Source organism: Pseudomonas donghuensis, assembly GCF_000259195.1.
Taxonomy (GTDB): domain Bacteria; phylum Pseudomonadota; class Gammaproteobacteria; order Pseudomonadales; family Pseudomonadaceae; genus Aquipseudomonas; species Aquipseudomonas donghuensis.
In genome coordinates, this window is record NZ_JH650768.1 from 1 (window position 1) to 55,735 (window position 55,735).

Consider the following 55,735-nt stretch of genomic DNA (forward strand, 5'->3'; position numbering starts at 1 on the left):
ATCGGCGTGGTTATTGCCCTTGGCGTCGATGGCCGCGCCATTCTCGATGAGCACGCGGTTGTGGTCGGCCGTTGTGGTGTACTCAATCTGGTAGCCGGCCTTAACGCCGGTGATGGTGGCAACCCCGGAAGCAAAGCTGATGACAATGGCCGGATCATTCACCGAGCCGTCAGAGTTCTCGATCACAAGCCCGGTGCTGATGTTGATGACGCGAACATTGCTGATTGCAACCGACGCATCATTGGCATAACCGTTGATGAAATTCACGCCAGGTTCAGCAGCGGTGCTGAATGCGCTGATTTTTACCACCGCGCTATTGCCGCTTTGCAACTGCACGACGTCGAACGCGGCCGACCTCGTATTGAAGACGTCGGTAAAGTCGATGTTGGCTTCAACATCTGCTTCGTTCTGACTAAGGTTGGGAACGGTCACATTCTGCCTGGCACCGGTGACGAACGAAAAACGGATGCCTTCCTGCTCCACGATCATCTGATTGTTGGTGCCAAAGGTGGTCGGGCCACCCCCCTGGCTGGTGTTGATCGTGTCGCCCGTCGTTATATTGGCGCCGCTTGACTGGTCGGCGGGGTCCTTGCCGGTGGCGATAACGGTCGGATCCGTGATCCGCAGGACCCCACCGTCGTCAACCACGGTCGGGTTCGCCGTCGTGAACATCAGGAACAGGTTCTGCCCGGAGGGCGCATTGGCCAGGCTGAATCCCAGGTCCTGGCTGGCGCCGATGAACACCTTGTCCAGCAGGTTGAGGGCATCGTCCGGGTTACTGGCATCCGGATGCTTGAGCGGCTGGTATTCCACGGTCCAGATCTTGCCGCCGGTGACCGGCGATCCGGTTTCTTCAATGTAGGCCGCGAACACGATTGCGCCGGCTGGGCCCCCGGCTCGGCCCAGCAGGATGTTGTTGTTGGTATCGGTATAGAGAAGGATGCTGGTGCCATCGAGGGTATCGAGTCCGCTGTCCAGGCCATTGAGCGGTGCGCCCAGGCTGTCGGTGAAGCTGACATCGGTAACGCTGCCGCCGGGTGCAGCGGTGATGGTGAACGCATCACTGCCGGTGTTGCCCACCGCACCTGTATAACCACTCAGGGCTGCACCTGTTACGGTACCGGCCCCCAGCGCGGTCAAGCGGGTAGCGAAGACCGAGGGCAGCGCCGAGATCAGAAGGTCATGGTCGTCAGCGTCTCCCGCAGGGCTTGCGGTGGCCGTGCTGTTTTGCAACCCGGCGGTTTCGTCCAGCGAAACGTTCACCCCTGTCGCCTCGACGCTCAGGGCGCAGGCGGTGGTGATGGCAGTGCTGGCGGGGGTGGCGTCTGTCGGGTTGGTGGAGGCGATCGTGATGGGAAACAGGTTGGCATCCGTGTCATCGGTAAGGTCGCTCGTCGGCGATGCGATTTTTTTGCGGATAGTCATGGCTTTCTCCCGAGCAATCCCGGCCCCAGAGGCCGGAGCGTGGACCTTTACTGCTACCATCCACCACTGTGAACGAGCGCCGGGGATTGCGCATCGGCCGATACTCCTAGGCAACATGGGAGTTTCAGCCTACCTGGGAGGGAGAACGGGCGACCAAGGCGTGCGTCGCCTGTTCCGTTGCTGAATGAGGGGATCCGGATAGTCGTTGACCGGGCTCGACGCGCTCATCCTGCAGCCCTGCCATACTGATCAGCATGACCAGTGCAACCTTCCGCTTCTACGAAGAGCTCAACGATTTCCTGCCGGCCGAACGGCGGCGACAGTCCTTCACCTGCGAGTGCGCGCGCGGGGCCACGGTCAAGCACATGATCGAGGCGCTTGGGATACCGCACACCGAGGTCGAGCTGGTGCTGCTCAACGACGAGTCAGTGGGCTTCGAGCGGGTGGTCTTCGACCGCGACCGGCTTGCGGTGTATCCCAAGTTCGAAGCGCTGGACATCAGCCCGCTGCTACAGGTTCGTGCGCAACCTTTACGGGTGCTGCGCTTCATCGCTGATGCGCACCTTGGCGGGCTGGCCAGCCTGCTGCGCATGAGTGGCTTCGACACGCTCTACGACAATGGCTTCGAGGACGCCGAGATTGCCGAGATCGCTGCGCAGCAAGGACGCATCGTGCTAACCCGCGACCGCGAACTCCTCAAGCGGCGGATCATCAGCCACGGCTGTTACGTGCATGCCCTGAAGCCGTCGCTGCAACTGCGCGAATTGTACGAGCGCCTCGACCTGGCGCGTAGCGCGCGGCCATTCAGCCTGTGCCTTCACTGCAACCAGCCGCTGCACGAGATCAGCCCGGAACTGGCCCGGCCGCAGGTGCCGCCACGCATTGGCGCCCTCTATTCGCAATTCCTGCGCTGCGACGCCTGCCAACGGGTTTACTGGGAGGGTTCGCACTGGCGCGGCATGTGTGCACTGCTGGCACCGCTGCTGGACCAATAGCCAAGCGCATCGGGCCGTCTGCGTTGCCAGGGATAACTGGCTTTTGCGTCAGATAGGTCAGGTTATATAGCCCCAAAGGCAAAGTCCGAAGGATCGAACCGATCGGTCGTGTCCATCCGAACACTTCGCAGGCTCACTGTTTCCAGGTGTGACGCGTACAGAAGCTCAGAAAAGTAGCTAATCAGGAGGGAGCGACGGCGTGCGCCGATTGAGTTCAGACTGCCCGCATGCACCAAATCGACATCAAACACCAGGATGTCGCCAGCGGAGCCTGAAAGCTGCACAGACCGGGACTCGTCACTGAAGTCGAATGGCGGCTCTCCCTGCCCAGGGCGATGGCTGCCGGGGACGATACGTGTCGCGCCGTTCTCGGGACCATAATCGTCGAAATAAGCCAGCGCGCTCACTATGTCGCCTGGCCGTTGGGCCGACAAGTCGCGGTGCAGCTGCTGATGACCGTCACCTGCAAGGGGTTCGCGACCCTCCACCTGCGAGAGGAAGAACCGTTCTCCGATCAACTCACCAACCGCCGCCAGCACCCGCGGCAGGCGACACACAGCCTGAACCGTCGAGTCTGTGTCCAACAGCGAATGGCGCCAGCCCATGCCACGCGGCACTGGCCATTGGCCCGATGGCTTCACCCCCGCATCGAACACTGCACGAAGGTCACCCAGCCACTCGTCCGGGATTGCTCGACGGAGCAGCACATAGCCATCTCGATGAAGTTGTTCGCGGTCAGTCATAGCGTCCTCAATGCCCTTACCACCCATGCGTCTTGCAGAACGGCCCTGAACTGGACTAAAGCATTGGGCAATAGTCAGCCAATGATCAAGCGTAGCGTTTACGAGCCCAGTGAGCGGAGCGGATTCACCGTTGCAAGAGTACATGCAGCTGATTGGCTGATGAACGCGGATGAACTGCTGCGCTCGCACGGCGCATACACCACGTTTTTTCCCGCCCGCCCTGGTTATCCCGGCAGGATGAGATTGACTTCGGCCTGATCGAGTTTAATGTAGAGTACATGACGTTAATTGTTGAGAGATCTACATGGTCGGTTGGTCGCTATTGATTCTTGGTCTACCAACAGCGAATGCGACCGAGCGAATGCGTGCCTGGAGGACCCTGAAGTCTTCAGGCGCGACGGTTTTGCGCGACGGTGTCTATCTGCTCCCCGAGTTCAGCGTGAGCAAAGATGCATTCGAGACGGTTGAGCGAGACGTACTTAGCCTCAATGGCACGGCATACTTGCTGACGTTTTCGGCGCCGGAAGAACGCTTCAGTGCGCTGTTCGACCGAAGCGATGACTACACCAAGCTGCTGGAAGACATTGCTGGCTGCCGAGCAGCGCTGACTCAGGACAATGCACTTCAAGTAGCGCGGCAGGTGAGAAAGCTCAGGAAGGCCTATGGCCAGTTGACGACCATCGATTTTTTCCCTGGCGCACCCAAAGCCCAGGCCGACTCAGCGCTTCAAGACCTGGAGACGGCAATCAGTCGAGCGCTGTCTGCCGACGAGCCGACAGCCTATGAACAGCCGATCATCGTTCTTGATCGCAGCGCGTTTCAAGGGCGTAAATGGGCGACCCGAAAGCGCCCGTGGGTAGACCGGCTTGCCTGCGCCTGGTTGATCCGCCGCTTTATCGATACGGACGCCAAAATCATCTGGCTGGATAGCCCGAAGGACTGTCCTGGCGATGCGCTCGGCTTCGATTTCGATGGGGCGCAGTTCAGCCACACCGGCCAGCGAGTCTCCTTCGAGACCCTCATTGCCAGCTTTGCCCTTGAAGTATCGGGGCTATCGCGACTTGCCGCCGTCGTTCACTACCTGGACGTGGGGGGGAGCCAGCCCGTTGAAGCCCCAGGGATTGAGCGTGTCCTCACCGGATTGCGGGAAAGTATTCTCGATGATGATCAACTGACCCAGGTTGCCGGGGGCATCTTTGATGGCCTCCTGGCGGCTTTCGCAAGCGAGGATGTTGCCAATGGTTGATACAACCTCTGCAATCAGCGATCAGCCGCATGCTGCTCCGCCGCCTGTCGGCTTGTTTGAAGCATTGCTGTTCTGGCTCAAACTTGGCTTCATCAGCTTTGGCGGCCCGGCAGGTCAGATTTCGATCATGCACCAGGAGCTGGTCGAGCGTCGGCGCTGGATCAGTGAAAAGCGGTTTCTACACGCGCTGAACTATTGCATGCTGCTGCCCGGCCCGGAGGCCCAGCAGCTTGCGACTTACATCGGTTGGTTGATGCACCGCTCCTGGGGCGCAGTGATTGCCGGGGCGCTGTTCGTGCTGCCGTCGCTTTTTATCCTGATCGGATTGTCCTGGGTCTATGTGGCCTTTGGCGAGGTGCCGGTGGTGGCCGGGATCTTCTACGGTATCAAGCCTGCGGTGACGGCGATTGTGGTTCACGCCGCTCACCGGATCGGTTCTCGGGCCCTGAAGAACGCTTGGCTTTGGGCGATTGCCGCAGCCTCCTTCGTGGCCATTTTTGCGCTTAACGTGCCGTTCCCGGTGATCGTGCTGGTTGCCGGTATCACTGGTTATATCGGTGGCCGCTTTGCCGCGGACAAGTTCGTCATTGGCGGCGGGCATGGTGCTGCGAAAGCCAATTACGGCCCCGCCCTGATCGATGACGACACGCCAACGCCCGAGCACGCGCGCTTTCGCTGGGCGCATCTACTGCGCCTGGCGCTGATTGGTGCCGGGTTGTGGCTACTGCCAATGGGGGCATTGATAGGGTCGTTTGGCTGGGACAGCACCCTGACCCAGATGGGCTGGTTTTTCACCAAAGCCGCTTTGCTGACATTCGGCGGCGCCTACGCGGTGTTGCCTTACGTCTACCAGGGTGCCGTTGGTCATTACGGCTGGCTGACGCCTACCCAGATGATTGACGGGCTCGCGTTGGGCGAAACCACTCCTGGGCCACTCATCATGGTGGTGGCATTTGTGGGGTTTGTCGGCGGGTATCTCAATCCAATGTTTGGTGCCGATCAGCCTTTCCTTGCCGGCGCAATCGCAGCCAGCCTCGTCACTTGGTTTACGTTCCTGCCGTCTTTCCTTTTCATCCTGGCTGGCGGGCCGTTGGTGGAGTCGACTCATAACGAGCTGAAGTTCACCGCCCCGCTCACCGGCATCACCGCCGCAGTGGTAGGCGTAATCCTCAACCTGGCGCTGTTCTTCGGTTATCACGTGCTTTGGCCAAACGGCTTCAACGGCACGTTTGATTGGCCATCCGCGCTGATCGCGGTCGGTGCCGCCGTCGCCTTGTTTCGCTTCAAACGGGGAGTCATTCAAGTGCTGTTAGCCTGCGCGCTGGTTGGTATGACAGTGCATTTGCTACAGCGGTGAGGTGGAATAGATATGAACGTCCGCTTTGTCCCTCCCACAACGTGGCCGGCAACGCTACCGGCCGGCGGCGGCCAGACCTGGATACGCAGAAACTCACCCGTGCACCAGGTAAGCCCCTGACGGAACCCGATACCGCAGTTTCTTGCATTTGCCGGGTGCGGGCTGATGCCCCGGCGGGCGATCAGGAAACCAGATTCGGCATTTACCCGGAGGCGGCAAATGGCTGCGGGGAATTACCACTGCATCGTACCCAGGCTGCGTGGATTGTTCGGCAACGCCCAGTGCTGCCTCGCTGCGCCTTTGCGCCTGCTCTTGCGGCCTCTTCTGTGCTGCGACCAGGTCCGCCTTGACGCTGGGCGGGATACCCGAAGACCCGGCCTGCTGCGCCGCCTGGATCAATTGGAAGTTGCGGTTGCGTAACTCGACGTTGCGACCAACCCGCATGTTCGAGCGCACCGCCAAGGTTTCAGCCTGCTGGTATTGCCCCTGCTGAAGACGCAAGACACCAAGGTAATGCAGCGTAGCGGGATTGTTCGGCTGGATATGCAGGGCTCGCTCCAGCGTGGCAGCGGCTTGGTCCAACTGGCCATTTTCATATTGCCGCGAGGCGGTTTCGATGAGGGTGGTTGATGCGCTGTTACTGTGCGCTGGCGCTCTTCGCTCAGCCGCAACCGAACCAAGCGACGCGACGGCGCAGAACACCAGGATCAGACCCGGGAGAAAAATCTTGGTTGGCATCAGGGGGCGGACTCGACTGATCTCGGACGGCACTGGCGTAAACAGACCACAGTGCTGCTCGGCATTGCCGATACAGGGCCCCCATTGACCTGCCCAGTACCCTGAAGTTCCCGCTGCAGCCGCCACCGTAACTTCGATTGTGACAGGCGGCGCCAGCCAACGCTGGCGCCGACCGACGCGCTCAAGGCTGCAGATTCACCAACCCTGGCACCGCCGCGCTACCCTCGTGCCGAACGTCATGGCCACACGCAACGAAATCCTCCTTGCGCAGCACCACCAGTGCCAGCAACGACGCGACCCCGGTCGCCACGTAGAAGTACCAGGGCGCGGTGATGTCGCCGGTGAGCTTGATCAGCCAGGTGGAAATCAGCGGCGCACTGCCGCCAAACACCGCCACCGGGATGTTGTAGGCCACGGCGATGCCGGTGGAGCGGATGCGCGTTGGCAGCAGCTCGCTCATCAGCGCGTAGGTCGAGGACGCGTACAGCCCGAACAGGATCGCCACGGCCATCAACGGCCAGAACAAGGTGGCCGGGGTGGCGCCGGGCGCGGCCTTGAAGAACCAGTACATGGCCAGGGTCGCCAGGGTGCCGATCACCATCAGGAACGGCTTGCGCCCGTAACGATCGGTGAAGGCGCCGCCGAAGGGCATGACCACCGCCGCCGAAAGGCTGGCGACGAACACGTAGAGCAAGGTGGTACCGCTGTCGAACTTGAGGGTGTTGGACATGTAGGTCGAGGCGAAGGTCAGCACCAGGTAGAAGATCGAGCTGTGCAGGGTGATGATGAAGAACACCAGGGCAATCGAGCGCTTCCACTGCCAGACCTCGCGCAGCGGCGCCTTCGAGGTCTGCCCGGCCTCTACCAGGGCGAGGAACTCCGGGCTGTCCTCAAGCTTCAGGCGGATGTACAGCGAGATGAAGCCCAGCGGCCCAGCGATCAGGAACGGGATCCGCCAGCCCCAGTCCTGCATCAGGTCGGCGCCCAGGGCCCAGGTCATACCGTTGGCCACGGCGCCGCCCAGGAGCAGGCCGAGCACGGCGGTGACCATCAGCCAGCAGGTGGCGAACCCCCGGCGCCCGGGGCCGGCATATTCGGAAATGAAGCTGGTGATGGTGCCGATTTCGCCACCGGCGGAGAAGCCCTGCACACAGCGGATCAGCACCAGCATCACCGGCGCGGCAATGCCGATGCTGGCGTAGGTTGGCAACAGGCCCAGCAGGCAGGTGGAGCCGGCCATCATCACCAGCACGGTGATCAGGGTCTTGCGCCGGCCGATCTTGTCGGCCAGGGGGCCGAAGAACAGGCCGCCCAGGGGCCGGATGAAGAAGCTCAAGGCAAAGGCCGCAAAGCTTGCCAGCAGGCTGCTGGTGGGGTCGTCAGAGACGAAGAAGGCCTTGCCGATGTACAAGGCCAGGAAACCGTAGACGCCATAGTCGTACCACTCGATCAAGTGGCCGGAAGTGGCGCCGATGAAGGCCCGGCGCCGCTGGCGCTGGGAGTTGAAAGATGACACACCCATCGTGGGGACTCCTGTCGTAGTGCTATCCATGAAATGCAGTGTTTCAGAGGTTGCTCAAAGGCCCCGTGGGGTCTTGCAGCCACTGACGCAAGCGGGTCTTGAGAATTTTGCCATAGCTGTTCTTCGGCAGCTCGGCGCAAAACAGGTATTTCTTCGGTTTTTTGAACGAGGCCATGCGCGCCAGGAACCAATCGTTGAGCGCCTGTGCATCGAGGCTGTGGGGCGTGCGCAGGACCACGAAGGCCACCACCGACTCGCCCCAATGGGCATCGGCCTCCCCCACCACGCACACTTCGAACACCTCGGGGTGCTGGATCAGCACTTCCTCGACTTCCCGCGGGTAGATGTTGCTGCCACCGGAGATGATCACATCCTTGCTGCGATCGGTAAGGGTCAGGTAGCCCTGTTCATTGAGGAACCCTATGTCGCCGGTACGCAGCCAGCCATCCACCAGGGCCTCCTGGGTGGCTTGCGGGTTGTCCCAGTACCCCTGCATCACCGCCGCCCCGCGCACGGCGATTTCCCCGGGTTCGCCGGGGGCCAGGGGCAGGCCTTGCGCATCCACCACGCGCACCTCGACGCAGGCGTGGGCACGCCCGACCGAGGCGGCAATGACCGGCCAGTCGGCATGCCCGCGGTCGGCGATGGCCTCCCGCGACAGCGCGCTGATGGTCATCGGGCATTCGCCCTGGCCGTAAATCTGCACCAGGCGCGGGCCAAAGGTGTCCAGGGCCTCGGCGAGGTCGGCCAGGTACATGGGCGCCCCGCCGTAGACGATGGTCTTGATCCCTTCGCCGCAATAGCCCTGCTGCCGGGCCTGGTCGACCATGCGCTTGACCATGGTCGGCGCGGCAAACAGGCTGACCTGGCCCAGCGCCTGCGCCAGCTCGAACAACTCCGCCGCCTGGAACCCCCGCGACGCCGGCACCACGTGCCGGGCGCCGCAGCGCACATGGATGAAGTTGTACAGGCCGGCGCCGTGAGACATCGGCGCGGCATAGACCACCGCGTCATCTGCGGCCACCGGATCGACGTCCAGCGGATAGCACAAGGACATGGCGATCAGGTTGCCATGGGACAGCATCACCCCCTTGGAACGCCCGGTGGTGCCGGAGGTGTAGAACAGCCAGGCCAGGTCGCTGTCCTCCCGCGGGTGCGGCGCCAGCAGTTCATCGCCCGGCAGCTGGCCTGGATCGGCCAGCCCGGGCGCGGCCAGCTCACGGCAGCCAGCCGGCAGCGACGCGCGGTCAAAGACCTCGCCCTCATCGGTATAGACCAACCGGGCCCCGGCATTGCCGGCTATCCAGGCCGCTTCCCGTGCGTGCAGCTTGCTGTTGATCGGAACCGCCACCGCCCCGCTCCACCAGATGGCATACAGCAATTCGAGATAGCCGCAGCTGTTCTTCATCAGCAACGCCACCCGGTCACCAGGCACGATGCCGTACTCATGGCGCAATTGCAGGGCACGTGTCCGGGCCTGGGCGGCGAACGCCTGGTAGTCGGCAACCTCGCGGCACCCCTCGAACAGCGCCGCCCGCCGCGGCCAGCGCTGGGCCGCAGCGTGCAGCCAATGGGCGATGTTCATCCTCAGACCTTGACCGCTTGCAGGACGCTGGCGTAGTTGGCCACCGCCATGCCGCCCATGTTGAACAGCAAGCCGAACTCGGCACCGGGCACCCCCAGGCCGATGGGTTTACCGACCAGTTGGGCAAAGCCCAGGGCATGCATCGAGACCCCGGTGGCCCCCACCGGATGCCCCTTGGCCTTGAGCCCGCCGGAGAGGTTCACCGGCAGGCGGCCGCCCTGGCGTACGATGCCCGCGTCCAGCACCCGGTGGCCCTCGCCCTTGGGCGCCAGGCCCATGGCTTCGTAGATCAGCAGTTCGGCGATGGTGAAGCAGTCGTGGACCTCGGCGAAACTCAGGTCGCCGAGGGTCACCCCGGCCTCGCGCAGGGCCCCTTGGATAGCCCGTTGCGGCCCTTCGAAGGCCAGCATGTCGCGGCGCGACAAGGGCAGGAAGTCGTTCACCTGGACCATGGCGCGGATCGCCACCTGGCGCCGCATCGAACGGGCGCGCCGCGGCGAGGCGAGGATGATCGCCGCCGCGCCGTCACTGATCAGCGAGCAGTCGGTCAGGCGCAGTGGTGGAGCGATCAGCGGGTTGCCCTGGGAAACATTGTTACAGTGTTCGAAGTCCATCACCCGGTGCATCTGCGCCAGGGGGTTGGCCATGGCATTGGCGTGATTCTTCACCGCGATCGCGGCCATCGAGGCCAAGGGGCTGTGGTAGCGCTCGGCGTACTGCTGCGCCACCTGGCCAAACAGCTGGGCGAAGCTCAGGCCGGCTTCCTGGAGGGCATTCTGGTAGCCGGCGCCGGCCAGGGCCCGGGTGACTTCGACGGTGCTGTTGCCGGTCATTTTCTCCGCGCCGACCACCAGTACCAGTTCGGCGGCACCGCTGCGGATCGCGTTGATCCCGGCCTGGATCGCCGCTGAGCCTGAGGCGCAAGCGTTCTCGCAGCGCGTGGCGGGCTTGAAGCGCAGTTGCGGGTCGGCCTGGAGCATCAGCGAGGCGGGGAAACCATCGGCCACCAGGCCGGCGTTGAAGTGCCCGAGAAACAGCGCGTCGATTTCTGCTGCGTCGATCGCCGCGTCCGCCAGGGCTTCGCGGGTAACCTGGACGATCAGGTCCTCGAGGTTCAGGCCGTCCAGGCGACCGAAAGGACTGTGGGCGGCAGCGACGATGGATACGGAGTCGTGAGTCATGGTGATTTTCTTCTGTCCTTGAAGCGCGTATTCCATACAATGATTCAGCGCCCGAATCACACGCTAGTTGGGGCAACTACTTACGCCAGTAAGTAGTACCCAGGGGGCGCGCCGATAAATCCGAGGCAGGATGCCTGATGACCGTAGATGCCCAGCACTTCCAGGACCTCGAGCGCCTGGCCTTCCAGGTTTCCCCCGCGCCGCAGATGATCACCGGCCATCGGCGGATGCTCGACTGCAACCAGGCGTTCGTCCGCCTGTTCGGCTACGAGCGCGAGCATTTGCAGGGCCACCTGACCCTGCTGCTGTACCCCTCCCAGGCCGACTACCAGAGCATCGGCGAGCGCAGCGAGCACTGGCTGCGCAACGGCCCCGGCGCCTTCTACTCCGACGAGCGCTTCATGCAGCATCGCAACGGCGAGGTGTTCTGGGCCCGGGCCCACGGGTTTTCCCTGACGGTGGAAGACCCGTTCAAACTGATGGTCTGGCATTTCGAGCGCCTGGATCGCCAGCCGGCGCCGACCATCCAGCTGACTCCGCGCGAACGGGAGATTTCGCTGCATATCGTCAATGGCCTGACCTGCAAGGAAGTGGCGCGCAAGCTGGGCATTTCCCACCGCACCGTGGAAGTCCACCGCGCCCGGCTGATGAAGAAACTTCAGGCCAAGAACAGCGCAGAGCTGGTGTCGAAAATTATATTCATCAGTTGAGCACCAGTGCAGGTCAGGTAAACTCGCGCTTTTTTTTGACCAAGAGCTTTTTTGCATGGATGCCCGTTTCTCGCTTTCATTAGCCCTGCCGCTCGCCCTCGCCGCCTGCAGCACCCCGCCCAAGCCGCAACCACCGGCCAAGCACCCTGGCCTTGAAGTGTTCGAACGAGTGATCAACGAATCGGCCGCGCCCGATTCGATCATCCGTCAAGGCGACCAGATCACCTACATGATCGCGCCCTCCGCGAGCAACCCCTGGGTCACCCGCTTTGACGCCTCCTGCAGCCAGCCCAGCGGCAGCATGTTCTATCCCACCAAACGGGGCATGCAGGCGTTTTCTGACAACGACGATTCCAGCAACCTTCCGCAACCACATTTGCAGGTGCTGCAGCGCAGCGAACAACTCAAAAATGCCTGCGCCTATCGCGCCGTGCCTGACTGGCGAGCGCTGGACACCGCGCCAGTTCAAGACTGGCTGGTGTTGGACCGTAACAGCGCGATTCACGAGGATGGCGTACTCAAGATCTGGACGAGCATTCAACTTGCCAACTATCAAGCAGTCAAAGGGTACGGCCAGATTGCACAACTGCATGAGCGCCTGGCCATCGACTGCAAGCAGCGCACTTTCAAGCCGTTGAGCGACTTCAAGGTGGACGACAATGGCCGGGTGTACAACGGCAAGGTCAATCTGGACACCCCAATGATGCCGCAGGCACAGGCCGACAGCGGACAACAACGCCTGATCGAAGCTGCCTGCCAGCCCGCTGCCACCTGGGCCCAGATGGCGATGCCCCCTGTGCGCACGCCACTGCCGCCGCAGCTCGATACACCCAAGACGGCGCCAGCCGTGCTGGCGGCGATCAATACCCTGCAACTGCCCGAACCGCGCTTGACGCTACAGGCTTTGCACTATCGCTACGACGCCTTGGTGCTCAACGGCATGAAGATCACCGGCGTGCAGCGCAAGGACATCTTCAGCCGTGACCCGCATAGCGGCCAGCTGCTGCTGCAGCCAGTGGATTCGGTGCTGGGCACCAAGCTGCTGCTGACGTTCCGCGGCCTGATCGAGCTGGCCAACCGCTCGTTCGACCGCAACAACGGCAACCAGGTAGAAGACTCCTTGCACGTCATCGGCTTGAGCTTCACAGGCGACTGGCAACGCCTGCCGGAACACAGCGAAGTGGCCTATGACCTGGTCCAGGCCACCACCACGGGGCCTTTCACCACTACCGTCACCTGCAAGGTCGGCGCCGCGCTGCCAGCCAGTCAGATAAACCCCGCCTTGCAAGGCATGGCCAAGCCGCTGAGCTGTTCCAAGCACAAAACGGCTACTTCTGAATGGGCCGAGAGCTACCACTACCTCGAAGATTACGGGGTGTTTGTGCAGGCGGTGCAGAATAGCCCGTTGGGGCGCTGGACATGGCGAGTGGAGTCGGTTCTCTAAGACGGCTGTCATACCGTTAGCTGCCCTTTCAACCGAGCGTGTGCCATTGGCCGCCATGGGTCGGTTTCCACCCTTGTCGCGCAGGCATATTTCGTAAAGACCCTAATGAACACTCTGGGTTCAAATGTTATCGAGCGCATTGAGCGTTGCATTGGTAACGCGGGGTTTGCCCTCGATGCGGATGCTACTCATACAACACGGACAAATAAAAATTAAAATACCATTCCTTGCTTTACTCGGGGTGTTTTCACTCATTCAAACATCACCCGCCCTCGCGGATAATACCAATGGGAAAAGTCTCTATTTACAGAGATGTGCCGTGTGTCACGGAGCAGATATCAAGGGGACAGGGCCATTGGCCAATAAAAGCAATCCGCCAACCCCTGACCTTACAACATCGGCTTTCAAGAGGCGGCTGAGTGATTACCCGGGTGTTATTGTATCTTCCATAATACTTCGCCCCAATGGAAACTTAATTCCAAAGACGTTGCAGGAGAACGGTGTAAAGATACCGCCGCACGCCTGGAGTGTTAAGGACCTGCGCGATCTACATCAATACATGAGTGGTGTGATTTCAAAAACACGATGATCTTGAGATGAGCAGCAGGTGCACGTCATGTACCGGGTTCGTGGCTTGCCCGCGGGGGGGCTGAGCCCGAGGCTCGAAGGTGCAGCGATTGCCTGCATGGGAAGGTAGATTGGCGACGCAGGATTTTCTTCAACCTACCCATGGAAAATCCTGCCTACACCAATCGTAAGGTAGTGATCGCCGGAATGAGGGCCGCTGCGAACGCTACAGGCTCTCGTCGAGGAACTTGACCACGGTACCCATGCAGGCCACCCGCTCCTCCACATGGGGCATGTGGCTGGAGTTCTCGAACAATGCCCAGCGGATGCCCGGGATCAGGTCCAAGTACGGCTTGACCACCAGCGGCGTGGCTTCGTCATGGCGTCCTGATATCAGCAGGCTCGGCACGTTGATCTGCGGCAGGCGGTCGACGATGGTCCAGTCCTTGGTGCTGCCAATGATGTGGAACTCGTTGGGTCCGGTCATGGCGTGGTACACGGTCGGGTCGGCATCGACCTGGGCGAAGGTGCGGGCCACCTCGTCCGGCCAGGGGTTCAGGCGGCACACGTGACGGTCGTAGAACACCCGGGTGGCGGCGATGTAGTCGGCGGCGGTGTAGTCGCCCACAGCTTCATGGCGCAACAGTGTGGCCTGAACATCTTCGGGCAGCCTCTCGCGCAGGCGGTTGGCTTCCCTGACCCAGGTGCGCATGTCTGCCGGCGAGTTGGCGATCACCAGGCAACGCAGGCCCGCCGGGCGCTGCACCGCGTGCTCGCTGGCCAGCATGCCACCCCAGGACTGGCCCAGCAGGGCGTAGCGGTCGCTGATGCCCAGGTGCTCGAGCAGGTTGTCGAGCTCTTCCATGAACAGTTTCACCGTCCAGAACGACGACGGCATCTGCGGCAGGTGGGTCGAACGGCCGTTGCCCAGCTGGTCATAGTGGATGACCGGATAGCCACCGGCCGCGACATCCTTGTAGGCATCGACATAATCGTAGGTGCAGCCCGGCCCGCCATGCAGGATGACCAGCGGAGTGCGACCACAATCCAGGTCACCCGTGACGCGGTACCAGGTCTGATAGTCGCCGAACGGGGCAAAACCTTCATGCGATTTGATGAGTTCCATTTCATCCGGCTCCGTGCGAATCGTGGAGCACACAATAGCCCTACGCACGACGAGGCATAACTAGAGAGTTCTCTAGGTTTTCGGATTTTTTACCACTCAATTGTCGAGCAGACGATAGTGCACCGCCCGGGCGACCGCCTGGACCCGGTTCTTCGCCCCCAGCTTGTGCATGGCCGAAGTCAGGTGCAGGGAGACCGTGGCCAGCGAGCGGGTGAGCATCTCGGCGATCTGCGCCGCGGTCAGGCCTTCGGCAGCCCAGCGCAGGCACTCGAGCTCACGGCGGGTCAGGCGGATGGCGCGGCTGGCGGCCTCCTTGCCCAGCAAGGGATAGGCCGCCTCCTGCAAAGCATGGGCGATCAGGCTGAAGTCGGCGAGGTGTTCCCGGGCATCGTCCAGGTCACGCTGACTGGCCTGGGGACGCAGGCCGGTCAGGGTCGCCAGCCCACCGCGCGGCAGGTGGATGGGCACGGTGACGCCGCAGGCCAGCTGCGCATCGAGCAGGTAACCGACCACCGGCGCATGGCGGCGATCGATCAGGCGCTGCAGGACGGTCTCGCCCTTGGGCAGGTACGACCAGGCGAACGGCGCGATGGAGGAAACGGCCAATTGCTGCACCGGGTCGATCTGGTAGAAGCCATCGGAGCACCAGAGGTCCTGCCAATCCCTCGGGGTCTGGCGCAGCCTGACCACGGAGGGGGTGATCAACTCGCCGAGGTGATCCAGCGGCACCGGGCTGTAGTCGTACACGAGGGCATCGAAGCCCAGTTGCGCCGCCAGCTCGGCGACGCTGTCCATCTGTTCGTCCAGGTTACTGTCCGACGCCAGACGGGTATGGAGATCAGCCAGCTTGGCCTGCATTCCTTACACTCCCTGTGTATACCCTGTTGGATTTCCATCTTGAAGTCCGCCGAGTAGAATGCCACGGCTCGGCGCGGGACTGCCAGACAAAACCTATAAGAAATACTAGCTTGTAGGCGGCGCACTCTCCTGTGCAGGGTATAGCTGTAAGCCATGGCCAACAGGAGAGTAGCGATGTGGCGTGAGATGCAACCTGACCAGCAGTTCAACGTATCGGTCGATGGCCACAATCTCGTGGTGTACAGCTTTGGCGAAGGGGACGAGGTGCTGCTGTGCCTCAACGGCGGGCCGGGCCTGCCCTGCGACTACCTTCGCGATGCCCATGCCTGGCTCAAGGACAAGGGCATCCGCGTGGTCGCCTTCGACCAGTTGGGGACCGGCGCCTCCGACCGCCCCGACGACGACAGCCTGTGGAACATCACCCGCTACGTGGCCGAGGTCGAGCAGGTCCGCCAGGCCCTGGACCTGGGCCGCGTACACATGCTGGGACATTCCTGGGGCGGCTGGCTGGCGATCGAATACGCCATCCACCACCCGCAGTCGCTGAAAACCCTCATTCTGGAAAACACCGTCGGCGACATCCCGCACCTGATCAGCGAGCTGGAACGCCTGCGCAGTGCCCTGGGCAGCGAAACCGTGGCGATGATGCAGCGCTACGAGGCCCAGGGAAACCTCGACCATCCCCAGTACCAGGCAGCCATCACCCTGCTCAACTACCGTCACGTGTGCCGCCTCGACGAGTGGCCGGCGCCGGTCAATCGCTCGCTGGGCGACTGGAACATGGGCCCCTACACCACCATGCAGGGCCCCAACGAATTCCTCTATATCGGCAACCTCAAGGACTGGAACCGCCTGGAGCAAATGCGCGAGTTCCAGATGCCGGTCCTGATCACCACCGGCCAGCACGACGAACTGTCCCCCGCCTGCGCCCTGCGCATGAAACTGGCACTGCATGACCAGACCGAGCTGCACGTGTTCCCCAACAGCAGCCACATGCCGTTCTACGAAGAGCCGCAAGCCTACTTCCCGGTGTTGCTGGATTTCCTGCAGCGCAACCGGGGCTGATCGATGAACCTGGCACGCTACCGGTTCGTCTTGATCCGGCCGTTGCAACTGCTGCCGGTGCTGCTGGGTATCAGCATCATCACCTTCGTGCTGGTCCGTTCGATTCCGGGCGATCCGGCGCGGGTGCTGCTGGGTGCGCGCAGCACCCCGGATGCGATCCAGAAGATCCGTGCCCAGTTTGGCCTGGACGAGCCGATCTGGATGCAGTACCTGTACTTCCTGAAGAACCTGCTCAACGGCGACCTGGGCAAATCGCTGCTGTACAAGATCGACGCCCTGCCCCTGATCGCCAGCCGCATCGAGCCCACCCTGATGCTGGTACTGGGCAGCGTGCTGCTGGCACTGCTCATCGCCGTGCCGCTAGCCACGCTTGCCGCCCGCAACAAGGGCGGCTGGACCGACAACCTGATCCGCCTGTTCACCACCGCCGGCCTGGGCCTGCCGGCCTTCTGGCTGGGCCTGATGCTGATCCTGCTGTTCAGCGTGCACTGGGGGCTGTTCCCGGTATCCGGTTATGGCCGGACCTGGGCCGACAAGCTGCATCACCTGGTGCTGCCCTGCCTGACCATCGCCCTGGCGCTCTCGGCGGTACTGGTGCGCAACCTGCGCGCCAGCATCCTGCTGGAGATGCAGGCCGACCACGTCACCGCGGCCCGCGCCCGCGGCCTTGGCGAAGGCGCGCTGCTGCGGCGCCACATCTTGCCCAACTCCATGGTGCCGACGATCAACCTGCTGGCGGTCAACATCGGCTGGCTGATCAGTGGCACCGTGGTAATCGAGAGCCTGTTCTCCCTGCCCGGCATCGGCCAGTTGCTGGTGCGCGGCATCTTCACCCGCGACTACATGGTGGTCCAGGGCGTGGCCATGGTGCTGGCCTGTGCCACGGTGGCGGTGAACTTCATCGCCGACGTGGCGACCACCGCCCTCGATCCGCGGGTGAAGATCCAATGAGCCACAGTCCCAGCCCCACGCGTTCCCTCCGTTGGCGCCTGGTCTGGAGCCTGCGCAACGGTCGTCTGACCCTGTACTGCGGCCTCGCCATCGTCCTCGGCTGGTGCCTGCTGGCGCTGTGCGCACCATGGATCGCGCCGTTCGACCCGCTGATGCAGAACGGCGAGCTGCGCCTGGCCGCCCCCAGCCTGGCGCACCCCTTCGGCACCGACAATTTCGGCCGCGACGTGCTGTCGCGAGTGATCTGGGGGGCGCGCATCGACTTGCAGATGGCCCTGATCGGGGTGATCTTTCCGTTCCTGCTGGGCACCTGCATCGGCGCCATTTCCGGCTACATCGGCGGCTTGCTGGACAACGCCTGCATGCGCCTGATCGACATCGTTCTGGCCTTCCCCTTCCTGGTGCTGATGCTGGCGATCATGGCCATTCTCGGCCCGGGCCTTGGCAGCTTCTATATCGCCATGGCCCTGGTCGGCTGGGTGTCCTATGCACGGCTGATCCGCTCACAGATCCTCGTGCTCAAGCAAAGCGACTTCGCCCTGGCCGCCAGGAGCCTGGGCTTCAGCCACCGGCGCACGCTGTTCGGCCACCTGCTGCCCAATGCCCTGTTCGGCTCGGTTGTGTTCTGCATGTCGGACGCGGTGCTGGTGCTGCTCAACGGCGCCGCCGTCAGCTACCTGGGCCTTGGCGTGCAGCCACCGACCCCGGAGTGGGGCTCGATGGTGGCCGAGGGCCAGAGCTTCATCACCATCGCCTGGTGGATCTGTACCTTCCCGGGCCTTGCCGTGGTGACCCTGGCCATGGGCTTCAGCCTGCTGGCCGATGGCGTCGCCGAACGCCTTGGAGACCGCTCATGAGCACACCGCTGCTGCAGGTCCGGGAGCTAAGCGTGATCGCCCGCAACGGCCTGCGCGAGATCACCCTGGTCGAGCGCCTGTCTTTCGACCTTGGCCAGGGCGAGATCCTCGGCCTGGTGGGCGAAAGCGGCTCGGGCAAGACCCTGGCCTGCCGTGCCCTCATGCGCCTGCTGCCCTCGCCGAACCTGCGGATCGAGGGCAAGGCCGTGCACCTGGCGGGCCACGACCTGCTGCAACTGGACGAGGCCGGCATGCGCCGCCTACGCGGACGCGAGCTGGGCATGATCTTCCAGAACCCCAGCAGCCACCTGGACCCGCTGATGCGCATCGGCGAGCAGATCGCCGAGGGCATCCGCCTGCACCAGGGCGCCTCGCGCCGCGAGGCTCGGGCCGAGGCCATCGAAGTGCTGCGCCAGGTCGGCATTCCCGATCCCAAATCCCGGGTGGACAACTACCCTCACGAGCTCTCCGGCGGCATGCGCCAGCGGGCGATGATCGCCGTGGCCCTGGGCTGCAACCCGAAAGTGTTGATCGCCGACGAGCCGACCACGGCCCTGGACGTCACCGTGCAGGCGCAGATCCTGCGCCTGCTGCTGGAGTTGCGTGACCGTCGCGGCTTGTCGATGATCCTGATCAGCCACAACCTGGGGGTGGTGGCGCAGACCTGCGACAGCATCGCCGTGATGTACGCCGGACGTCTCTGCGAGCACGGCGCCAAGCACCAGCTGCTGGCCCATCCACGCCACCCGTACAGTGCCGGGCTGCTGGCCTGCCACCCCGCGGCGCAACGCCAGGTGCGGCTGATGAACACCATTGCCGGGCAACCGCCCCTGCTCGATGCCCTGCCCCCGGGCTGTCGCTTCGAGCCGCGCTGCGCCCAGGCCCTGCCGAGGTGCCGGGAGCAACTGCCGGAGCTGCGTGAGAGCGGCCCCGGCCACCGCCTGGCCTGCCACACCCCGCTGCTGGCCGCAGGCCTGTCATGACCACGCTGTTGCAGGTCAAGGACCTGCATGTGCAGTTTTCCGCCGCCGGCGGCGGCCTGTTCGGCCTGCGCCCACGCAAAGTCAACGCGGTCAACGGCGCCTCGCTGACCCTCGCCGCCGGCCAGACCCTCGGCCTGGTGGGCGAATCGGGCTGCGGCAAGAGCACCCTGGCCCGGGCCATCCTGCAACTGAACCCGGTCACCGCCGGGCAAGTGGTGTTCGACGGCATCGACATGACCCAGGGCCGCAAGGTCGATATCGCCCGCCTGCGCCGCGAGACTGCGATGATCTTCCAGGACCCGTACAGCGCGCTCAATCCAGGCCAGCGCATCGGCCAGATCCTCGCCGAAGTCCTGCAGGTGCAGCGCAAGGTGCCCGCCGAGCGGATCCCGGCGCGGGTCGTCGAACTGCTCGAGCTGGTCGGCCTGCACCCCGAGATGGCCGAACGCAAGCCCGGCTCGCTCAGCGGCGGCCAGTGCCAACGGGTCGGCATCGCCCGAGCCCTGGCCATCGAGCCGCGGCTGATCGTCGCCGACGAATGCGTCGCCGCCCTGGACGTGTCGATCCAGGGGCAGATCATCAACCTGCTGTTGACGCTTCGCGAACGCATGGGCCTGGCGCTGCTGTTCATCACCCACGACCTGGGCGTGGTGCGCCGGCTGTGCGACCGGGTGGCGGTGATGTACCTGGGGCAGATCGTCGAGGAAGGCCCGGTGGACGAGGTGTTCGACGCGCCCCATCACCCCTACACCGCCGCGCTGATCCAGTCGATCGCCGACATCGACCCGGCCCGCCGCCTGCCAGAACGCCCCCTGGCCGGCGAGCCACCGAGCCCGCTGCACCTGCCGTCGGGTTGCGCCTTCCACCCACGCTGCCCGCAGGCGCTGCCTACCTGCAGCGAAACCGCGCCGCCCAGCCACTCACAGGGTGCCCGGCGCCATGCCTGCATCCATCCGCGACCGCCGTACTGACACAACAACCATGACCATCAAACGGAGCTTGAGCATGAAACCCACAGCATTGAAGCTACTCACCGCCGCCGTCCTGGCCGCCAGCACCCTGGCCACCGGCACAACCCTGGCAGCCGGCGTGCTGACCATCGGCTGCCGTGAGGAGAGCACTACCTTCGACCCGATCAAGAGCGCACAGAACCGCGACAGCTGGGTCTTCGCCAACGTCTACGACGTGCTGATCCGGGTCGACAACAGCGGCACCCGGCTGGTCCCGGGCCTGGCCGAAAGCTGGAAGGTCTCCGACGACGGCCTGACCTACACCTTCAAGATCCGCGAAGCCAAGTTCTCCGATGGCTCGCCACTGAGCGCCAGCGATGCGGCGTTCTCCCTGCTGCGCATCCGCGACAACCCCGGCTCGCTGTGGGCCGACTCCTACAAGATCATCGACAAGGCCGACGCCCCGGACGACCGCACCCTGGTGGTGACCCTGAAGAGCAAGTCGGTGCCGTTCCTCTCGCAACTGGCCACCGCCAACGTCTCGATCCTGTCGAAAAAAGCCATGGACGCGATCGGCGAGGACGCCTACGCCCAGGAGCCGGTGACCTCCGGTGCCTTCAAGGTCAAGGAGTGGCTGCGCGGTGACCGGGTGATCCTGGAAAAGAACCCGCACTTCTGGGAGGCCGACAAGGTCAGCCTGGATGGCGTGGAGTGGATCTCCATCCCCGACGACAACACCCGCATGCTCAAGGTCCAGGCCGGCGAACTGGACTCGGCGATCTTCGTGCCCTTCTCCCGTGTCGATACCCTGCGCAAGGACCCGAGCCTGACCATTCACATCGACCCGTCGACCCGTGAGGACCACCTGCTGATCAACCACGAGAAGGGGTTGCTGGGGCAGGTCGAGGTGCGCGAGGCTATCGACCTGGCGATCGACAAGAAGGCCCTGGTGGACACCGTGACCTTCGGCCATGGCGACGTGGCCTATTCGTACATTCCCAAGGGCGCGCTCTATCACAACGCCAACAACCTACAACGCCCCTTCGACCCGGCCAAGGCCCGCGAGCTGCTGAAGAAGGCTGGCGCCGAGGGGCTCAAGGTCAACTATGTCGTCAACGCCGGCAACGAGGCCGACGAGCAGATCGCCGTGCTGGTGCAGAAGCAGTTGGCCGATGTCGGCATCACCGCCAACCTGCAGAAGGTCGACCCGACCCAGAGCTGGCAGATGCTGGTCGATGGCGATTACGACCTGTCGGTGATGTACTGGACCAACGACGTGCTGGACCCGGACCAGAAGACCACCTTCGTGCTCGGTCACGACACCAACATGAACTACATGACCCGCTACCACAACGACAAGGTCAAGGACCTGGTGGCCGCGGCCCGGGTGGAGATCGACCCGAGCAAACGCAAGCAGATTTACCAGGAACTACAGAAGCAGGCCAAACAGGATGTCCATTGGATCGATCTGTACTACAGCCCCTACATCAATATTTCGCGCAGCAATATCCAGAACTTCCTGCAAAACCCGCTGGGGCGCTTCACCCTGGAAGAGACGGTGAAACTGGAAGCAGGTGAAAAGACCGCGCAAAACTGAAGCCGCCAATGCTGGGGCTTGCAACCGTCACGGTGTTGGCTGTCCGCAAGGTCATCGGACCTGCTCAGGTGGTGGCCAGGGTGTTGGAGTGTGCTATTGCTCGGCACCTGCAGCCGCCCAGGTCAGCTCGTGTCGGTGATGATTGATCCAATCCAGTTTCGCTGTTGACGTGTGCCACGCTATAACCGGCCCTGGACAGACGACGACAGCACAGTAGTCGCCTATCCAGCGCGCTGGGCGCGTTCCGATTCATCCAGATGCTCTAGCAGCATCGCTATCGTCGTGTCCCGCAGCTTGATTGCCGCCGTCCAGTCCGGCCCTTGCGCCAACAGCGGCGAGCAGACGTTGACGTGAATTGCACCGTAACGCGGGAACCACTGACCGTCGCGCAGCACCCGGCGCGTGCCGCGGATTGCGACCGGCAGCAGCGGCACGCCGGTACGCGCGGCGAGCACGAAGGCACCCATGTGGAACGTTCGCAAGCCTGGCTCGCGGGTGAAGGTTCCCTCGGGGAAGAACACCAGCGGCTGGCCAGCCTCTAGCGCCTCGGCCAGGTGCCCGGTGTCCGCGGCGCTGCGCTGCAGGTCGAAGCGTTCGACGAAGCGGGCACCGAGCTTGCGCAGGAACCGGCCGGCGATCCACTGTCCAGCCAGTTCGCGCTTGGCAACGAAGCTGAATCGCGGCGGCAGGGCCGCGCAGAGCATGACGCCGTCGAGGTAGCTGGCATGGTTTACCGCCAGCACGCTCGCCCCAGACTCAGGCAGGTGCTCCAGCCCTGTGACGCTGAACGGCACACCCGTCAACCACACGAACAGCCGTGCGGCCGCGCGGGTAAAGCTGCGGCACCAACGCTGGCGCGGCAGGAGCGCGACGCCCAGCCAGGTCAGTGGGGTGACCAACCAGAACAGCAGCCAGATGTAAGCGGCATATAGCGCCGTGCGGCCGCTCCGCCAGCTGCGACGGAAATGCCCGCGTACGGCCTGCAGCACCAGGCGCAGCAGCTGGCGCCACACAGCGAGGTGTGGCCGGCCTACTTCACCGCGCTCATACAGTTCGCGACTGGCAGCACGGCGAATCTTGCCGCTGGAGGTTTTCAGTACGCTATGCGGCGGTGCCAGCACGATATCGTCGGGCGACACCCCGGTGAGGTCGACCACGATGCGGTTGACCTCCTGCTGCAGGCGTTGCCGCGCGGCAGCTTCCTTCTCGTAGCTTTCGGCCAACACCACCAGGCGCTCAGTGCCGGTGGCCGGGTCAGGACTGCCGAACACCGCAATGCAGCCTTTGCGCAGACCGGGCAAGTTGCCGACCGCCGCTTCGACATCGTAGGGGTAGATGTTGCGCCCGGCCCGAATGATCAGATCCTTGGCGCGGCCGGTCAGGTAGACCTCACCAGCGGCCATGTAGGCGAAGTCGAGCGAGTCGATCCAGCCATCGCGCAACACCCGGCGGGTCTCTTCGGGGTTACGGTAATAGCCTGCGGTGGTAGATGGCCCAGTGAATTGCAGGTGACCTTCGCTGCGCTCGGGGAGCTCGACCCCGCGACCATCGACGATACGAATCTGATGCCCCGGCAACGGCCGGCCGCTGGAGACAAAGCGCAGCGTTGCGCTGGCGTCCGCTTCGGCGGGCAGTGCAGTGCCACGGGTCTGGAACGCCTCTCGCTGCACCCGGTCGATCAGCGGCCCTCGGCCCAGGGGAGGAAAGGCTACGCCCAAGGTGGCCTCGGCCAGCCCATAGACAGGCGTCAACGCAGTGGGCGCCAGGCCGTAGCGTACGAAGCGCTCGGTAAAGCGCTGCAAGGTATCCGGGCTGACCGGTTCGGCACCGTTGAAGGCCAGCCGCCAACTGCTCAGGTTCAGGCCCTCAAGGTCACTGTCAGCGAGTTTGTTCAGGCACAGTTCGTAGGCGAAATTGGGCGCCGCCGACAAGGTGCCGCGCAAGCTATCGATGGCCCTTAGCCAACGCTCCGGCCGTGCCAGGAAAGCCAGCGGTGACATCAGCACCAGGTTGTAGCCGTAATACAGGCTGCCCAGCCAGGCACCGATCAAGCCCATGTCGTGGTACATGGGCAGCCAGCTGACGAACACGTCCTGCGGGCCCACCTTCAGCGCCCTGCCCATGGCGCGCAGATTGGCCAGCAGATTGGCATGGCTGACCATCACGCCCTTGGGCTGGCCAGTGCTACCCGAGGTGTACTGCAGGAAGGCGATGTCATCCGGTTGCCGCAACGGTGTGACACACTCGCCCCCCTCGCCCGTCAACTCGGCCACGCTGGCGATACGGACCAGGCTCGGGACCTGCGGCCGGAGCAGGCGGGCGAGCAGCTTCGCTTGCGTCACGGTAATCAGCACTTTGGCCTCGGCGTTGTGCAGGATGCCGGCCTGGCGGCGCAGATGCTCCTCTATCTGCGACAGGCGCAGCGGTGGGTAGATGGGCACCGGCACCCCACCGGCCAACAGGATGCCGAGAAAACCCTGGAGAAAGTCGCGGCCTGTGGGCAGCATCAGGGCCACGGTCTGACCGGCCCGCAAGCCACTGCGTTGCAGCCCTGCGGCAACGGCCAGGGCGCCCTGGTGCAAGGCGCCATAGCTGATCGCTTCCTGCTGGTCACCTTCACCTAGCAGGCGTACGTGGAGATGCTGCGGCTGATGACGCACATGCCAGTCCAGTACCTCGATCAGGGTCCGCGCGGCGTCCGGCGTCTGCCCTGTTGCTGTCAGGGCTTCGCTAGCGTCACTGGCGGGCAACGGACGGACGGCCTCGGCGCCATGACTGCTGTGCAGCACGCGCAGTACATCGGCGGGGGTGTCCGCCGAGGCGAACAGGTGTTCTGGCAAACGCACACCGAATTCGTGCTCGATACGTGACCACAGTTCGACTCGAGCCAGGCTGTCGACGCCCAGGTCCCGGTCCAGCACGCTGTGCAAGGTAACGTGCACCCCTTCTGCCGCTTGCGGGTGCAGCTCGACCACGGTGCGCTGGACAATTTCGAGCAATTTTTCCGCGCCCCCATCGTAATGGGGAACGGCGCGGGGGTCTGGAGGCGGACGAGACATCGGCGGCCCCTCATGACAGGAAACTCTGCGTGTAAATCCTTGCCAATTGCCATTATACGCTCGCAGGAAGGGTGGGCCAGGGCTAGGCTCAATACCAGTCGGTTAAGGACGTTGAGACGAACATTGCACCTGTGGCGAGGGCTTTACCCTCGCCACAGCCCTGTAGAGGGATCGCCATGCCAGCCAGCCTTGCCCCTGGAGTGACACGCCGAGAAATCTGGGCCTGGGCGATGTTTGATTTCGCCAACTCCGGCTACACGACGGTGGGGATCACCGCCGTGTTCAACGCCTACTTCGTCGCCGTGGTCGCCAAAGGCGAAGCCTGGGGTACGCTGGCCTGGACCAGCGCCATAGCCCTCTCTTACGCCCTGATCATCCTGAGCGCGCCGCTGGTTGGCGCCTATGCCGACGCCTTCGCCTGCAAGAAACGCCTGCTGCTGTTCAGTACCGTCGGTTGTGTCGTATTTACCGCTGGACTCGCGCTGGCAGGACCCGGGGAACTCGGTGTCGCGATCCTTTTCATCGTGCTATCCAACTTCTGTTTCGGCAGCGGCGAAAACCTGATCGCCGCCTTCCTGCCCGAACTCGCCCGTGTGGAGGCCTTGGGCAAGGTGTCCGGCTGGGGCTGGGGATTCGGCTATATCGGTGGCCTGTTCAGCCTGGGCGCCTGCCTGGCCTTCGTCAGCTGGGCCCAGGCACAGGGCCAGACTGCGGCGCAGTTCGTGCCGGTGTGCATGCTGATCACCGCGTCCTTGTTCGCCGTCGCCAGCCTGCCGACCTTCCTGTTCCTGCGCGAACGCAGCCAGCCGCAGCCCGTGTGCGGCGACATGCCTGTCGCGCAAGCGGTGCTGGCGCGCTTCGCGCAGACGCTACGCGAAGCCGGGCGCTATCGCGACCTGCTGCGCTTTCTTGCCTGCACGGTCTGCTACCAGGCCGGTATCTCGGCCGTGATCACCCTGGCTGCCATCTATGCCAATCAGGTCATGGGCTTCAGTACCCAAGACACGCTGCTGCTGATACTGGTGGTGAATATCACGGCCTCCATCGGTGCAGTGCTGTTCGGTTGGCTGCAGGACCGCCTCGGTCATCGCGCCACCCTGGCGCTGACCCTGCTGGGCTGGCTGGGCATGGTCGCTCTGGTCTGGGTCGCGCGCGGCCCCGGGCTGTTCTGGCTGGCCGCCAACCTTGCCGGTCTGTGCATGGGCGCCAGCCAATCGGCCGGACGGGCAATAGTCGGCCTGCTTGCGCCGCCGACACGGCTGGCGGAGTTCTTCGGCCTCTGGGGGCTGGCGGTCAAACTGTCGGCAATCCTCGGCCCGATGACTTACGGCCTGACCAGTTGGCTGTCCGCAGGCGATCACCGCCTGGCGATGCTGATTACTGGCAGCTATTTCGTCGTCGGTCTGCTGATCCTGGCGGGAGTCGACCTGGAGCGCGGGCGGCAGGTCGCTGTCAGCCGTACCGAGCGTCTCGACACGTGAGCGTGTGATGGAGAACTCATTGCGTATAAAGAACCAACTCGCTCCTGAATGTCGGCTCGGTTGTTGCTTCGACACTTTTCAATAAGCATCATCGGGGTTCGACAAGGAGACGTCCCCATGACCAAACCAGTGCTTCATCTCATGTCAGGCAAGATTGCTTCCGGCAAATCAACGCTGGCCAAAAGCTTGGCAGCCGAACGATCCGCAATCCTGCTGAGTGAGGATCATTGGCTCTCACGGCTTTACCCTGATCAGATCAAGTCAGTGACCGATTATGTGCGCCTTGCACGCCAGATGCGGGAAGTACTGGGCCCGCTCGTCATCGATGTCCTGAAGGCTGGCGTGACTGTGGTTTTGGATTTTCCCGCTAATACTCCTCAAGATCGACAATGGTTGCGTGACTTGGCTGATGCAGCCGAGGTTTCTCATTGTGTCCATTACATCGAGGTGGACGATGACACCTGTCGAGACAGGTTGCATCTTCGCAACAACCGCGCCGAACATGAGTTTGCGGCGACTGACGCGGAGTTCGATCTGATCACTAGCTACTTTCGCGCCCCGGATGAGGGTGAGGGGCTCCAGATTGAAGTTCATCGTCTTTGACGGGCAGTAACATCGTGAGGCTGGGTTATCTAAAATCGTTTTTGGGGCAGCTTTGGATCGAAAGCATCACTCGCAAACGACAGCTAACGACCCAAAGCGGTCAAGCAACCTGTGTACCGTAATCGCTGCCGCAGGCTGCGCTGGCCAACAAATGCGCCGAAGATTTCTGGCGTAGTTGATCTCCAAATGATTCCTGACATTTGCCGGAAGCCTCACTTATTCAGCTTGCTGAAACGTTTCTGCAAGTCTATAAAAAGGCACAACTCCAAGAAAGGCTGCTGCCATGTCCCCCCTCAAACTCTTCGTTGCTCTCAGCGCCCTGTCCGCGGCCTCCCACGCCATGGCCTGGGATTACGTCCTGCTCGACACCGACAAAGCCGCCCAGCACTGGCAGATCACTAGCCAGCTACTTGGCGTAAAAACCGATAAGCCCTTCAGCGTTACCCTGCGCACCTTGCACGGAGGTCGGCAGGAGGGTGTCAGCATTGTCGACATCGATAACGGTACGATGAAACTTTCGGTCGTGCCGACTCGCGGAATGAACGTCTTGCAGGCCTCGGTCGGTAATGTGCGCATGGGCTGGGATTCGCCGGTCAAGGAAGTGGTCAACCCGTCCTTCATCGAACTCAATGGGCGCAATGGTCTAGGCTGGCTGGAAGGTTTCAACGAGCTGGTCGCCCGCTGCGGTTACGAATGGGTCGGCCACCCCGGCGTCGACAACGGCGAACTGCTGACCCTGCACGGCCGGGCCGCCAACATTCCTGCGAACAAAGTCACCCTGCACATCGATGAGAAACCACCGTACGCCATCACCTTGCGTGGCGAACTGAAAGAGCAGGTATTCAAGAAGGTCGACTTCTCCGTCGCTACCGAAGTGGTCACCGAACCCGGCAGCGTGGGGTTCACCCTCAACGACACCCTAACCAACAACGGCGACTATCCGAAGGAATACCAGGCGCTGTATCACAGCAACTTCAGCACCCCGCTCCTGGAACAGGACGCTCGTTTCGCCGCGCCGGTAAAACAGGTGTCGCCGTTCAACGACAAGGCCAGGGGCGATCTGCCCGACTGGCAAGTCTACCGCGCACCCACCAAGGACTATGATGAAACGGTGTATAACGTGGTGCCGTATGCCGATGCCAAGGGCGATACGTTGGCCGTGTTGTATAACAAGGCAGGCAGCCTGGGCGTTTCAGTCGGTTTCAATACTCGGACACTGCCCGTGTTTTCCCTGTGGAAAAATACCGATACCCAAGGCCAGGGCTATGTCACAGGGCTGGAGCCAGGAACGAGTTTTTCCTACAACCGCCGTTACCAGCGGCCACTGAACCTGGTGCCGACAATCGGGCCGAAGGAACACAGGCAGTTCCACATCAGCTACAGCTTATTGACGGATAAGGCGGCTGTGGACAAGGCCTTGAAACAGGTGGGCGAGATCCAGGGTGGGCGCGAAACCGAGGTGCGGCAGACGCCGCTGGTTGATCTGACCAAGGGGTAACGCCGGCCAGATGGGTCAATAGCAGCCGTTCGCGACAGACGGCTCTCGACCCATAGCTGACAGCGTCGACCGGTTGAATCCACTGCCAGAAGCGGACAAAGCCGTGGCAAATGGATGGCATGGGCCTGCTATGCTAAGTCCTCGCAAGTTATTGTGCTTGCCGTCACCAATAAGCATGTCAGTAATCAGGATTGTCACATGCATCACATCATCGGTTTATATACCTCGAAAAAAACAGAGCAATTGTGGCAGCTAGACCCTCAAGACCAAATTGTTTTCAGATCTGATTGCTTTCATTCGTCTGGTTATTTTTACCTGATAGCACCTGCTTTTGAACGATATGCTCAAAGAGATGCAGGGATGAGCATTACGTCAATAAACGTAAAATTCTGCCTCAGAAGTGACGATCTAAATAACGCTTTGGAAATTCTGAACAACTTCGAAATGCAGCTGTATCGGCGTCCCACAAGCTGGCGGGAATATCTAGGTGAAGTTCAGTATCCCAGGCAACCACGGCGGCCGATTCAACCGCTGTTATTCAGGGGGCGGCTATCTCGGCTTATACACAAGCTGCGAACGTTAGTGGTTAAAGCTCAAGCCCTGGATGCGGGCCTTGTGTACGGGAATGGGGTCTGTTACCGCTCTCTGCGCGGTATAAAATTGCCGCCTGGTACTGTTGTGTATTCTTAGAACCTGGTTAACGGTACAAACCATTTTTTTCGCTCGGGACGGGATAGAACTCGCCCCTCAATCAAACCAGAATATTGGCTACGGAAAATTGACATGGAAAAGCTAAGTAATGACTTCAGCGGGGCACTCCGAACGTTTGCGTACTTCATGGCAAGTGGTACCCACTACATGCTAAAAAACGTGGAGTACCTGGATATTTATGGGTCAGAGCCAAGTGCAATTGAGATGGTGTTCGCGATATTTGCGAACGTGATAGAGATGGACAATGAAGGCAATGTACTCAATTTCACCCACGCCCAAAGGAGAGCGACTGACTACCTAAGATCCTACTGCGACCCATCTTTCAAAGTGACGCCACCTTTTGAAGACTGGGAAACCGAACTTTATGGGCCGCCCTCACTCGGACGCTAAGAACGGGTTAAGTCTATTGCGATAAAAACACCTATTGGAAATTTCTCACTTTTTACTGAACGACCGCATTTGGCCGTTTACTGCCCTTCGCAACAGGCAGCAAACGACCCTTAACGACCCGTCGCAGCGTCTATAAAACCGGGTCTACTGAAGTCCGTGACGGTACCAGCGCTATTCGTCCACGCTGACGCCCGATCCCCCTAATTCGCTAGGGACATCCCTCAGTTTGGGCAACCCGTCTTTGATCCGCAGCCTGGTCTCCTGATAGTGGACGTGAACGCCTGGCGAATACGCGAAATCCGGGATGACTGCGGCATACACGTCGATGAGCCCCATCCCCGGGTGTTCGGTGAAAATATGCCCGCCGCAACGCTTGCACCATTTGCGAGAACTCTGCGGTGTCTTGTTGTAGGTGCCAATGTTGTCAGCCCCCCGCGTTACTTGCACCGCCTCGGGTTTCCACAGCGTGAAGGCATTGACCGGCGCTGCTGACCAATGTCGGCACGACTCGCAATGGCAATAGCCCATTGCCGCTGGCTCACCGCTGACGGTGAACTCGACTGCGCCGCAAAAACAACTGCCCTTGTAAGACTTTTGAATGCTCATGACATGACTCCTTGATCAGTTGTTACACACATCGCTGAGGTTGGAATGGACCGCCAGGGGGGGGGCGGTTGGCTTCATCCGTCGATGAAGCGCACCGCTGTCGCCGGCGCGCGGCGCACCTGCAATTGGAAAATGTCAGGGCGCGCATAGTGCCCGGTGACGTCAAGCGTCCGCCGCGCTGGCGCCACGAGTGACACGTCGATGTCTGCATACAGAATGCCCGCCTCTCGGTGTAATGGACCGGCTGTGATCCGGCCTTGCGGGTTGACCACCACCGAGTCGCCGTCGTTGATCCACTCTTGCGGATCGGGAAACAGTTGCATGCGCGCCGGAAAGTCATCAGGAATGTCACTGCCGCGCAACGCGGTGCCACTGCCGAGCACCCAGCATCGACCTTCGAGTGCAATGTGACGCATCGTGCTGATCCAGCCCTCGCCGGCGTCGTACGTGGGCGCGACGTAGATTTCCACGCCTTGGGCATACAATGTATAGCGCGCCAAGGGCATGTAGTTTTCCCAGCAGATGAGCGTACCAATGCGCCCGACGGGTGTATCGACCGTACGCAACCCGGACGCATCACCGAAACCATGGACCATGCGCTCGGGGTTCGTGGGCATCAGCTTGCGATGCCGGTTGAGTACTTCGCCGTTCGCACCGATAACGACTACGCTGTTGTAGAGCGTGCCGCCGCCATTACGCCGCTCGCATTCATTGATGCCGCATACGATGGTCACGGCATGGGCGCTGGCGGCCTCGCACAATTCGTTCAGGTCACCGTTGGCGATATCAACGGCGTTGGCCAGCAGACGCGTGTGCAACTGCCCCATCAAGGCCCCGTCCTTTCCCGCCGCCAGCCGCCAGATCCACGACGGGTAACCTGGAATGAACGATTCGGGTAAAACAATCAACGCGGCTCCGGCCGCCGCAGCCTCAGCAACTGATTGCACGGCTCGAGCGATCGTCGCGCTGCGATCGAGCAGCACGGGCGGCCGCTGAATGATGGCTATCATGGTCATGGCGTTCTCCTCGGGCGGTGGCTTTCGCAGGTTTCAGCGTGCACCTGGCGCAGTCGCGAGGCTAGTTCAGAATCTGAAGCGTTGTAGTTGCGGAGTACAGGCGATGGACGAAAGCTACGGTCAGTTCTGCACGGTCGCGCGCGGCGCTGAAGCACTGTGCGAGCGCTGGACACCTTTGGTCGTGCGCGAGCTGCTATGCGGCAGCAAGCGCTTCAATGAACTGCACCGCGGCGTACCACGGATGTCCACCAGCTTGCTGGCACAGCGGCTGCGCCACTTGGAAGATATCGGTGTCGTACATCGCACAGCCACAGGCAAAGTCTGGGAGTACAGCCTGACCGAGGCAGGCGAGGCATTGCGCCCCATCATAATGGCGCTAGGCCATTGGGGCGCCCGTTGGATAGGTAGTCGTCTTCGCGATGACGAGCTCGACGCCGGCCTGCTCATGTGGGACGTGCGCCGGTTCGCGCGCATCGAGATGTTCCCGTCCCGACCGGTGGTCATTCACTTCAGGTTCCGCGACGCGCGGTCCGGCGAGCAAGCGTGGTGGCTGGTGGTCGAACATGGTGTGGCAGATCTGTGCCGCGACGACCCCGGACGCGAACTCACGCTCGTCGTGGACTCTAGCGTGCGTGCATTGACCGAGGTGTGGACTGGCGACCGTACACCAAGGGAGGTTCTTCAGTCGCAAGAGCTGCGTGTGGACGGCGCTGTGCAGGATGCGCAAAACTTGTGGCGCTGGCTTGGCACAAGTGCGTTCGCCGGTACTCGGAGCGCTGCAATCCAGCCTTTGCAATAGCCATCGAGGAACGTACGCGTTCGACCGTCCGCTTTGAGCTGTGGATTCAACCGGTGAATGCAACACACTGGGGGCAGGTCTACCCTGCTCTCTCAGGCCGAACGCTTTGCGCTCAAAATACCCGACAAACATTGTTGCCCACTGCCTATAATTGATCAGCACCGGGGCACACCCGGGTACAGCCCTCTTCGGCGGTCCGGACAGCCTTTGATATGAACAGCACCGCTTTCACCACCTGCCTGCTCGCCCTCTGCCTGGCGCTGCTGCCCGGCTGCTCGAGCAAACCCAAAGCCTCCTACCAGGCCGCCAACGCAGGGTCCAACTGCCACGCCAAAGCCGTGCCCAGCGCGGGTGAAGGCGGGCTGGCCTGGGGCGCGACCTTGCAGATCGCCCGGCAAAAATCCATGAACAACTGCATGCGCTATGCCGGGCGCTCGGGCGGCCTGCCGGCGACCTGCAAGGTGGTGCTGGCCGAGTGCAAGCGCTAGCCGAACCCAGCCTATGAGCAAAGCGCTATATTAATTTTTATATAGCGTTGTCAATTTCCACGCCTGCCTCTAGTATCTGCGGCGTTCTGCCGATGCGCGTGCCTGCTTGACCGATACGACCTGACTGCTCCGGGGAGGGAGCCGTCGGCCGTTTTGCGCCATGCGCTATATAACAAAATATATAACGATACCGATAAAGGAGCGCCATGAAGCCGTTCGCCCCGCCTACCCTGCTGCTCGCCCTGGCTGCCATCAGTGCCCAGGCCGCCCTGGCAGAGCAGAAAAAAACCTTCAGTCTCGGCGAAATCCAGATTGGCGCCCCGCAGGATGATGCCCTGGCAACCGGCAGCAGCGTCGTCGAGCTCGAAGACATGCGCCTGCACGACCGTGAAACCGTCGACCGCGCCCTGGCCCTGGCGCCCGGGGTGAACCTCGCCTACATGGGCGGGCGCGCCGAGCAGGTGGTGTACGTGCGTGGTTTTGACCGTCTGCAGGTACCGGTCTATATCGACGGCATCCCCACCTACGTACCCTACGACGGCAATATCGACCTGGGCCGCTTCACCACCTACGACCTGTCGCGCATCGAGGTGGCCAAGGGCTTTGCCTCATTGCTGTACGGCCCAAACACCCTGGGCGGTGCGATCAACCTGATTACCCGGCGGCCCACCGAGGCCTTCGAAGGTGAAGTGGGCGGCGGCCTGGAGCTGACCGACCACGGCAACGTCAACGCCTACCGCAGCTATGCCAACCTCGGCTCCAACCAGGGTGCCTGGTGGATGCAGGGCGGCGTGTCCTATGTTGACTATGACTACACGATGCTGCCGGACGACTTCGAGCCGAGCAACAATCAGCAAGGCAACGGCCGCCGCGAAAACAGCAACAAACGTGACGGCAAGTTCAGCTTCAAGCTCGGTTTTACCCCCAACGACACCGACGAGTACGTGCTCGGCTATGTCCAGCAGGCAGGCCGCAAGGGCCAGCCACCCTACGCCGGCGACCTGCCGGCAAGCGGCCAACGCAAACGCTGGTGGGAGTGGCCGCAATGGGACAAGACCAGCCTGTTCCTGGCCACCAACACCCGCTTCGGCGAGCACGGCCTGAAAACCCGGGTGTACCGCGACACCTTCAAGAACTCGCTGGAAAGCTTCGTCTACAACAACGGCAACCCTGGCGCGATGCAGCCGGGTTTTCCGAGCAAGTACGACGATGAGTCCACCGGCTTCTCGGTCGAAGGCGACCTGGCCCTGAGCCAAAGCAATCGCCTGGGCATCGCCTATCACTTCAAGGAAGACCTGCACCGCTCCCACGATGGCAGCGACCCGCAAACGCACTTTCGCGACCAGACCCAGTCCATCGCCCTGGAAGACACCCTGCGCCTGAACGAGATTTTCAGCGTGGTCGGCGGCGTCTCGTACAACTACCGCAAAAGCCTGGAGGCCGAGAACTTCGGCACCAACGCCGCGTCGCCGAGGGTCAAGACCCTGTATGACGAACCCACCGGCAGCGATGATGCGCTCAACAGCCAGTTGGGCCTGTTCATGAACACCGGCCCGCTGCTGAACATCGATCACAACGGCCAGGTGCGCCTGACCGTGGCGCGCAAGAGCCGCTTTGCGACCATCAAGGATCGCTACTCGACGCGTTTTGGCACGGTCATCCCCAGCCCCGACCTGAAATCCGAACGCGCCACCCATTACGAGCTGGGCTACAGCGGTGCGCTGGCGGCGCACTGGGCCCTGGATGCGGCGCTGTTCGTCAGTAACATCGAAGATTCCATCCAGCAGGTCACCGTCGCCCCGGTAGCCGGTTGCGCTGCACCGTGCGGGCAATACCAGAACATCGCCAAGGCGCGTAACCAGGGCGTTGAACTGGGCCTGCGCGGTGACCTGGGCAACTGGGAATTGAACACCAGCTACACCTACCTCGATCGCGAAAACCGCAGCAACCCCGAGTTGCACCCGATCGACACACCGCGCCACAACCTGTTCGCCTCGGCCAGCCTGAACCTCGATGCCTGGCGCCACACCGCCGGCGTCGAAGCCGCGTCGCGGCGCTACAACCTGTCCGATGGCAGCCAGATGAGCGGCGGTTACGCGGTGTACAACCTCAAGAGCGGCTACCGCTTCAGCAATGACCTGCGCATCGAGGCGGGCGTGCGCAACCTGTTCGACCGTCTTTATGCATACAGCGAGGGGTATCCGGAAATTGGCCGCAACTACTTCGTACAGTTCAATGTGCCGCTGTAAGGCCTGGCTGCTGGCGCTGGTGCTGGGCTCGGCCAGCTCACAAGCCGCAGCGCCGCAACCGGTGGTGGTGTTGACCAGCTACCCCGAGGAGATGATGACGCGCTTCGAAGCGGCCTTCGAGCGCGCCAACCCCGGCTATCGCCTGCAGATCCTCTGGCGCCAGGGCTTCGATGCCCTGCCCTATTTGCGTCAAGCGGATCAAGGCGGTGTCGATGTGTACTGGGCGCCGTCACCGGGCAACTTCAGCCGATTGGCCAAGGATGCTGGCTGGCAGCCGCTGGGTGTCGACCTGCAAGGTTTGCCGCCACGCCTGGGTGGCATCGCCCTGCGCGATCGCGATGCGTGCTACCAGGCCACGGAACTCGCCGGTTACGGCTTTGCCATCAACCCGGGCGAATTGCACTCGCTGGGCCTGCGCGCCCCGCGGGACTGGCCGGACCTGCTCGATGCCCGCCTGCGCGGGCGCATCGCCCTGCCCGACCCGGCCCAGGTCGGCTTTGCCCCGGTGCTGCTGGACATCGTTCTGCAGGCCTACGGCTGGGATAAAGGCTGGGCACTGTGGAGCGAGCTCGCCGGGCAATCGCGGCTGGTCAGCCGCGGCGGCGCCCTGGTCAGTGACGAGGTGGCCAGCGGGCGCTCGGTGGTGGGGGTGTCGATCGACTTCTTCGTTGCCTCGGCGGTCAGCAACGGCCAGCCGGTCGAGTTCGTCTATCCCACCCATGGCGGCCTCAACCCGGCGCATATCGCCATCACCCGGACCGCCAAGCAGGTCGAGGGCGCCAGGGCCTTCGTGCGCTTTGTGTTGTCGCCCGAGGGGCAAACCCTGCTGGCCGATCCGGACATTCGCAAACTGCCGGTGCGCCCCGGCGTCTATGCGCAACTGCCGGCGGATTATCACGACCCCTTTGCCGCTGCACGCCAAGGTAGCTATGCCTACGCGAACGACAGTTCGCGCGAACGCCTGGCGCTGATCACCTCACTGTTTGAGCAATGGCTCGGCCAGCCCCATGAGCAACTCAGCGCCTTGTGGGCGCGGGTGCATGCCGGTGAAGCCCAGGGCCGTGACCTGACCGCCGTGCGCGAGTTCCTCAGCGTGCCGCCCATCGACGAGGATCAAGCCACCTCAGCCACGCTGCTGGCGCTGTTTGGCCAACGCCAGGATCACGGCATGCTGCGCCAGCCGGTCAGCGATCAGGATGCGCTGGGCCGTGAGGAAATCGCCTGGCAGTTCCATAGCGCCAGGCAACAGGCGCAAGCCGAGCGCCTGCTTGCGGCCATGGGCCTGTGAAGCGCTGCGGTCTCTGGCTGCTGTTTGGCGCACTGCTGAGCCTGAACGCAAGCGCCGAGCCTGCCGCCATCAACCGTGAGGCCTTCGCCCAACCCTTGCCAGGCCTGGATGACCCGCAGCAACGGGAGCGTTTCTTCCACGGCCGCAGCCTGTTCCGCCAGGCCTGGGTGATCACCCCCTCGCGGGACGAAGCGGTCGATGGCCTGGGGCCGTTGTACAACCGCATCAGTTGCATTGCCTGCCACCCGAAAAATGGTCGCGGGCAGGCACCTGCCAGCGAACACGAACCGCTGCGCACGCTGCTGGTCCGCCTCTCGCTGCCCGGGCGCGACGTCCATGGCGGGCCACTGCCGCATCCGGCCTATGGCGATCAGCTCAACGAGTCGGGGATTCCCGGTGTGGCCGGTGAAGGCCGGGCGCATGTCCGCTGGCATGCACTTCTACCTCGCGCATCTGGCGCCACCGCCGCGGCGAGGCCTGGACAATCCCGAGGTGCAGCGTGGCGAGCGGCTGTTCAATGAAGCGGGATGCACCCAGTGCCACCGCCCGCACCTGAGCACAGGGCAGCATCCGCTGTACCCGCTGTTGTCAGCGCGCCAGATCGAGCCCTACAGCGACCTGTTGCTGCATGACATGGGCCCAGGCCTGGCCGATGGTCGTGACGATTACCTGGCCACCGGCCGCGAGTGGCGTACCCCGCCGCTGTGGGGGCTGGGGCTGATCGAGCGGATCAACCCTGGCGCCGGCTACCTGCATGACGGCCGCGCGCGTACGCTTGAGGAGGCGGTGTTGTGGCATGGCGGTGAAGGGGCTGTGGCGCGGGAGCGGTTCAAGGCGCTGCTGGCTGAGGATCGCCGGGCGTTGCGAGCGTTTTTGCGGTCGCTGTAATTTCAATCGCGGGTCAAGCCCGCTCCCACAGGATTGATGCAGGCCTGTAGGAGCGGGCTTGACCCGCGATGAGGCCAGATGCCCTCATATCATTCCCAATGATAATAACCTTCGCCCCATTCGATTCGTCGTTAATAGTTCCAGATCGCAGAATCCGCCCACTATCAATAAATTGGCGGACTCCCCATGGAACAGTCACTCAAACCTTTGCGTTACCCCCTTGCTCTATTGGCTGTAGTGGTGATGAGTGCCTGCGGTCGCACCCCGGAGGCCGTGCAGGCACCGGCAGCGACCAAGGTCAGCGTGGCCAAGGTTCTGGAACAACCGATCAACGAATGGGACGAGTTCACCGGCCGCCTGGAAGCGCCGGAAACCGTCGAGGTGCGCCCGCGCGTCTCCGGGCAGATCGACCAGGTGGCCTTCACCGAAGGCGCCCAGGTGAAAAAAGGCGATCTGTTGTTCCAGATCGACCCACGTCCGTTCCAGGCTGAGGTCCGCCGCCTCGAAGCCCAACTGCAACAAGCCCGCGCCACCGCCATCCGCAGTGAAAACGAAGCCCAACGTGGCGAGCGCCTGCGCAGCAGCAACGCGATTTCCGCCGAGCTTGCCGAATCGCGCACCAGCGCCGCCGCCGAAGCCCGCGCCGGAGTCGCCGCAATCCAGGCCCAGCTCGACCTGGCCCGCCTGAACCTGAGCTTTACCCGCGTGACCGCGCCGATCAGCGGCCGGGTCAGTCGTGCCCAGTTCACTGCCGGCAACATCGTCACTGCCGACGTGACGCCGCTGACCAGCGTGGTCTCCACCGACAAGGTCTACGCCTACTTCGACGCCGACGAGCGCGTGTACCTCAAGTACACCCAGCTGGCGCGCGATGGCCAGCGCGGCCAGAGCACCCCGGTGTACCTGGGCCTGTCCAACGAAAGCGGCAACCCGCACCTGGGGCAGATGAACTTCGTCGACAACCAGGTCAACCCCAAGACCGGCACCATCCGTGGCCGCGCGGTGTTCGACAACACAGATGGCCAGTTCACCCCGGGCCTGTATGCGCGCCTGAAGCTGGTCGGCAGCGCCACCTACTCGGCGGTGCTGATCAACGATGAAGCGGTGGGTACCGACCTTGGCAAGAAGTTCGTGCTGGTCATGGACAAGGACAACAAGGCCGCCTACCGCGCCGTGGAGCTGGGGCCGAAGCTCGAAGGCCTGCGCATTGTGCGCAACGGCCTGAGCAAGGATGACCGCATCGTGGTCAAGGGCCTGCAACGGGTACGCCCGGGCTCGCCGGTCGACCCGCAGGACACGCCAATGGCCAGTGACGCAACCATCGCCGCCCTCGCCCAACAACGTCAGGCACTCGAAGCCAGCACCCAGGGCAAGGTCGTGGTCAACCCCAGCGTAAAACTCGCCAGTGCCTCGGCACCGCGCGGTTAAGGGATCAGTCCGATGAATTTTTCCAAGTTTTTTATTACCCGGCCGATTTTCGCCGCGGTGCTGTCGCTGCTGATCCTGATCGCCGGCAGCATCTCGCTGTTCCAGCTGCCGATCAGCGAATACCCGGAAGTGGTGCCGCCCACCGTGGTGGTGCGCGCCAACTTCCCCGGCGCCAACCCCAAAGTGATCGGCGAGACCGTCGCCGCGCCGCTTGAGCAGGCGATTACCGGGGTGGAGAACATGCTCTACATGTCCTCGCAGTCCACCGCCGACGGCAAGCTGACCCTGACCATCACCTTTGCCCTGGGCACTGACCTGGACAACGCCCAGGTGCAGGTGCAGAACCGCGTGACCCGCACCCAGCCCAAGCTGCCCGAGGAAGTGACGCGCATCGGTATCACCGTCGACAAGGCCTCGCCCGACCTGACCATGGTCGTGCACCTGACCTCGCCGGACAACCGTTACGACATGCTCTACCTGTCCAACTACGCCATCCTTAACATCAAGGACGAACTGGCCCGCCTGGGCGGTGTCGGTGACGTGCAGCTGTTCGGCATGGGCGACTACTCGCTGCGGGTCTGGCTCGACCCGAACAAGACCGCCTCGCGCAACCTGACCGCCAGCGACGTGGTTGCGGCCATTCGCGAGCAGAACCGCCAGGTGGCTGCCGGCCAACTGGGTGCGCCGCCTGCGCCAGGGGCCACCAGCTTCCAGCTGTCGGTCAACACCCAGGGCCGCCTGGTCAGTGAGGAAGAGTTCGAGAACATCATCATTCGCTCGGGTGCCGATGGCGAAATCACTCGCCTGAAAGACATTGCCCGGGTCGAGCTCGGCTCCAGCCAGTACGCCCTGCGTTCGCTGCTGAACAACCAGCCGGCGGTGGCCATCCCGATCTTCCAGCGTCCTGGCTCCAACGCCATCGAGATCTCCGACGAGGTCCGGGGGAAAATGGCCGAGCTGAAGAAGGACTTCCCCGAAGGCATGGACTACAGCATCGTCTATGACCCGACGGTGTTCGTCCGCGGCTCGATCGAAGCGGTGGTGCATACCCTGTTCGAGGCGCTGATCCTGGTGGTGCTGGTGGTCATCCTGTTCCTGCAGACCTGGCGCGCCTCGATCATCCCGTTGGTGGCCGTGCCGGTATCCTTGATCGGTACCTTCGCGGTCATGCACCTGTTCGGCTTCTCGCTCAACGCCCTGTCGCTGTTCGGCCTGGTACTGGCCATCGGGATCGTGGTCGACGACGCCATCGTTGTGGTGGAGAACGTCGAACGTAACATCGGCCTGGGCCTCAAGCCCCTGGAAGCCACGCAAAAGGCCATGAGCGAAGTGACCGGGCCGATCATCGCCACGGCGCTGGTGCTGTGCGCGGTGTTCGTGCCGGCAGCGTTCATTTCCGGCCTTACCGGGCAGTTCTACAAGCAGTTCGCCCTGACCATCGCCATTTCGACGGTGATCTCGGCCTTCAACTCCCTGACCCTGTCGCCGGCCCTGGCCGCGGTACTGCTCAAGGAGCATCACGCACCGAAGGACCGCTTCTCGAAAGTACTCGAACGCCTGCTCGGTGGCTGGCTGTTCGGCCCGTTCAACCGCTTCTTCGACCGTGCCAGCCATGGCTACGTCGGCGCGGTCGGCCGGGTCATCCGCAGCAGCGGCATCGCCCTGTTCGTCTATGGCGGCCTGATCATCATGACCTGGCTGGGCTTCTCCTCGACGCCGACCGGTTTCGTCCCGGCGCAAGACAAGCAGTACCTGGTGGCCTTCGCGCAACTGCCGGATGCCGCCAGCCTCGACCGCACGGAAGCGGTGATCAAGAAGATGAGCGAGATCGCCCTCAAGCAACCCGGCGTAGCCGACTCGGTGGCCTTCCCGGGCCTGTCGATCAACGGCTTCACCAACAGCCCGAACAGCGGCATCGTGTTCACCCCGCTCAAGCCGTTCGATGAGCGCAAGGACCCGAGCCAGTCGGCCGCCGCGATTGCCGCCGCACTGAACGCGCAGTTCGCCGACATCGAAGACGCCTACATTGCGATCTTCCCGCCGCCGCCGGTACAGGGCCTGGGCACCATCGGTGGTTTCCGCCTGCAGATCGAAGACCGTGGCAACCTGGGTTATGAAGCGCTGTACAAGGAAACCCAGAACATCATCGCCAAGAGCCACAACGTGCCGGAACTGGCCGGGCTGTTCACCAGCTACCAGGTCAACGTGCCACAGGTCGATGCCGCCATCGACCGCGAGAAGGCCAAGACCCACGGTGTCGCCATCAGCGATATCTTCGACACCCTGCAGATCTACCTGGGTTCGTTGTACGCCAACGACTTCAACCGCTTTGGCCGCACCTACCAGGTCAACGTCCAGGCCGAGCAGCAGTTCCGCCTCGAAGCCGAGCAGATCGGCCAGCTCAAGGTGCGCAACAACCAGGGCGAGATGATCCCGCTGGCGACCTTCATCAAGGTCAGTGACACCTCGGGGCCGGACCGTGTCATGCACTACAACGGCTTCATCACCGCCGAGATCAATGGTGCCGCAGCGCCCGGCTACAGTTCCGGGCAAGCGGAAAAGGCCATCGAGAAGCTGCTCAAGGAAGAACTGCCCAACGGCATGACCTTCGAATGGACGGAGCTTACCTACCAGCAGATCCTCGCCGGTAACACCGCGCTGTTCGTCTTCCCGCTCTGCGTGCTGCTGGCCTTCCTGGTGCTGGCCGCCCAGTACGAAAGCTGGAGCCTGCCGCTGGCGGTGATCCTGATCGTGCCGATGACCCTGCTGTCGGCGATCACCGGGGTGATCCTGTCCGGTGGCGACAACAACATCTTCACCCAGATCGGCTTGATCGTACTGGTGGGGCTGGCGTGCAAGAACGCCATCCTGATCGTCGAGTTCGCCAAGGACAAACAGGCCGAAGGCCTCGACCCGCTGGCCGCGGTACTGGAAGCCTGCCGCCTGCGTCTGCGGCCGATCCTGATGACCTCGATCGCCTTCATCATGGGTGTGGTGCCGCTGGTGTTCTCTTCCGGTGCCGGTGCCGAAATGCGTCATGCCATGGGTGTGGCGGTGTTCTCCGGGATGATCGGGGTGACCTTCTTCGGTCTGCTGCTGACGCCGGTGTTCTTTGTCCTGATCCGCCGTTACGTGGAACGCAGCGAGGCCCGCAAAGCGGCGCGTGCGCTGAAGCTGGAGAGTCATGCATGAACCGCAATCTGAAACTCTTTATGCCGAGCCTGTTGGTCCTGGCCCTGGCCGCCTGTGCGGTAGGCCCGGACTACCAGGCGCCGGACACCGCGGCGGCGCAGTTGAGCGCGGCCAATGAACCGAGCGCCAAGGCGTCGTTCGACCGCAGCCGCTTCGAAAGCATCTGGTGGAAGCAGTTCGACGACCCGGTACTCAACAAGCTGGTCAGCCAGTCGCTGGACGGCAACCGTGAACTGCGCGTGGCCTTCGCCCGCCTGAAAGCGGCGCGGGCGATCCGTGACGACGTCAGCAACGACGCCCTGCCAACCGTGACCAGCCGTGCCAGCGCCGACCTGGGCAAGGGCCAGGTCCCCGGCCAGACCGAGGACCGGGTCAACAGCGAACGCTACGACCTGGGCCTGGACATGGCCTGGGAACTGGACCTGTTCGGCCGTATCCAGCGCCAGCTGGAAGCCAGCGAAGCCGAGCAGGATGCCGCCCAGGCCGACCTGCAGCAGTTGCAGGTCAGCCTGATCGCCGAGCTGGTCGACGCCTACGGCCAGCTACGCGGTGCACAGTTGCGCGAGAAGATCGCCCTGGCCAACCTCAAGACCCAGCAGGATTCGCGTGGCATTACCGAAACCCTGCGCGACGCCGGGGTCGGCAACGACCTTGACGTGGTGCGTGCCGATGCCCGCCTGGCGGCGGTCGAAGCCAGCGTGCCGCAACTGCAGGCCGAACAGGTGCGGGCGCGCAACCGCATCGCCACCCTGCTCGGCCAGCGCCCGGACACCCTGGCGGTGGACCTGTCACCGGCGCAACTGCCGGCCATTGCCAAAGCGCTGCCGGTGGGTGACCCGGGCGAGCTGCTCAAGCGCCGCCCGGATATCCGCAGCGCCGAACGCCAACTGGCCGCCGCCACCGCCAACATCGGCGTGGCCACGGCCGACCTGTTCCCACGGGTCAGCCTCAGCGGCTTCCTGGGCTTTACCGCCGGGCGCGGTTCGCAACTGGGCTCGTCAGCCGCCAAAGCCTGGGCCCTGGGCCCGAGCATTACCTGGGCGGCCTTTGACCTGGGCAGCGTGCGCGCCCGTTTGCGCGGCGCCAATGCCGATGCCGAGGGTGCGCTGGCCAACTATGAACAGCAGGTGCTGCTGGCCCTGGAGGAGTCGGAAAACGCCTTCAGCGACTACAGCAAACGTCAGCAACGCCTGCTGGCCCTGCTGCGCCAGAGCGAAGCCAGCCGCAAGGCGGCGGAGCTGGCTTCGATTCGCTACCGTGAAGGTACGGTCGATTACCTGGTGCTGCTCGACGCCGAACGCGAACGCCTGAGCGCCGAAGACGCCCAGGCCCAGGGTGAAGTCGACCTGTACCGCGGCATTGTCGCCATCTACAAGGCCCTCGGTGGTGGCTGGCAGGCCGAGAGCGTGGCGGCGGTGAACTGATTCAATAGCTCCTTTGGTTGGTTTCTGACCGGCCTTTTGCCCCGCTGGCTCACGCTGGCGGGGCTTTTTTGTGTCTGACGATTCCAGGGGCTGCTTTGCAGCCCATCGCTGGCAAGGCCAGCTCCCACAGGTGCTGCATACGCTGGACCTTGCCAGCGATGCAGTCAGCGCATAACCACGCTTTGCATTTGACGCCACCGGCCCTCGTGACCCAAGCTCAACCCTTTGCAGCCGCGACACGCTTCGGATTCACCATGTCGAAACAGCGCCAGTACACGTTCATCAGCCTGACCCTGCTCATCATCCTGGGCCTTGGTGGCTATTTCTGGCGTGACGACAGCCCGGCACCGGCACCGGCCCTCAAGCACAGCTACACCAAGGCGCTGACTATGGCCCATGACGGCCAGCCAGGCGCTGCACGGGTGCTTTACCAGCAACTGGGGCGCGCTGACCTGTCGCCTATCCGCCGCGCCAGCCTGTACGCCGAACTGCCCAACTACCCCTCGCCCCTGGCCCTGAAACTGGCCAGCCGCGACCTGCAGCACGACGATCCGCTGGTGCGCCGCGCCGCCATTGCCAGCATTCAGGCGATGCTGCCCGGCGCCCAGCGCAGCCTGGTACTCGGCCCCTTGCTCGACGATGACGAGCAAAGTGTGCGTTTCGCGGTGGTCGATGCCTTGCTCGGGCTGGGCCCGGATGACATTGGCCTGTACTTTGGCCCGCTGCAGGAGGTGCTGGAGCAGTATCAGCAGGTCTTGGCCCGGCGTGACGACGATGCCAGCGCGCAGTTGCACCTGGCTCAGCTGTACCTGCACGAAAACAGCTACCAGGAGGCCGCACAAGCACTGCAGCGCACCTTGCAACTGGCCCCGGACAATCTCGATGCACTGGCCGCCCAGGTCCAGTTGCTGGAGCGCCAGAATCAGACCGATGCCTCGCGCCAGGTGTTGGCCAAGGCCTTGCAACAACGCCCGGGTTCAGCCTTCCTGCAACATGAACTGGGCCGCTGGCTGCTGCGCCATGGCCAGGACGAGTACGCCCTGCTGGCCTTCGCCCGGGCCCTGGAGCTGGAACCGGAGAACAACGACTACCGCTACACCCTGGCCACCAGCCTGCACCAGCTGGAGCAGGTCGATGCCGCACAAAAACAGCTGGAGACCATCCTTGCCCGGCAACCGGCCAATCGCAAGGCGCGGGTGCTGCTGATCGAGTACTGGAAAGAAACCGGCCAACTGCAGAATGTGCAGGTATTGCTGGCCCAGCTGGAACAGCAGAACCCGGACGACCCGCTGGTGCAACAAGGTCTTTGACCCGCTTCGACAACCGTCCGCCACCCCGGTTGAACCCCCCGGCAACCCCTGTGGTCCAGAGATAGTGCGAGGACAGCAGGCACCCACAGTGCTTGCCTGAGCGTTATCAACGGAGGCCACCCGTGGGCAATGCGTTAGCCAATGCCGAACGAGCACTGATTCCGGCACCGGTGCAGCTCAGCCAGCTGACCCGGCCTCTCTACCTTGGCAAGGGTCGTCGGCCATGAGCCGGATGGAATCAACCAGCCCTCTTGCTGCGGCGCCGGCAGTGCATCGGGTACGGGTGTTGACGGTCAACGCGCACAAGGGCTTCAGCCCGCTGAACCGCCATTACGTGTTGCCCGAGCTGCGTGAAGCGGTGCGCAGCGAGAACGCCGACCTGGTGTTCCTTCAGGAAGTGCTGGGCAGCCACCGCCAGCACGGCCTGCGCCACCGCAACTGGTCGCAGGTACCGCAGTACGAGTTTCTCGCCGACAGCCTCTGGCCGGTGTTCGCCTATGGCCGCAACGCCGTGTACCCGCAAGGCGAACACGGCAATGCCCTGCTGTCCAAGTTCCCGATCCTGCGCCACGACAATCTCGATGTCAGCGTCCACGGCACTGAGCAACGTGGCCTGCTGCATTCGGTCCTGGCGCTGCCGGCGGAGACCGAACTGCACACGGTGTGCGTGCATCTGGGCCTGGACGAACGCCAGCGCCAGCAACAGTTGCGCCTGCTCTGCGCGCTGCTGCACAGCCTGCCCGGCGATGCCCCGGTCATCGTTGCCGGCGACTTCAACGACTGGCGCCAGCGCGCCGATGGGGTGCTGCTCGAGTGCGGCCTGCGGGAAGTCTTCAGCCAGGCATATGGCCAGCCGGCGCGCAGCTTTCCGGCGCGCTGGCCGCTGCTGTGCCTGGACCGCATCTACCTGCGCAACGCCCGCGCGCATGCGCCCAAGGTCATGGCCCGCAAGCCCTGGACCCACCTTTCCGATCACCTGCCATTGGCAGTGGAGGTGCTCCTGTGAACAACCAATGGCGACCCGACAACCAGGTGCAGTTGCTGATCAACGGTGAAGACTATTTCGCCAGTGCCTTTGCCGCCATTGAACAGGCGCGCGTGGAAATCCTCCTGGAAACCTTCATCATCTTTGAAGACAAAGTCGGCAAGCAGCTGCAGCAACTGTTGATCGCTGCAGCCAAGCGCGGGGTCAAGGTCGAGATGCTGGTCGACGGTTACGGCACCGCCGACCTGAGCGTCGACTACCTGCGCGAACTCAGCGACGCCGGCGTTCACCTGCAGGCGTTCGACCCGAGCCCGAAACGCCTGGGCCTGCGCACCAACCTGTTTCGCCGCCTGCACCGCAAGATCCTGGTGGTCGACGGCGAGGTCGGCTTTGTCGGCGGCATCAATTATTGCGCCGATCACCTGGCCGACTTCGGACCGATGGCCAAACAGGACTACGCGGTACAGGTGCGCGGGCCGATCGTCGCCGACCTGCAGCGCGCTACCCTGCGCTTGCTGGAACAACACAGCGCGCTCAAACCGGGCAGCCGGCGCTGGTGGCAACGGCGGGTGCCGATCGCCCCGGACAGTGATCAGGCGAGCATGACCCTGTGCATCCGCGATAACCAGGATCATCCCAATGACATCGAGCAGCACTATCTGCGGGCGTTGAACGGTGCGCGCGAACGGATCACCATCGCCAATGCTTATTTCTTTCCCGGTTACCGGCTGCTACGGGCGATCCGCAATGCCGCCCGCCGCGGCGTGAGGGTCACCCTGGTGCTGCAGGGCGTGCCCGACATGCCCTGGGTGCGAATGTGCTCGCGCTTGCTGTACAACTACCTGATCAGCGACGGCGTGCGGATTTTCGAGTACTGCGAGCGGCCCTTGCACGGCAAGGTGGCGCTGGTGGACCGGCACTGGTCGACGGTCGGTTCCAGCAACCTCGACCCCCTGAGCCTGGCCTTGAACCTTGAGGCCAACCTGATCATCCGCGATGAGACCTTCAACACCCGCCTGCACGAGCACCTGCAGGAGCTCACCGCCCATCGCTGCAAAGCGGTCAGCCTGAAACGCGTGCTGCGCGGCTACTGGTGGCGGGCGCCGCTGATCTTCCTGACCTTTCACTTCATCCGCCATTTTCCGGCCCTGATTGGCTGGCTGCCGGCCCATGTACCACGGCTCAAACCGCTGTACGAAGGCCACGAACTACCGGGAAAACCGACATGAACAAGCACCGGAAGCGCTGGCGCCGTGCGCGGCAGGCACTGACCCTGGCGTTTTTCATCCTGGTGCCGGTGTTGCTGTTCAGCGTGCTGAAAAACCTCGACTGGCAGGAAGTGCACCAGGCCTTGGCCGCCTATCGCTGGAGCACGTTGGCGTTGGCCGCTGGCGTGACCCTGGGCAGCTTTGCCCTGTTCAGCAGCTTCGACCTGCTCGGGCGCCACTACACCGGGCACCACCTGCCGGCCCGTCAGGTGCTGCCGCTGGCGTTCGTGTGCTACGCCTTCAACCTCAACCTCAGCGCCTGGGTCGGTGGCATCGCCCTACGTTACCGCTTGTATACCCGCCTCGGCCTGAAGGTCTCGACCATTACCCGGGTGCTCAGCCTGGGGCTACTGACCAACTGGGTGGGGTACTGCGTGGTGGCGGGTAGCTTGTTTGTGTGCGGGCTGCCCAGATTGCCGGCCGGCATGGAGATCGGCAATACCGGCCTGCGCCTGATCGGCGCGCTGCTGTTGCTGGTGGCGGTGATCTATTGGCTTGCCTGCGGGTTCGCCACCCGTCGTACCTGGCGCTTGCGCCAGCATCAGATCAGCCTGCCGGGCATCCGCCTGGCCACGCTACAAATGCTGATGGGCGCCTGCAGCTGGTCGTTGATGGCGCTGGTGGTGTTCACCCTGCTGCCCAAAGGGGCAGACTATCCGACCCTTCTGGCGGTGCTGATGATCAGCAGCATTGCCGGGGTCATTACCCATATTCCGGCCGGGCTCGGTGTGCTTGAAACAGTGTTTCTCTCCCTGCTGCACGGGAGCTACGGCAAAGGTACGCTGCTTGCGGCATTGATTGGCTATCGGGCGATCTACTTTCTGCTGCCGCTGCTGATTGCCACACTGACGTACCTGGTGCTCGAGCACCTGGCCAGTCAGCGCAGCACCGGGGACAGGTCGCAAACCAGCGGCTGAACCGGTGCCAGCATCTCCTGCACCTGGTGGACCAGGTCTTGCAGGGAAAAAGGCTTGGTCATCAGCGCAGAACCAGGCTCAAGGACTTGCTGTTCGGTCACTTCCTGTGCTGCGAAGCCGGTAATGAACAGTATCCTCTGCTCTGGCTGCAGCATGCGCAGGGCATTGGCCAGCTGTCGGCCGTTGAAGCCGCCCGGCAAGCCGATATCGGTGATCAGCAGGTCGACCGAGCCCAACGCCTGAAACTGCTGCAGCGCCGCATTGGCATCGCCCGCGACGAACACCTCGAAGCCTTCCTCGTCCAGGGCCTCCTTGATCATTGAACGCAAGCTGCTCTCATCGTCGACCAATAGGATGCGCTCGCCATTGGCCCGTGCGTAGGCTTTGCCAGAAGACTTGCCACGCGCGGATTCCGGCAGTTCGCCCAGGTAGCGTGGCAGGAGTATCTTCACCCGGGTGCCCTGCCCGGGACTCGAATCGATCCATACCCGCCCGCCCGACTGGCGGACAAACCCATAGACCATCGACAGGCCAAGCCCGGTGCCCTGGCCTACCGGCTTGGTGGTAAAGAACGGGTCAAAGGCACGCGCGACGATGTCGGCACTCATGCCTTGACCGTTGTCCTGTACCTGTAGCGAAAAATAGTCGCCCGGGCCCAGGCCATCTTCGCCCTCGAAGGGCAGCTCATGGCGTTCGTTTCCGGTACTGATGCGCAGGCAGCCACCGGCCCCCATCGCGTCGCGGGCATTGATGCACAGGTTGATCAGGGCATTCTCAAGCTGGGTGGCATCGACCAGCACCCACCAGGGGGCAGGCTCGACCTGCACCTGCAATTCGATGTGCGTACCCAGGGTCTGCTGGATCAACCGCTCGATGTCCAGTACCAACTGATTGACACTGGCAGGTTTGGGATCGAGTGCCTGGCGCCGGGAAAAGGCCAGCAATCGATGGGTCAGGGACGCCGCGCGCCTGGTCGCGCCACGGGCGGCATCGAGGTAGACGTGCAGGTTATCCAGCTGCCCCTGGGCAATGCGCCGTTCAAGCAGTTCCAGGCTACCGCTGATGCTGGTCAGCAGGTTGTTGAAATCATGGGCCATGCCGCCGGAAAGCTGACCGATTGCCTCCATTTTCTGGCTTTGGTGCAGCAATTCTTCAGCGTGACGCAACGCCTCTTCGCGCTCGCGCTCCTGGGTGATGTCGCTGCCTACGGCGGTAAAACCAAGCGCCGAAGGCACCGCTGCCCAGTTGAACCAACGATAGTGCCCGTCTTTGTGACGCAAGCGACTGACCGTGTTTCCAGTGCCTTGGCCCGCGCGCAGGCGCTCAACCACCGACGTGACCTCCTGGTAATCGTCCGCATGGACCCAATTCATGATCAAGCAGCCCAGCACTTCGTCCTGGTGCCAGCCCAGGACCTGGGTCCAGGCAGGGTTGACCGCGCTGATCGTGAGGTCCGGCAGGACCATCAACATGATATCGCTGGACAGTTGCCAGAACTGATTGCGGTCAGCCGTGCGCTCCTGCACCTGGCGCTCGAACGTGTTGGCCAGATGACGCCATTGCTGTTCGGCCTCGACGCTGGCGGTGGTCTCGATCACCGTGTCGAGAAACCCCGCCACCGCCCCACGCTCATCGCGGATAGGGCTGAAACAGAAGGTAAAGTAGGTCTGCTCCATCGAACCGTTGCGATTGATCATCAACGGGAAGTTTTCGATGAAGATCGCCTCGCCGGACAGGGTGCGAAACACCAGCGCGCCGATATTGTCCCAGGCCTCGCTCCAGACCTCGTCAAAACCGCGCCCGAGCGCCTCGGGCTTGGCCCCGAGGATCGGCTTGAACGCATCGTTGTAGAGGGTTACCAGCTGCGGCCCCCAGATCAGGCAACCGGGAAATTTCGACGCCAGGAGCATGTCCACGGCAATGCGCAATGACGCCGGCCACAGGTGCAAAGGCCCAAGGGCGGTGCTGCCCCAGTCGTGATTGCGAACCTTGACACTCATCGGTACTGACATGGGCGAGCTCGGCTGGCGGTAAGGAGTTTGATGATCGGACCTAGACGCCGATATCTTCGTTCCAGAGTTCGGGGCGATCCTCGATGAAATCCTTCATCATTTTGACGCAGTTATCATTGTGCAGGACCTGCACCTCGACACCACGGGCCCTGAGCAGGTCTTCCTCGCCCATGAAGGTCTGGTTTTCGCCCACAATGACGCGCTTGATGCCATACAGCAGAATGGCCCCGCTGCACATCGGGCACGGTGACAGGGTGGTGTACAGGGTCGCCTGGGCATAGACGCTGGCTGGCAGACGGCCAGCGTTCTCCAGCGCATCCATTTCACCGTGCAGGATCGCACTGCCCTGTTGCACGCGGCGGTTGTGGCCACGGCCGATGATCCGGTTGTCATGCACCAGCACCGAGCCGATCGGTATGCCACCCTCTTCGTGGCCCAGACGGGCCTCATCGATGGCCGCCTGCATGAACGCATCCACGGGTTGGGTCAAAGTGTTCATCCGCTTGAAGACTCCCTGTAGCAAAGCTGGCGATATCCTCGCAGGCTAGCATATCGCCGGCGGGGAATGGCATCCATGCCAGCCGCTACTATGCTGAACAGGTTTCTCCACTGCGATCCGGGCAGTCCGGATCGGTTCCGGAATCAGGGAGCGTTGCGATGAGCAAGAAGATACTGGTGGTGCTGACCAATACGGCCAAATACCCGACGCTGAAGCGCGCCACTGGTCTATGGCTGGGTGAAGCGGTGCACTTTGTCGACAAGGTCGAAAAGGCTGGCTACAAGGTCGACTACCTGAGCCCCGGCGGCGGCTATGTACCGATCGACCCGCACAGCTTGCAAATGGCGGCGGATATCGACTGGGAGTGGTATCAGAACAAGGCGTTCATGAACCGCCTGGGCAACACCCTGCCCCCCGGCGAAGTCAAGGCCCAGGACTACAGCGCCATTTACTATGCCGGCGGCCATGGTGTGATCTGGGACTTTCCCGACAACATTGAGCTGCAAACCCTGGCCCGGCGCATTTTCGAAGCCGGTGGCGTGGTGGCGTCGGTGTGCCATGGCGCCGTTGCTCTGCTCAATATCAAGCTCAGCGACAATACCTTGCTGGTCAAGGACCGCGAGGTAACCGGTTTTTCCGACACGGAAGAGAAACTGGCGGAACTGGACAAGGTGGTGCCTTACCTGACCGAAACCGAGCTCAAGGCCCGCGGCGGGTTGTACGTCAAGGCCGAAGAGCCGTGGCAAGCCTTCGCCATTGCCGATCAGAAGGAAGGACGCTTGATCACCGGCCAGAACCCTGCGTCGGCGGGCGTTGTGGCGGACCGGGTGATTGAAGCGCTGAAAAAGCGCTGAGTCGCTTGATTACACCGATTGTCGATTGGTACGTCGCGCAGAGTAAATCAAGCCTACAGTCGCTTCTGACTTCACTCTTTATGCTGACGCGTAACCACACGACCAGGAAGGTCGTTGTTACGTTCAGCATAGAGGTGCAATCATGGCTCCACCCAGTCTTGCCGGCCGTAGTCTGCTCGAATTTCTGCTTACCCTCCTGATCGGTCTGGCACCGGTCGCATGCGGGCTGTTGGTGCTGTCACTTCAGGTCGAGCGCAAACAGGAAGAAACCTCCGAATTGTCCGCCGTTGAAGCCATTTACGTCATTGACCGGGTAATCGATACCTTGCATGACGCCGCCGGTGCGGTACTCAGCCTGGCCGGACAACGCTGCGAGAGCGCTCTCCCCACCCTGCGCCAGCAAGCCTTCAAACAGCCCAACGTGCGCTCGCTGGTGCTGGTCAGGGAAAACCGCGGCTATTGCAGCACCCTGCTCGGCGACTTTGACGCGGCGGTGGACCCTGGCACTTTCTTCAACCAGCGCCTGCGCCTGGACCTGCGCAACGAAATCACTCCGGATGTTCCGGTGTTGCATTACCGTATCCAGGAATACCCTTTCGGCGTGATCGCCATCAGCGATGCCCGCATCCTGCAGACCGAGTTGCAGGGTTTCAAGAACGCCATCGTCCTGGTACTGCAATTCGGTAATGACTATATCTGGGCAACCGGCAATGGCAGCGCCTCGCAAGTGCCCGATCACAAGGAAAATCTCCAGCGCACGGTCTCGGAGAAGTATGGCTACACCGTGCATGCCGGCTACCCGGATGGTCATACCTGGCAGATGATCACCCAGGCCATGGCTTCAACCGCGCCATCATTGCTGCTGGTTGGCATCATCACGTCTGCGGTGGCTTATTGGGGTTTGTTCAGGCAACGCCGCAGGCCGTCGTCGCCGACTGAGTGATCACCCATACAAAAGGCCATTGAGCACACGCCCAATGGCCTTTTCAGTGACCGCCCAGATCAGTCGGTGCTCAGCACACCGCGACGCACCTGGTCACGCTCGATGGATTCGAACAATGCCTTGAAGTTGCCTTCACCGAAGCCATCGTCACCCTTGCGCTGGATGAACTCGAAGAACACCGGGCCCATCAGGGTTTCCGAGAAGATCTGCAGCAGCAGGCGCTTGTCACCCGCCTCGGACGAACCGTCGAGCAGAATGCCACGGCTCTGCAACTCGCCAACCGGCTCGCCGTGACCTGGCAGACGACCTTCGAGCATCTCGTAGTAGGTGTCTGGCGGCGCCGTCATGAAGCGCATGCCGAGTTTCTTCAGGGCATCCCAGCTTTCGAGCAGGTTGTCGCAGAGGAACGCGACGTGCTGGATGCCTTCGCCGTTGAACTGCATCAGGAACTCTTCGATCTGCCCGGCGCCCTTGGACGACTCTTCGTTGAGCGGGATGCGGATCATGCCGTCGGGCGCGGTCATCGCCTTGGAGGTCAGGCCGGTGTACTCGCCCTTGATGTCGAAGTAGCGGATCTCGCGGAAGTTGAACAGCTTCTCGTAGAAACCGGCCCAGTAGGCCATGCGCCCGCGGTAAACGTTGTGGGTCAGGTGGTCGATGATCTTGAGGCCGGCACCCACCGGATGACGATCGACGCCTTCGATGAAGTTGAAGTCGATGTCATAGATCGAGCTGCCTTCCTCGAAACGGTCGATCAGGTACAGCGGCGCGCCGCCGATACCCTTGATCGCCGGCAGGCGCAGCTCCATTGGCCCGGTTTCGATTTCCACCGGCTGGGCGCCCAGTTCCAGGGCTCGGGCATAGGCTTCGTGGGCATTACGCACACGGAAAGCCATGCCGCATACCGACGGGCCATGCTCGGCGGCAAAGTACGAGGCGACGCTTTTCGGCTCGTTGTTCAGGATCAGGTTGATGTCGCCCTGGCGGTACAGGTGCACGTCCTTGGAGCGGTGGGTGGCCACCTTGGTGAAGCCCATGATCTGGAAGATCGGTTCCAGGGCGCCCGGGGTCGGCGACGCGAACTCGATGAATTCAAAGCCCATCAGGCCCATCGGGTTTTCAAAGATATCAGCCATGCTCGTTTCCTCATCATCAAAGCGGGTAAATAACGGTCGTTAATTGCTATCGATGTCGAGCAGGCGTGGTGGCGCGCAAGAGATGCCCCTCACACTTCTGGCGAGGTAGTCACCATAAATCAGCTTGAACCCATGACACTTCATATGGACCCATTCTCGGTGGGTTGATTCCCCGACGGTGGAGAACCTTATTATTGTATGCGTAACAGGATTCTACAGTGCGTAAACCGTTTTGTCCGCACTTAAGTTGACACCCATCGGCCGACGAGCGGCTATCCTAGGCACACCGCCGTTTTCATTCCCTGCGCTTATACAGGTTAGCTGCCATGCCGCTCACGGTAAAACGTCCCGGACGCTGGACATTGCGTGCCCTGCTGCCCTGGGCCGTCGGCGCCGTGCCGGTGCTTTGCGGGCTGGTGATCATGCACCTGCAGGCCGAGCGCGCGCTTGACGCACGCAGCCAGGCCACGGCGCAGCAGGTGGTGGCGCAGGTGGAGCTGATCCTGGATAACATTTCCGGTGCGGCCAGGTCGCTGCTGCCGCTGGCCGGCCTGCCGTGCATGGAAGAAAAACTGGCCCTGCGCGATCAGGTCACCCGTCGCTCGTTCGTGCGCTCGACCAATCTGGTGTACCGCAACGAACTGTATTGCAGTTCGCTGTTCGGCCCCTACAGCGAGCAGGTCAACGCCAGCGACTATGTCGATGGCAAACTCTGGTTGATGAATGGCAACTCGGTGACCCCCGGCCACCCCCTGCTGGTGTATCGGGTCTACGAAGGCGAGCGTGGCGCCATCAGCACCGTCGACGGTGATCACCTGCTCACCGCCCTGCGCCTGATCGGCCCGCACACCCAATTGTTGCTGCAGGTGGGGCGCTACTGGATGGGCAAGGACGGCCTGGTGCATGAGGGGCTCGCCCCCGCTGCCGCCGTTGCACCGGTACGGCTCGACCCCAGCCACTACCCGTTCTCGATTCACAGCGGTTATGAGCACGGCAAGATCGGCCAGGTGATGCGCGACGAATACCCTGCCCTGTTCGGCTTGCTGGTATTTCTCGGCGTGATCGCCGGCGCCGTGTGCCGCTGGATGCTGCGCCGGGCCAGTTCGCCGCGGGTCGAACTGCAGCGGGCGATGGAGGCCGACGAATTTTTGCCCTACTTCCAGCCTGTGGTGCGCAAGGGCGACTACCGCTGGGCCGGTGCCGAAGTGCTGATGCGCTGGCAGCACCCGCGTGAAGGCCTGGTGCGCCCCGACCTGTTCATTCCCTATGCCGAACACAGCGGCCAGATCGTACCGATGACGCGCCTGCTCATGCAGCGCACCGCCCAGCTTCTGGCGCCGCATGCCGCGCTGATGGACGATGGCTTTCACATTGGCATCAACATCACCGCCGATCACTGCCAGGACCTGGCCCTGTACCACGACTGCCGGAACTTTCTCGCCGCCTTCCCGCCCGGGCGGGTGTTGCTGACCCTGGAGTTGACCGAACGCAAACTGATCGCACCGAGCGAGGCCACCCAGACGCTGTTCGCCAAGCTGCACGAACTGGGGGTGATGATCGCCATCGACGACTTCGGCACCGGTCAGTCCAGCCTCAGCTATTTGCGCCAGTTCAAGGTCGATTACCTGAAGATCGACCAGAGTTTCGTTGCCCTGATCGGCGTCGACGCCTTGTCGTTGCACATTCTCGACAGCATCATCGAGCTGTCGGCCAAGCTTGAGTTGGGCATCGTCGCCGAGGGCGTGGAAACCGACACCCAGCGCGACTACCTGGCACGCCACAACGTCGATTTTCAGCAAGGCTATCTGTTCGCCCGGCCGATGCCGATAGAAGACTTTGTCCGCGCCCTGGCGGCCCAGGCCGAGGTCGCGCCACAGAGGGCGGAGGTTGCCGGTTAGGCCTGCAGCCTGAGATCATGGCGGGTTACCCGCTCTGTCATCTTTTGCAACCGAGGCATTTGTGTCAAAAGGCATCATTACATCGGTCACGGCATCGTTCCTGTTTGCCGTGATGTACTACTACACCTCGCTGCTGACACCCCTGGATGGCGAAGAGGTATTTGGCTGGCGCATGCTCCTGACCCTGCCGTGCGTCACCCTGTTCATGCTGTTCACCCGCGACTGGCCGCTGGTCACCGGGTTGCTGGCGCGCGTGCGGCGCAACCCGCTACTGTTGCTCGGCCTGCTGGGGACGTCGTCGTTGATGGGCGTGCAACTCTGGCTGTTCCTCTGGGCGCCGTTGCACGGGCGCAGCCTGGAAGTCTCGCTGGGTTACTTTCTGTTGCCGTTGACCATGGTCCTGACCGGCCGCCTGGTCTATGGCGAGCGCCTGTCGCGCCTGCAGAAACTGGCGGTAGCCTGTGCGATGACCGGCGTCGGCCATGAGCTCTACCAGCACGGCAGCTTTGCCTGGGAAACCCTGTTGGTCGCCGGCGGCTACCCGTTGTACTTCGTGTTGCGGCGCAAATGCGCCACCGATCACCTCGGTGGGCTATGGGCCGACATGTGCCTGCTGTTGCCTGCGGCGCTGTACTTCGTCATTCAGGGCCCGTTGTCGGCCCGGGACCTGGCCGAGCATCCGGGGCTGTACGGCCTGATTCCGCTGCTGGGGGTGATCAGCGCCCTGGCGCTGATCTGCTATGTACTGGCCAGCCGCCTGCTGGCGTTCAGCCTGTTCGGCCTGCTCAGCTATGTCGAACCGGTGTTGCTGGTGGCCGTCGCCCTGCTACTGGGCGAGACCATCGGCCCCGACCAGTGGCTGACCTACCTGCCGATCTGGCTGGCGGGGCTGG

General features: G+C 62.8%; 47 protein-coding genes. 33 read left to right on the forward strand and 14 right to left on the reverse strand.

Annotated elements, in window-relative coordinates:
• Nucleotides 1-1,425: DUF5801 repeats-in-toxin domain-containing protein (locus tag UW3_RS0116160; RefSeq protein ID WP_010223554.1), on the reverse strand; the 1,425-nt coding region annotated here is incomplete at its 3' end.
• Nucleotides 1,426-1,679: 254 nt separating this feature from the next.
• Between UW3_RS0116160 and UW3_RS0116165 the strand changes: the two genes are divergently transcribed.
• Nucleotides 1,680-2,420: a Mut7-C RNAse domain-containing protein gene (locus tag UW3_RS0116165; protein WP_010223555.1), complete on the forward strand. Its 741-nt coding sequence runs from the start codon at nucleotides 1,680-1,682 to the stop codon at nucleotides 2,418-2,420.
• A gap of 62 nt (nucleotides 2,421-2,482) precedes the next feature.
• Here the strand turns inward: UW3_RS0116165 and UW3_RS0116170 are convergent, their stop codons facing one another.
• Nucleotides 2,483-3,163, reverse strand: a complete 681-nt coding sequence (locus UW3_RS0116170; RefSeq protein ID WP_026001358.1) for a phytanoyl-CoA dioxygenase family protein — start codon at nucleotides 3,161-3,163, stop codon at nucleotides 2,483-2,485.
• A 304-nt stretch (nucleotides 3,164-3,467) separates the two neighbouring features.
• Here UW3_RS0116170 and UW3_RS0116175 point away from each other — a divergent pair, with 304 nt between their 5' ends.
• Nucleotides 3,468-4,409 (forward strand): chromate resistance protein ChrB domain-containing protein, encoded by a 942-nt coding sequence (locus tag UW3_RS0116175; protein WP_081492804.1) that lies wholly within the window; start codon nucleotides 3,468-3,470, stop codon nucleotides 4,407-4,409.
• Complete coding sequence (gene chrA / locus UW3_RS0116180; RefSeq protein WP_010223558.1) at nucleotides 4,402-5,766, forward strand: chromate efflux transporter; 1,365 nt, start codon at nucleotides 4,402-4,404, stop codon at nucleotides 5,764-5,766. Before UW3_RS0116175 ends, chrA begins: the two co-directional genes overlap by 8 nt.
• Before the next feature lie 93 nt (nucleotides 5,767-5,859).
• Here the strand turns inward: chrA and UW3_RS0116185 are convergent, their stop codons facing one another.
• The 4 genes from UW3_RS0116185 to UW3_RS0116200 form a co-directional block, all read right to left on the reverse strand.
• The gene (locus tag UW3_RS0116185) at nucleotides 5,860-6,504 is read right to left on the reverse strand and encodes a tetratricopeptide repeat protein (protein WP_010223559.1); all 645 of its coding nucleotides are present in this window, start codon (nucleotides 6,502-6,504) and stop codon (nucleotides 5,860-5,862) included.
• A gap of 181 nt (nucleotides 6,505-6,685) precedes the next feature.
• The gene (locus UW3_RS0116190) at nucleotides 6,686-8,026 is read right to left on the reverse strand and encodes an MFS transporter (RefSeq protein ID WP_010223560.1); all 1,341 of its coding nucleotides are present in this window, start codon (nucleotides 8,024-8,026) and stop codon (nucleotides 6,686-6,688) included.
• Between the two features lie 43 nt (nucleotides 8,027-8,069).
• Nucleotides 8,070-9,611 carry a class I adenylate-forming enzyme family protein gene (locus UW3_RS0116195; RefSeq protein WP_010223561.1) on the reverse strand — a complete coding sequence of 514 codons (1,542 nt, stop codon included), beginning with the start codon at nucleotides 9,609-9,611 and terminating at the stop codon, nucleotides 8,070-8,072.
• 2 nt (nucleotides 9,612-9,613) lie between these two features.
• Complete coding sequence (locus UW3_RS0116200; RefSeq protein ID WP_010223562.1) at nucleotides 9,614-10,792, reverse strand: acetyl-CoA acetyltransferase; 1,179 nt, start codon at nucleotides 10,790-10,792, stop codon at nucleotides 9,614-9,616.
• A 137-nt stretch (nucleotides 10,793-10,929) separates the two neighbouring features.
• Between UW3_RS0116200 and UW3_RS0116205 the strand changes: the two genes are divergently transcribed.
• The 3 genes from UW3_RS0116205 (at nucleotide 10,930) to UW3_RS28265 (ending at nucleotide 13,535) form a co-directional block, all read left to right on the forward strand.
• Nucleotides 10,930-11,502: a LuxR C-terminal-related transcriptional regulator gene (locus UW3_RS0116205; RefSeq protein WP_010223563.1), complete on the forward strand. Its 573-nt coding sequence runs from the start codon at nucleotides 10,930-10,932 to the stop codon at nucleotides 11,500-11,502.
• Nucleotides 11,503-11,557: 55 nt separating this feature from the next.
• Entirely contained in the window at nucleotides 11,558-12,946 is a 1,389-nt protein-coding gene (locus UW3_RS0116210) for a hypothetical protein (RefSeq protein WP_010223564.1), read from the forward strand.
• 181 nt (nucleotides 12,947-13,127) lie between these two features.
• A complete protein-coding gene (locus UW3_RS28265) occupies nucleotides 13,128-13,535 on the forward strand; it encodes a c-type cytochrome (RefSeq protein ID WP_010223565.1) in 408 nt (135 codons plus the stop codon).
• Between the two features lie 204 nt (nucleotides 13,536-13,739).
• Here UW3_RS28265 and UW3_RS0116215 read toward each other — a convergent pair whose 3' ends face one another.
• Nucleotides 13,740-14,639 carry a proline iminopeptidase-family hydrolase gene (locus UW3_RS0116215; protein WP_010223566.1) on the reverse strand — a complete coding sequence of 300 codons (900 nt, stop codon included), beginning with the start codon at nucleotides 14,637-14,639 and terminating at the stop codon, nucleotides 13,740-13,742.
• Between the two features lie 96 nt (nucleotides 14,640-14,735).
• On the reverse strand, nucleotides 14,736-15,497 hold the full coding sequence (locus tag UW3_RS0116220) for a LuxR family transcriptional regulator (RefSeq protein ID WP_010223567.1): 762 nt from the start codon (nucleotides 15,495-15,497) through the stop codon (nucleotides 14,736-14,738).
• 174 nt (nucleotides 15,498-15,671) lie between these two features.
• On the opposite strand from UW3_RS0116220, the gene UW3_RS0116225 reads away from it, so the two are divergent.
• Genes UW3_RS0116225 through UW3_RS0116250 form a run of 6 tightly spaced genes read left to right on the forward strand, consistent with a single transcriptional unit; the run spans nucleotide 15,672 to nucleotide 21,900 of the window.
• On the forward strand, nucleotides 15,672-16,562 hold the full coding sequence (locus UW3_RS0116225; RefSeq protein WP_010223568.1) for a proline iminopeptidase-family hydrolase: 891 nt from the start codon (nucleotides 15,672-15,674) through the stop codon (nucleotides 16,560-16,562).
• 3 nt (nucleotides 16,563-16,565) lie between these two features.
• Complete coding sequence (locus tag UW3_RS0116230; protein WP_010223569.1) at nucleotides 16,566-17,513, forward strand: ABC transporter permease; 948 nt, start codon at nucleotides 16,566-16,568, stop codon at nucleotides 17,511-17,513.
• On the forward strand, nucleotides 17,510-18,370 hold the full coding sequence (locus tag UW3_RS0116235; protein ID WP_010223570.1) for an ABC transporter permease: 861 nt from the start codon (nucleotides 17,510-17,512) through the stop codon (nucleotides 18,368-18,370). The genes UW3_RS0116230 and UW3_RS0116235 overlap by 4 nt, the downstream gene beginning before the upstream one ends.
• Complete coding sequence (locus UW3_RS0116240; protein ID WP_010223571.1) at nucleotides 18,367-19,353, forward strand: ABC transporter ATP-binding protein; 987 nt, start codon at nucleotides 18,367-18,369, stop codon at nucleotides 19,351-19,353. The genes UW3_RS0116235 and UW3_RS0116240 overlap by 4 nt, the downstream gene beginning before the upstream one ends.
• Nucleotides 19,350-20,324 carry an ABC transporter ATP-binding protein gene (locus UW3_RS0116245; protein WP_010223573.1) on the forward strand — a complete coding sequence of 325 codons (975 nt, stop codon included), beginning with the start codon at nucleotides 19,350-19,352 and terminating at the stop codon, nucleotides 20,322-20,324. Before UW3_RS0116240 ends, UW3_RS0116245 begins: the two co-directional genes overlap by 4 nt.
• Nucleotides 20,325-20,358: 34 nt before the next feature.
• Nucleotides 20,359-21,900 (forward strand): ABC transporter substrate-binding protein, encoded by a 1,542-nt coding sequence (locus tag UW3_RS0116250; RefSeq protein ID WP_010223575.1) that lies wholly within the window; start codon nucleotides 20,359-20,361, stop codon nucleotides 21,898-21,900.
• Nucleotides 21,901-22,121: 221 nt separating this feature from the next.
• Here UW3_RS0116250 and UW3_RS0116255 read toward each other — a convergent pair whose 3' ends face one another.
• On the reverse strand, nucleotides 22,122-24,959 hold the full coding sequence (locus UW3_RS0116255; RefSeq protein ID WP_036995749.1) for an AMP-binding protein: 2,838 nt from the start codon (nucleotides 24,957-24,959) through the stop codon (nucleotides 22,122-22,124).
• A gap of 176 nt (nucleotides 24,960-25,135) precedes the next feature.
• Between UW3_RS0116255 and UW3_RS0116260 the strand changes: the two genes are divergently transcribed.
• The 4 genes from UW3_RS0116260 to UW3_RS0116275 all read left to right on the forward strand — a co-directional run bounded on the left by UW3_RS0116260 (nucleotide 25,136) and on the right by UW3_RS0116275 (nucleotide 29,642).
• On the forward strand, nucleotides 25,136-26,440 hold the full coding sequence (locus UW3_RS0116260) for an MFS transporter (RefSeq protein WP_026001359.1): 1,305 nt from the start codon (nucleotides 25,136-25,138) through the stop codon (nucleotides 26,438-26,440).
• Between the two features lie 117 nt (nucleotides 26,441-26,557).
• On the forward strand, nucleotides 26,558-27,043 hold the full coding sequence (locus tag UW3_RS0116265) for a P-loop nucleotide/nucleoside kinase family protein (protein ID WP_010223580.1): 486 nt from the start codon (nucleotides 26,558-26,560) through the stop codon (nucleotides 27,041-27,043).
• Between the two features lie 283 nt (nucleotides 27,044-27,326).
• A complete protein-coding gene (locus UW3_RS0116270) occupies nucleotides 27,327-28,541 on the forward strand; it encodes an aldose 1-epimerase family protein (protein WP_010223581.1) in 1,215 nt (404 codons plus the stop codon).
• Nucleotides 28,542-29,324: 783 nt separating this feature from the next.
• A complete protein-coding gene (locus UW3_RS0116275; protein WP_010223582.1) occupies nucleotides 29,325-29,642 on the forward strand; it encodes a DUF7677 family protein in 318 nt (105 codons plus the stop codon).
• A 171-nt stretch (nucleotides 29,643-29,813) separates the two neighbouring features.
• Here the strand turns inward: UW3_RS0116275 and UW3_RS0116280 are convergent, their stop codons facing one another.
• Together UW3_RS0116280 and UW3_RS0116285 are read right to left on the reverse strand one after the other, a co-directional pair.
• On the reverse strand, nucleotides 29,814-30,248 hold the full coding sequence (locus UW3_RS0116280) for a GFA family protein (protein WP_010223583.1): 435 nt from the start codon (nucleotides 30,246-30,248) through the stop codon (nucleotides 29,814-29,816).
• A 74-nt stretch (nucleotides 30,249-30,322) separates the two neighbouring features.
• A complete protein-coding gene (locus UW3_RS0116285; RefSeq protein ID WP_026001360.1) occupies nucleotides 30,323-31,264 on the reverse strand; it encodes a carbon-nitrogen hydrolase family protein in 942 nt (313 codons plus the stop codon).
• 103 nt (nucleotides 31,265-31,367) lie between these two features.
• On the opposite strand from UW3_RS0116285, the gene UW3_RS0116290 reads away from it, so the two are divergent.
• The 13 genes from UW3_RS0116290 (at nucleotide 31,368) to UW3_RS0116350 (ending at nucleotide 47,500) form a co-directional block, all read left to right on the forward strand.
• Nucleotides 31,368-32,063, forward strand: coding sequence for a winged helix-turn-helix transcriptional regulator (locus tag UW3_RS0116290; RefSeq protein ID WP_026001361.1), 696 nt, complete (start codon nucleotides 31,368-31,370; stop codon nucleotides 32,061-32,063).
• A gap of 212 nt (nucleotides 32,064-32,275) precedes the next feature.
• Entirely contained in the window at nucleotides 32,276-32,551 is a 276-nt protein-coding gene (locus UW3_RS0116295) for a hypothetical protein (RefSeq protein WP_010223586.1), read from the forward strand.
• A gap of 206 nt (nucleotides 32,552-32,757) precedes the next feature.
• On the forward strand, nucleotides 32,758-34,800 hold the full coding sequence (locus UW3_RS0116300) for a TonB-dependent receptor plug domain-containing protein (RefSeq protein ID WP_010223587.1): 2,043 nt from the start codon (nucleotides 32,758-32,760) through the stop codon (nucleotides 34,798-34,800).
• Nucleotides 34,787-36,088, forward strand: a complete 1,302-nt coding sequence (locus tag UW3_RS0116305) for an ABC transporter substrate-binding protein (RefSeq protein WP_010223588.1) — start codon at nucleotides 34,787-34,789, stop codon at nucleotides 36,086-36,088. Before UW3_RS0116300 ends, UW3_RS0116305 begins: the two co-directional genes overlap by 14 nt.
• On the forward strand, nucleotides 36,085-36,609 hold the full coding sequence (locus UW3_RS29665; protein ID WP_026001362.1) for a di-heme oxidoredictase family protein: 525 nt from the start codon (nucleotides 36,085-36,087) through the stop codon (nucleotides 36,607-36,609). The genes UW3_RS0116305 and UW3_RS29665 overlap by 4 nt, the downstream gene beginning before the upstream one ends.
• Complete coding sequence (locus UW3_RS29670; protein ID WP_237716760.1) at nucleotides 36,521-36,976, forward strand: di-heme oxidoredictase family protein; 456 nt, start codon at nucleotides 36,521-36,523, stop codon at nucleotides 36,974-36,976. The genes UW3_RS29665 and UW3_RS29670 overlap by 89 nt, the downstream gene beginning before the upstream one ends.
• Nucleotides 36,977-37,162: 186 nt before the next feature.
• Nucleotides 37,163-38,404, forward strand: a complete 1,242-nt coding sequence (mexE, locus tag UW3_RS0116320) for a multidrug efflux RND transporter periplasmic adaptor subunit MexE (protein ID WP_010223589.1) — start codon at nucleotides 37,163-37,165, stop codon at nucleotides 38,402-38,404.
• Nucleotides 38,405-38,416: 12 nt separating this feature from the next.
• A complete protein-coding gene (locus tag UW3_RS0116325) occupies nucleotides 38,417-41,596 on the forward strand; it encodes an efflux RND transporter permease subunit (protein ID WP_010223590.1) in 3,180 nt (1,059 codons plus the stop codon).
• Nucleotides 41,593-43,020, forward strand: a complete 1,428-nt coding sequence (locus UW3_RS0116330; RefSeq protein WP_010223591.1) for an efflux transporter outer membrane subunit — start codon at nucleotides 41,593-41,595, stop codon at nucleotides 43,018-43,020. Before UW3_RS0116325 ends, UW3_RS0116330 begins: the two co-directional genes overlap by 4 nt.
• A 254-nt stretch (nucleotides 43,021-43,274) precedes the next feature.
• Nucleotides 43,275-44,330, forward strand: coding sequence for a tetratricopeptide repeat protein (locus tag UW3_RS0116335; protein ID WP_010223592.1), 1,056 nt, complete (start codon nucleotides 43,275-43,277; stop codon nucleotides 44,328-44,330).
• A gap of 232 nt (nucleotides 44,331-44,562) precedes the next feature.
• On the forward strand, nucleotides 44,563-45,336 hold the full coding sequence (locus UW3_RS0116340; RefSeq protein ID WP_010223593.1) for an endonuclease/exonuclease/phosphatase family protein: 774 nt from the start codon (nucleotides 44,563-44,565) through the stop codon (nucleotides 45,334-45,336).
• Complete coding sequence (clsB, locus tag UW3_RS0116345) at nucleotides 45,333-46,544, forward strand: cardiolipin synthase ClsB (RefSeq protein ID WP_010223595.1); 1,212 nt, start codon at nucleotides 45,333-45,335, stop codon at nucleotides 46,542-46,544. Before UW3_RS0116340 ends, clsB begins: the two co-directional genes overlap by 4 nt.
• The gene (locus UW3_RS0116350) at nucleotides 46,541-47,500 is read left to right on the forward strand and encodes a lysylphosphatidylglycerol synthase domain-containing protein (protein ID WP_010223597.1); all 960 of its coding nucleotides are present in this window, start codon (nucleotides 46,541-46,543) and stop codon (nucleotides 47,498-47,500) included. Before clsB ends, UW3_RS0116350 begins: the two co-directional genes overlap by 4 nt.
• Here UW3_RS0116350 and UW3_RS0116355 read toward each other — a convergent pair.
• Both UW3_RS0116355 and UW3_RS0116360 read right to left on the reverse strand, forming a co-directional pair.
• Entirely contained in the window at nucleotides 47,461-49,500 is a 2,040-nt protein-coding gene (locus UW3_RS0116355; protein ID WP_010223599.1) for a hybrid sensor histidine kinase/response regulator, read from the reverse strand. The genes UW3_RS0116350 and UW3_RS0116355 overlap by 40 nt on opposite strands.
• 52 nt (nucleotides 49,501-49,552) lie before the next feature.
• Entirely contained in the window at nucleotides 49,553-49,990 is a 438-nt protein-coding gene (locus UW3_RS0116360) for a nucleoside deaminase (protein WP_010223601.1), read from the reverse strand.
• Between the two features lie 179 nt (nucleotides 49,991-50,169).
• Between UW3_RS0116360 and UW3_RS0116365 the strand changes: the two genes are divergently transcribed.
• Both UW3_RS0116365 and UW3_RS0116370 read left to right on the forward strand, forming a co-directional pair.
• Nucleotides 50,170-50,865, forward strand: coding sequence for a type 1 glutamine amidotransferase domain-containing protein (locus UW3_RS0116365; protein ID WP_010223603.1), 696 nt, complete (start codon nucleotides 50,170-50,172; stop codon nucleotides 50,863-50,865).
• A gap of 142 nt (nucleotides 50,866-51,007) precedes the next feature.
• A complete protein-coding gene (locus UW3_RS0116370; protein WP_010223605.1) occupies nucleotides 51,008-51,808 on the forward strand; it encodes a CSS-motif domain-containing protein in 801 nt (266 codons plus the stop codon).
• Nucleotides 51,809-51,867: 59 nt separating this feature from the next.
• On the opposite strand, the gene hppD is transcribed toward UW3_RS0116370, so the two are convergent.
• The gene (hppD, locus tag UW3_RS0116375; RefSeq protein WP_010223608.1) at nucleotides 51,868-52,944 is read right to left on the reverse strand and encodes a 4-hydroxyphenylpyruvate dioxygenase; all 1,077 of its coding nucleotides are present in this window, start codon (nucleotides 52,942-52,944) and stop codon (nucleotides 51,868-51,870) included.
• 326 nt (nucleotides 52,945-53,270) lie between these two features.
• On the opposite strand from hppD, the gene UW3_RS0116380 reads away from it, so the two are divergent.
• Together UW3_RS0116380 and rarD are read left to right on the forward strand one after the other, a co-directional pair.
• A complete protein-coding gene (locus UW3_RS0116380) occupies nucleotides 53,271-54,842 on the forward strand; it encodes an EAL domain-containing protein (RefSeq protein ID WP_026001366.1) in 1,572 nt (523 codons plus the stop codon).
• Nucleotides 54,843-54,903: 61 nt separating this feature from the next.
• A partial coding sequence (gene rarD, locus UW3_RS27140) for an EamA family transporter RarD (RefSeq protein ID WP_010223611.1) occupies nucleotides 54,904-55,735 on the forward strand: 832 nt, incomplete at its 3' end.

What these genes read in the sequence shown, in the direction of transcription:
- UW3_RS0116165 (WP_010223555.1), top strand. Translation starts at nt 1,680, where the DNA reads ATGACCAGTGCAACCTTCCGCTTCTACGAAGAGCTCAACGATTTCCTG.
- UW3_RS0116170 (WP_026001358.1), bottom strand. Translation starts at nt 3,163, where the DNA reads ATGACTGACCGCGAACAACTTCATCGAGATGGCTATGTGCTGCTCCGT.
- UW3_RS0116175 (WP_081492804.1), top strand. Translation starts at nt 3,468, where the DNA reads ATGGTCGGTTGGTCGCTATTGATTCTTGGTCTACCAACAGCGAATGCG.
- chrA (WP_010223558.1), top strand. Translation starts at nt 4,402, where the DNA reads ATGGTTGATACAACCTCTGCAATCAGCGATCAGCCGCATGCTGCTCCG.
- UW3_RS0116185 (WP_010223559.1), bottom strand. Translation starts at nt 6,504, where the DNA reads ATGCCAACCAAGATTTTTCTCCCGGGTCTGATCCTGGTGTTCTGCGCC.
- UW3_RS0116190 (WP_010223560.1), bottom strand. Translation starts at nt 8,026, where the DNA reads ATGGGTGTGTCATCTTTCAACTCCCAGCGCCAGCGGCGCCGGGCCTTC.
- UW3_RS0116195 (WP_010223561.1), bottom strand. Translation starts at nt 9,611, where the DNA reads ATGAACATCGCCCATTGGCTGCACGCTGCGGCCCAGCGCTGGCCGCGG.
- UW3_RS0116200 (WP_010223562.1), bottom strand. Translation starts at nt 10,792, where the DNA reads ATGACTCACGACTCCGTATCCATCGTCGCTGCCGCCCACAGTCCTTTC.
- UW3_RS0116205 (WP_010223563.1), top strand. Translation starts at nt 10,930, where the DNA reads ATGACCGTAGATGCCCAGCACTTCCAGGACCTCGAGCGCCTGGCCTTC.
- UW3_RS0116210 (WP_010223564.1), top strand. Translation starts at nt 11,558, where the DNA reads ATGGATGCCCGTTTCTCGCTTTCATTAGCCCTGCCGCTCGCCCTCGCC.
- UW3_RS28265 (WP_010223565.1), top strand. Translation starts at nt 13,128, where the DNA reads ATGCTACTCATACAACACGGACAAATAAAAATTAAAATACCATTCCTT.
- UW3_RS0116215 (WP_010223566.1), bottom strand. Translation starts at nt 14,639, where the DNA reads ATGGAACTCATCAAATCGCATGAAGGTTTTGCCCCGTTCGGCGACTAT.
- UW3_RS0116220 (WP_010223567.1), bottom strand. Translation starts at nt 15,497, where the DNA reads ATGCAGGCCAAGCTGGCTGATCTCCATACCCGTCTGGCGTCGGACAGT.
- UW3_RS0116225 (WP_010223568.1), top strand. Translation starts at nt 15,672, where the DNA reads ATGTGGCGTGAGATGCAACCTGACCAGCAGTTCAACGTATCGGTCGAT.
- UW3_RS0116230 (WP_010223569.1), top strand. Translation starts at nt 16,566, where the DNA reads ATGAACCTGGCACGCTACCGGTTCGTCTTGATCCGGCCGTTGCAACTG.
- UW3_RS0116235 (WP_010223570.1), top strand. Translation starts at nt 17,510, where the DNA reads ATGAGCCACAGTCCCAGCCCCACGCGTTCCCTCCGTTGGCGCCTGGTC.
- UW3_RS0116240 (WP_010223571.1), top strand. Translation starts at nt 18,367, where the DNA reads ATGAGCACACCGCTGCTGCAGGTCCGGGAGCTAAGCGTGATCGCCCGC.
- UW3_RS0116245 (WP_010223573.1), top strand. Translation starts at nt 19,350, where the DNA reads ATGACCACGCTGTTGCAGGTCAAGGACCTGCATGTGCAGTTTTCCGCC.
- UW3_RS0116250 (WP_010223575.1), top strand. Translation starts at nt 20,359, where the DNA reads ATGAAACCCACAGCATTGAAGCTACTCACCGCCGCCGTCCTGGCCGCC.
- UW3_RS0116255 (WP_036995749.1), bottom strand. Translation starts at nt 24,959, where the DNA reads ATGTCTCGTCCGCCTCCAGACCCCCGCGCCGTTCCCCATTACGATGGG.
- UW3_RS0116260 (WP_026001359.1), top strand. Translation starts at nt 25,136, where the DNA reads ATGCCAGCCAGCCTTGCCCCTGGAGTGACACGCCGAGAAATCTGGGCC.
- UW3_RS0116265 (WP_010223580.1), top strand. Translation starts at nt 26,558, where the DNA reads ATGACCAAACCAGTGCTTCATCTCATGTCAGGCAAGATTGCTTCCGGC.
- UW3_RS0116270 (WP_010223581.1), top strand. Translation starts at nt 27,327, where the DNA reads ATGTCCCCCCTCAAACTCTTCGTTGCTCTCAGCGCCCTGTCCGCGGCC.
- UW3_RS0116275 (WP_010223582.1), top strand. Translation starts at nt 29,325, where the DNA reads ATGGAAAAGCTAAGTAATGACTTCAGCGGGGCACTCCGAACGTTTGCG.
- UW3_RS0116280 (WP_010223583.1), bottom strand. Translation starts at nt 30,248, where the DNA reads ATGAGCATTCAAAAGTCTTACAAGGGCAGTTGTTTTTGCGGCGCAGTC.
- UW3_RS0116285 (WP_026001360.1), bottom strand. Translation starts at nt 31,264, where the DNA reads ATGACCATGATAGCCATCATTCAGCGGCCGCCCGTGCTGCTCGATCGC.
- UW3_RS0116290 (WP_026001361.1), top strand. Translation starts at nt 31,368, where the DNA reads ATGGACGAAAGCTACGGTCAGTTCTGCACGGTCGCGCGCGGCGCTGAA.
- UW3_RS0116295 (WP_010223586.1), top strand. Translation starts at nt 32,276, where the DNA reads ATGAACAGCACCGCTTTCACCACCTGCCTGCTCGCCCTCTGCCTGGCG.
- UW3_RS0116300 (WP_010223587.1), top strand. Translation starts at nt 32,758, where the DNA reads ATGAAGCCGTTCGCCCCGCCTACCCTGCTGCTCGCCCTGGCTGCCATC.
- UW3_RS0116305 (WP_010223588.1), top strand. Translation starts at nt 34,787, where the DNA reads ATGTGCCGCTGTAAGGCCTGGCTGCTGGCGCTGGTGCTGGGCTCGGCC.
- UW3_RS29670 (WP_237716760.1), top strand. Translation starts at nt 36,521, where the DNA reads ATGCACTTCTACCTCGCGCATCTGGCGCCACCGCCGCGGCGAGGCCTG.
- mexE (WP_010223589.1), top strand. Translation starts at nt 37,163, where the DNA reads ATGGAACAGTCACTCAAACCTTTGCGTTACCCCCTTGCTCTATTGGCT.
- UW3_RS0116325 (WP_010223590.1), top strand. Translation starts at nt 38,417, where the DNA reads ATGAATTTTTCCAAGTTTTTTATTACCCGGCCGATTTTCGCCGCGGTG.
- UW3_RS0116330 (WP_010223591.1), top strand. Translation starts at nt 41,593, where the DNA reads ATGAACCGCAATCTGAAACTCTTTATGCCGAGCCTGTTGGTCCTGGCC.
- UW3_RS0116335 (WP_010223592.1), top strand. Translation starts at nt 43,275, where the DNA reads ATGTCGAAACAGCGCCAGTACACGTTCATCAGCCTGACCCTGCTCATC.
- UW3_RS0116340 (WP_010223593.1), top strand. Translation starts at nt 44,563, where the DNA reads ATGGAATCAACCAGCCCTCTTGCTGCGGCGCCGGCAGTGCATCGGGTA.
- UW3_RS0116350 (WP_010223597.1), top strand. Translation starts at nt 46,541, where the DNA reads ATGAACAAGCACCGGAAGCGCTGGCGCCGTGCGCGGCAGGCACTGACC.
- UW3_RS0116355 (WP_010223599.1), bottom strand. Translation starts at nt 49,500, where the DNA reads ATGAGTGTCAAGGTTCGCAATCACGACTGGGGCAGCACCGCCCTTGGG.
- UW3_RS0116365 (WP_010223603.1), top strand. Translation starts at nt 50,170, where the DNA reads ATGAGCAAGAAGATACTGGTGGTGCTGACCAATACGGCCAAATACCCG.
- UW3_RS0116370 (WP_010223605.1), top strand. Translation starts at nt 51,008, where the DNA reads ATGGCTCCACCCAGTCTTGCCGGCCGTAGTCTGCTCGAATTTCTGCTT.
- hppD (WP_010223608.1), bottom strand. Translation starts at nt 52,944, where the DNA reads ATGGCTGATATCTTTGAAAACCCGATGGGCCTGATGGGCTTTGAATTC.
- UW3_RS0116380 (WP_026001366.1), top strand. Translation starts at nt 53,271, where the DNA reads ATGCCGCTCACGGTAAAACGTCCCGGACGCTGGACATTGCGTGCCCTG.